Below are 57,671 nucleotides of genomic sequence, written 5' to 3' on the forward strand. Positions count from 1 at the left end.
GCCGCCCCGACGGCCACTGGCTGGTGCAGCCCCGCCCCACCCCGGCCGACCGGATGCCGGTGGTGGTGCACCGGGAGGATCTGCACGACGCGCTGATCGCCGGCCTGGGCGACCAGGTGGAGCTGCGTACCGGGGTGAGCGTGCGCACGGTGCGGGCGGCGCCCGGCGAGCGTCCCGCGGTCGGCGACGGCCGGCACACCGTCGAGGCGGATCTCGTGGTGGCGGCCGACGGCACGGACAGCGAGATCCGCCGGCAACTCGCCCCGGAGACGGCCGTGGTCAGTTCCGGCTGTGCCGCCTGGCGGGCGGTCATCCCCTGGTACCGGGCCCCGCAGCTTCCCGACGACCAGCCGGTGCACGGCGAGACGCTGGGCGCGGGCTACCGCTTCGTGGCCGCCTCGCTCGGCGACCGGGGCACCGCGGGGGCGTCCCGCCGGGGCGGCATCTACTGGGTGGCCACCGCCGCCGGAGCGCCCCGCCCGGAGCCGCCGGAGACGCAGCTCGCCCTGCTCAAGCGCTGGTACGCGGGCTGGCCCGCGCCGATCGCCACGCTCCTTGACGCGACCGACCCGGCCGACGTGGTGCAGCAGGAGATCCGCGAGCTGCGCCCGTTGCCCCGCGCCTACGGGTTCCCGGCCGGGCCGGGCGGGGTGGTGCTGCTCGGCGACGCCGCGCACGCCATGCCGCCACACCTCGGCCAGGGCGCCTGCCTCGCCTTCGAGGACGCCGCGACCCTGTCGGCGCTGCTGCGGGAGTCCCGGCTCCCCGACGCGGTGGCCGGCTACGACCGGCTGCGCCGGCCCCGCGCGGCCACCATGGTGCGGCAGACCCGCCGGATGTCGGCGGTGCTACAGACCCGGGGCCGCCTGGCGCTGCGCGCCCGCGACGCTGCGCTGGGCACGATCAGCCCGCGCCTGCGCAACACGGCGGCGACCGCCGCCGCCTCCTGGCACCCGCCGGCCTGACCGCACCCCCGCCGGCCGGACCGCGCCCGGTGGCTGGGCGCCCCCGGGCGGCTGCGACGAGCGGATGTCAGCCGATCACGGCGGTGGGTTCGGCGATGCAGGCGGTGCCGACGCGGCGGAAGCCGACCCGCAGGTAGACCCGGGCGATCTCCTCGCTGCCGGCGGAGAGGAAGATCAGATCGGTGCCGGCGGCGCGCAGTCGGTGGGCGAGGGTGGCGGTCACCGCCGCGCCGAGGCCGCGCCGGCGGGCGGCCGGCAGGGTGGCCACCCCGGCGATCTCCGCCACGTCGTCGACCCGCATGGCCATGCCGCTGGCCAGCGCTCCCTCGGCCGCCGTCTCGGCGAGCACCGAGATGCGCCGGCCGTCCGCGATGCGGACCGCCTCCTCCTCCAGCGCGGCCACGTCCAGCCGGGAGACCGCGGCGTCCCGTTCGACCGGGCCGGCCTCGCCGCGGGCGGTGCCGCCGTTCGAGAAGCCGACCGCGGCGACGGCCCGCCGCAACGCCACGTCCGCCGCGAAGCCGGGGTCGGCGGGGTCGAGCACCCGCACCGGTACGTCGCTGAGCGTCGCCGGATCGGGCAGGCGGTCCGGCTCCAGCACCATGAGCGGCGCCTCCAGCACGCTCAGCCCGGCCGAGCGGGCCACCGCCAGCAGGTCCGGGGTGACCTCGTGCACCCACTCGAACGCCTCCGGCAGGCCCAGTTCCCGCTGGCGGGCCCGGACGGCGGTCACGTCGGCCAGCGCGGGCGGCGCGGTGGCGCCCGGCCGGGGGCGGGCGTAGAACGGCCAACCGGCGCCGTCCCGGACGAACAGGACGAGGGCGCCGTACTCCTCCGTCCGGGCCACGTCACGGGGCACCGCGTCGTAGAAACGCTCCAACCGGTCGAGCGCGTCAGTGCGTACGACATCCACCGCGCGAGACTACACGTCCCAGATTCTGGAAGTGTGATCAATCTGAACTGGCCTTGCGCCGGAAGCCCTAACGTAGACTCAATAAAACCCCCGAGGGCCGACGTCGTCCCCACCATGTTCCAACCTGAGTGACGACAGGAGGCCCGGTGGCCTTTCCGTACCCTCACAGCCCCCAGCCGGCCCCGCGGACGACGGGGCTCTACGACCCCGCGCACGAGCACGACGCCTGCGGTGTGGCCTTCGTGGCCGACCTGCACGGGCGCCGCTCGCACGAGGTCGTCGCGAACGGTCTCGGGGCGCTCTGCCGGCTGGACCACCGGGGCGCCCGGGGCGCGGAGCACAACACCGGCGACGGCGCGGGGATCATGATCCAGGTGCCGGACGCGTTCCTGCGTGCGGTCGTCGAATTCCCGCTGCCGCCGGCCGGCCAGTACGCCACCGGCCTGGTCTTCCTGCCCGACGACGACGCGGCCGAGGCCCGCGCCCGCCAGGTGGTGGAGAAGTACGCGCTGGTCGAGGGCGCCGACGTCCTCGGCTGGCGGGAGGTGCCCACCGACCCGTCCGGCCTGGGTGAGACCGCACTCGCGGCGATGCCCCGGGTCCGGCAGCTCTTCCTGGCCGCGCACCGGCTCACCGACGCGCCCGCCGGGCCGGCCGGCTCCCCGCTGACCGGGCTCGACCTGGACCGGGTGGCGTTCTGCCTGCGTAAGCAGGTCGAGCGGGAGACCGCCGAACGGGGCGTGCCCGCCTACTTCCCGTCCCTGAGCGGCCGGACCATGGTGTGGAAGGGCATGCTCACCCCGGACCAGCTTCCGGCGTTCTACCCGGAGCTGACCGACGAGCGGGTGGTGAGCGCGATCGCCCTGGTGCACTCGCGGTTCTCCACCAACACCTTCCCGTCCTGGCCGCTGGCCCACCCGTACCGGTTCATCGCGCACAACGGCGAGATCAACACGATCCGCGGCAACCGGAACTGGATGCAGGCGCGCGAGGCACTGCTGCGGAGCCCGCACCTGCCCGGCAACATCCGCCGGATCTTCCCGGTCTGCACCCCGGCGGCCTCCGACTCGGCCAACTTCGACGAGGTGCTCGAACTGCTGCACCTGGCCGGGCGGAGCCTGCCGCACGCGGTGCTCATGATGATCCCCGAGGCGTGGGAGAACGACCCGGGGATGCGCGCCGACAAGCGCTCCTTCTACCGCTTCCACGCGAGCCTCATGGAGCCGTGGGACGGGCCGGCGTCGGTCGCCTTCACCGACGGCGAGGTCGTCGGCGCGGTGCTGGACCGCAACGGGCTGCGCCCGGGCCGCTGGTGGCGCACCGCCGACGGCCTGGTGGTGCTGGGCAGCGAGGCGGGCGTGCTCGACCTCGACCCGGCGACCGTGGTCGCCAAGGGCCGCCTCCAGCCCGGCCGGATGTTCCTGGTCGACACGGTCAACGGCCGGATCGTCCAGGACGACGAGATCAAGACCGAGCTGGCCGCCGCCCAGCCGTACGGGGAGTGGCTGCACGCCGGCCTCATCGAGCTGGATGAGCTGCCCGCGCGCGAGCACATCGTCTACACCCACGACTCGGTACGCCGCCGGCAGCAGACCTTCGGCTACACCGAGGAGGAGCTGAAGATCCTGCTCGGCCCGATGGCCCGCAGCGGCGCGGAGCCGATCGGCTCGATGGGCACGGACACCCCGATCGCCCCGCTGTCCACCCGGCCGCGGCTGCTCTACGACTACTTCCACCAGCTCTTCGCCCAGGTCACCAACCCGCCGCTGGACGCCATCCGGGAGGAGCTGGTCACCAGCCTGGCGTCCACCATCGGCCCGGAGGGCAACCTGCTCGACCCGGGCCCGGCGAGCTGCCGGCAGATCGTCCTGCCGTACCCGGTGATCGACAACGACGAGCTGGCCAAGATCCTCTCCATCGACGAGGACGGCGACCTGCCCGGCTTCAAGGCGGTCCGGGTGTCCGGGCTCTACCGGGTCCGCGACGGTGGCGCCGGCATCAAGGCCCGGCTCACCGAGATTTGCCGGCACGTCTCCGAGGCCATCGAGGACGGCGTACGCATCCTGGTGCTCTCCGACCGGGACTCCAACGCCGACCTGGCTCCGATCCCGTCGCTGCTGCTCACCGCCGCGGTGCACCAGCACCTGGTGCGGGAGCAGACCCGGACCCAGGTGGCCCTCGTCGTCGAGTCCGGCGACTGCCGGGAGGTGCACCACGCGGCCGTGCTGATCGGCTACGGCGCGGCGGCGGTCAACCCGTACCTGGCCTTCGAGTCGGTCGAGGACATGATCTCCACGGGCGCGCTGGCCGGCATCGAACCGGCCACGGCGGTCCGCAACTACGTCAAGGCGCTCGGCAAGGGCGTCCTGAAGATCATGTCGAAGATGGGCATCTCGACGGTCTCGTCGTACTGCGGCGCGCAGGTCTTCGAGGCGGTCGGCCTGGACACCCGGCTGGTCCAGCGCTACTTCCGGGGCACCCCGAGCACGATCAGCGGCATCGGGCTGGCCGAGATCCACGCCGAGGTGGCCGCCCGGCACGCGCTGGCCTGGCCTCCCGCGGGCGCCCGGACGAGCGACCGGCTGGAGGTCGGCGGCGAGTACCAGTGGCGCCGTGAGGGCGAGCTGCACCTGTTCAACCCGGAGACGGTCTTCCTGCTCCAGCACGCCACCCGCAGCCGCCAGTACGACGTCTTCCGGCAGTACACCGCCAAGGTCGACGAGCTGGCCGCCCGGGCGGGCTCGCTGCGCGGGCTGTTCACCCTGCGCACCGGGGTGCGGCCGCCGGTGCCGCTGGACGAGGTCGAGCCGGCCGGCGAGATCGTCAAGCGGTTCGCCACCGGCGCCATGTCGTACGGGTCGATCTCGGCGGAGGCGCACGAGACCCTGGCCATCGCCATGAACCGCCTCGGCGGCCGGTCGAACACCGGCGAGGGCGGCGAGGACGTCGACCGGCTGCACGACCCCCGGCGCCGCTCGGCGGTCAAGCAGATCGCCAGCGGCCGGTTCGGCGTCACCAGCGAATACCTGGTCAACGCCGACGACCTCCAGATCAAGATGGCCCAGGGCGCGAAGCCCGGCGAGGGCGGTCAGCTGCCCGGCAACAAGGTCTGGCCGTGGATCGCGCGTACCCGGCACGCCACCCCGGGCGTCGGCCTCATCTCGCCGCCGCCGCATCACGACATCTACTCCATCGAGGACCTGGCCCAGCTCGTCCACGACCTGAAGTGCGTCAACCCGGCCGCCCGGGTGCACGTGAAGCTGGTCAGCGAGGTCGGGGTGGGCACCGTGGCGGCCGGCGTGGCGAAGCTCAAGGCCGACGTCATCCTGATCTCCGGGCACGACGGCGGCACCGGCGCCTCCCCGCTCAACTCGCTCAAGCACGCCGGCACCCCCTGGGAGCTGGGCCTGGCCGAGGCGCAGCAGACGCTGCTGCTCAACAAGCTCCGCGACCGGGTCACCGTGCAGGTCGACGGCCAGCTCAAGACCGGCCGGGACGTGCTCGTCGCGGCGCTGCTGGGCGCCGAGGAGTTCGGCTTCGCCACTGCGCCGCTCATCGTCGAGGGCTGCGTGATGATGCGGGTCTGCCACCTGGACACCTGCCCGGTCGGCATCGCCACCCAGAACCCGGTGCTGCGCGAGCGCTTCACCGGCCGGCCCGAGTTCGTGGAGAACTTCTTCCTCTTCCTGGCCGAGGAGGTCCGCGGCTACCTGGCCGAGCTGGGCTTCCGGAGCATCGAGGAGGCGATCGGGCACACCGAGCTGCTCGACGTGGCCGGCGCGGTCGAGCACTGGAAGGGCCACGGGCTCGACCTCAGCCGGGTGCTGCACCTGCCCGAGCTGCCCGAGGGCGCGGCTCGGCGCGGGATCCGGGCTCAGGACCACGGCCTGGAGCTGGCGCTGGACAACCACCTCCTGGCCCTGGCCGAGCCGGCGCTGCGCGACGGCACCCCGGTCCGGGTCGAGGTGCCCGTGCGCAACGAGCATCGCAGCGTGGGCGCCATGCTCGGCGGCGAGGTCACCCGCCGCTTCGGCGGCGCCGGGCTGCCCGACGACACGATCGAGTTCCTGCTGCGCGGCACCGCCGGCCAGTCGTTCGGCGCGTTCCTGCCGCGCGGGGTCACCCTGCGCCTGCACGGCGACGCCAACGACTACGTGGGCAAGGGCCTCTCCGGCGGGCGGCTCGTCGTCCGCCCGGACGCCGCCGCGCCGTTCGCCGGCGCGGACGCCGACCCGGGCGGGCGAGCCGAGGACCAGATCATCGCCGGCAACACCATCCTCTACGGCGCCACCGGCGGCGAGGTCTTCCTGCGCGGCCGGGTCGGCGAGCGGTTCGCGGTGCGCAACTCGGGCGCGGTGGCCGTCGTCGAGGGTGTGGGCGACCACGGCTGCGAGTACATGACCGGTGGCACGGTGGTGGTGCTCGGGCCGACCGGGCGCAACTTCGCCGCCGGCATGTCCGGCGGCACCGCGTTCGTGCACCGGCTGGACCGGCGACTGGTCAACGCCGAGCTGGTCGATCTGTCGCCACTGGGCGTCGAGGAGCGGGAGCGGCTGCACGAGCTGGTCCAGCGGCACTTCGCCGAGACCGACTCGGCGGTCGCCGAGGAGCTGCTGAAGCGCTGGCCGGAGGCGGTGGAGGAGTTCACCGCCGTGGTGCCCCGGGACTACCGCCGGGTGCTGGAGATCATGCGGGCCGCCGAAGCCGCCGGCCACGACGTCGACGACGCGGTGATGAGCGCCCTCGCGGCGCCGTCCGCCGCGCCGGTGCCGCCCGCACCCCGGGCGGTCGCCCAGGAGGTGGCTCGTGCCTGACCCGAACGGTTTCCTGCGCTACGACCGGCGGCTGCCCGCCCGCCGCCCGGTCCCCGTGCGGATCATGGACTGGCGGGAGGTCTACCCGCCGGCCGGCGAGGAGCTGATCCGCGAGCAGGCCACCCGGTGCATGGACTGCGGCATCCCGTTCTGCCACGACGGCTGCCCGCTGGGCAACCGCATCCCGGACTGGAACGACCTGGTCCGCACCGGCAACTGGGACGCCGCGGTGGAGTCGCTGCACGCCACCAACAACTTCCCCGAGTTCACCGGCCGGCTCTGCCCGGCGCCCTGCGAGGCGGCGTGCGTGCTCGGCCTGGGCGGCCAGCAGCCGGTCACCATCAAGCAGGTCGAGGTGGAGATCGCCGACGCGGCGGTGGCCCGGGGCGGCCTGCGCCCGCAGCCGGTGCCGGCCCCGACCGGGAAGTCGGTCGCCGTGGTCGGCTCCGGCCCCGCCGGGCTCGCCGCCGCGCAGCAGCTCGCCCGGGCCGGCCACGCCGTCACCGTGTACGAGCGGGACGACGCGCTCGGCGGCCTGCTGCGCTACGGCATCCCCGACTTCAAGCTGGAGAAGCGGCACGTCGACGGGCGGCTGGCCCAGCTCGCCGCCGAGGGGGTGCGCTTCCGCGCCGGCGTGAACGTCGGCGTGGACGTCACCGCCGAGCAACTGCGCGCCGAGCACGACGCGGTGCTGCTCGCCTGCGGCGCGCTGCAGGGCCGGGACACCCCGGAGACGCCGGGGCGGGCGCTGCGGGGCGTACACCAGGCCATGGCGCACCTGGTGGCCGCGAACCGGGTGGTGGCCGCGGCGGGTGAGGGGAAGCCGGCCCTGGCCACCCTGCCCGACGGCACGCCGATCGACGCGGCCGGCCGGCACGTGGTCATCATCGGCGGCGGCGACACGGCCGCCGACTGCCTGGGCGTCGCCCACCGGCAGGGCGCGGCCGGCGTGCACCAGCTCGACCTCTACCCGGAGCCCCCGGCCGACCGGGACGTCGCCCGCGACCCGTGGCCCACCTGGCCGTGGGTGCTGCGCAACTACCCGGCGCACGAGGAGGGCGGCGAGCGGGTCTTCGCCGTGGCGGTGCAGGAGTTCGTCGACGACGGCACCGGCCAGGTCCGGGCGGTCCGGGTCGCCGAGGTGACCGTCCAGAAGGTGGACGGCCGGCGGATCGTCACCACGCTGCCCGGCTCGGAGCGGGAGATCCCGGCCGACCTGGTGCTGCTCGCCATCGGCTTCGAGGGCACCGAGGAGCAGCCGCTGCTCGGCCAGTTCGGGGTGACCCGCAACGGCCGGGGCGCCGTGGACGCCCGCCCCGACTGGCAGACCGACGCCGACGGCGTGTTCGTGGCGGGGGACATGCACCGGGGCGCCTCGCTGATCGTCTGGGCGATCGCCGAGGGCCGGGCCGCCGCCGCGGCGATCCACGCGTACCTGGGCGGGGCCGGGTCCCTGCCCGCGCCGGTCGACCCGGCCCGGCAGTCGCTCGCCGCCCGCTGACCCGCACGTCACCGACACCCCGGTCCCTGCCGGACCGGGGTGTCGTGGCGACCGGGTCCGGTTCGTGCCCGGCGCGTCCCGGGCGTCCGCCCTCCGGGGTGAACCCTCTCACCAACTGTCGTCGGCAGGTTTGACCGCCGCCAGACTTGTGCGCTGGCCGGACCCGCGGGGGTCCGGCTTCGTCGTGTCACCGTCTGGACGGGGAATCACTCATGGCCCTCGGCGCCACGTTCGCCGCGCTGCGCCACCGCAACTACCGGATCTGGGCCGCGGCCGGATTCGTGTCGGTCATCGGGACCTGGATGCAGGTCCTCGGCGTCAACTGGTACGTGCTGGCGGAGACCGGGTCGGCCACCTCGATGGGTTTCACCGTCCTGCTCCAGGCGCTGCCCACCCTGGTGCTGAGCGTCTGGGGCGGCGCGCTGGCCGACCGGCTGCCCGCCAAGCCGCTGCTCATCGGTGCCCAGGCCGCGCACGCGCTGCTCGCCGCCGGGCTGGCCGTGGTGGCCGTCACCGGCGCCGGCGGCCTTCCGGCGATCTTCGCGATCTCGCTGGCCACCGGCGCGGTGTCGGCCATCGAGGGGCCGGTGATGGGCCGCTGGGCCTCCACGCTCGTGGACCGGGAGAGCCTCGGCAACGCCCTGGCGCTCGGCTCGCTCACCAACTCCGCCGGCCGGATCCTCGGCATGAGCCTCGGCGCCGTGGTGGTCGCCGCGGTCGGCCCCGCCCTGCTCTTCGCCGCGAACGCCGTCAGCTTCGTCGCGGTCGTCGTGGCGCTGTTCGCCGTACGCGAGGGGGAGCGGCACGCCGGAAAGGTGGCGCCGGCCGACGCGGCCCCGGGCGACGGCGGCATCCGGGCCGGTTTCCGCTACCTGCTGTGCCAGCCCGTGGTGCTGGTCGCCCTGGCGCTGTCCTTCGTGCTCGGCAGCCTGGGCCGCAACTACCAGGTCACCATGGCCGCCATGAGCGACGGGCCACTGCACGGCGGCGCGTCCGGCTACGGCCTGCTCTCCACCGTCTTCGCCGTCGGCACGGTGCTGGGCGCCCTGTTCGCGGCGCGCCGCCCGGAGCTGAGCTACGCGGTGCTCGTCGGGGCCGGCCTGCTGGCCAGCGGGCTGCAGATCGTCGCCGGGCTGGCCCCGGGCACGCTGAGCTTCGCCGCGGTGATCCTGCCGGTGGCCGCCGCCGCGGTGGTCATCGACACCACGGTCGGGGCCCGCGCCCAGCTCGACACCGACTACGCCATGCGCGGCCGGGTGCTGGCCGCCCTGGCGGTCACCGGCTCGGTCTCCGCGGCCGTGGGGGCGCCGCTGCTCGGCTGGCTCGCGGAGCACGCCGGCCCCCGGCAGACCCTGGTGCTGGCCGGCGCGATCACCGCGGTCGCCACCGCGGCGGCCGGGGTGGCCCTGGACCGGCTCCGTGAGCGCCGGCTGGCGCGCCGGCTCAGCCGGGTGCTGGCCGTGCCGGCCGCCCGCCCGGTCCGCCGGGTCGCCGCCACCGCCGCCCGGGTCGTCCGCCCGGCCACGGAGGGGCTGGGCGCCGCAACCGCCACTGCCGCCCGGATGGCCCGCCCCGCCGCCGAGGGGCTGGGCGTCGCGACCGCCACCGCCCTCCGGGACGGCCGCCCGGCCGGCGCGGGGCTCGCCGCCGTCCCCGCCGTGGCGGTGTCCCGGCCGGTGGTGCCGGCCGGCGCCTCCCCGGTGGCGCTTCCCGGTGCCGTGGCCGGCGCGCGTCCCGGCGCGGGCCGGCTCCGGTCCCGCCGGGCGGAGCGTGCGGCCCACGAGTGCGCGGCCTGCGCGCCGCACCGGGGCCGGCGCCGCTCCCGCTGGATCGACCTGCGATCGCCGTACGCGCACCGCGACGGCTGCCCCGCCGCCTGATCCCGGGCCCCGCCGGGACCGTGAGCGAGGTCATGCCGCGCGGACCCCGGCACCGCGAAGATCGTCACTACGCTCCGGGGTATGGACGTCGAGGAACGCCTGCGGCGCATCCGCCGGTGGCTCTGGGTCGTGGTGGTGGGTCTGTTCCTCAGCGGGGTGACCGCGTTCCCGCTGGAGCTGGAGGTGCGCTGGCTGCTGCGGGCGCTGGACCCGCTCGCCGGCCAGTTCCCGGCGCTGGTGGCCTGGATCGAGCGGGTCCACACCGGACTGGTCGAGACCGGCGAGCGGTACCCGTTCATGCTCTACGGCACCGACTGGCTCGCGTTCGCGCACCTGGTGCTCGCCGTGGCGTTCTGGGGGCCGCTGCGTGACCCGGTGCGCAACGTCTGGGTGGTGCAGCTCGGCATGATCGCCTGTGCGGGCATCGTGCCGCTCGCGCTGATCTGCGGGCCGGTGCGGGACATCCCCTGGTTCTGGACGCTGGTCGACCTCTCCTTCGCGGTCGGCGCGTTCCCGCCGCTCTGGTTCGCCTACCGGCACATCCGGGCGGTCGAGGCGGCGGCACCGGCCACGGTGACTCCCGTGCCGGCCTGACCGGCCGGGGCCCGCTCCCGCGAGCGGGCCCCGGCCCGGCTTTCTTCAGTGCGTGAGCAGCCGGTGGGCCTCCCGGATCTTCGCCCACGACTTCGGCTGCGCCGGGGCGGCGAGCGTGCCGCGGGCGGCGGTGGCCACCTCGGGGCGCCCGGCGGTGAACAGCCAGGTGGTGAAGACCGCGTCGAGGTCGCGGCCGGAGATCCGCTCGGCGAGCGCCTGGAACTGGGCGATCGTGCCGTTGCCGTAGCGGTGCGCGGCGGTCCAGGCCGGCAGGATCCGGAAGAACGCCTCGTCGCCGACGGCCAGCCGGAGCTGGTGCAGCGCCATGGCGCCCCGGTCGTAGACCGCGTCGGCGAAGATGTCGCCGGCCCCCGGGTCACCGGGGAGGACCTGCCAGAACTCCGAGTCGGCCGGGTAGCCGGCGTAGGTGAAGTCGAACAGTTCCTGGGCCGTGCCCTCGCCCTGCTCCTCCGACCAGAGCCACTCGGCGTACGAGGCGAAGCCCTCGTTCAGCCAGATGTTGCGCCAGTCGGCCACCGAGACCGAGTCGCCGAACCACTGGTGGGCGTTCTCGTGCACCACCACCGACACGTTGGCGCCGCGCCGCCAGAAGCTGTGGCCGTAGACGGGGCGGCTCTGCGTCTCCAGGGCGAAGCCGATGCCGTCGATCGGGCCGGCCACGCCGCCCTGCGCCTCGAAGGGGTACGGCCCGAACAGGCCGCTCTCCCAGTCGATCACCTCGGCGGTGCGTTCGATGCTGGCCCGCGCGGCCGGCTCGCGCTCGCCCAGCGTGGTGCTGTACGCGTTCACCACGGGCTGCCCGTTCGGCGCGGTGTCGGTGACGATGTCGTACTGCCCGATGGCCAGGAACGCCTGGTAGGTGGCGCCCGGCTTGACGCTGCGCCAGCTCCACCGGGTGCGGTTGCCGGCTTCGGGCAGCGGGTCGCGCGGCTGCACGCCGTTGCTGACCACCTCGACGCCGGTCGGCACCGAGACGGAGATGTCCCAGGTGGCCTTGTCCTTCGGGTGGTCGTTGCTGGGGAACCACCACCAGGCCGACTCGGGCTCGTTGACGGCGAGCGCGCCGTCGGCGACCCGGGTCCAGCCCGTGTAGCCCTGGACGAGGGTCTCCGACGGGATGCCGGCGTATCTCACCACGACGGTGAGCTGCTGTCCCTTGCGGATGGGCCGCGGCGCGGTGACCGCCAGCTCGTGGACGCCCTCCCGGGCGAAGGCGGCCGGCCAGCCGTTGACCCGGACGGACTCGACACCGAGAAGGAAGTCGAGGTTGAACCGGGACAGGTCCTGGGTGGCGGTGGCCAGGATCGTGGTGGTGCCGCTGAGCCGGTCGGTGGCCGGTTCGTAGCGCAGCCGGATGTCGTAGTGGCCGACGTCGTAGCCGCCGTTGCCGTAGTCGGGGAAGTAGCTGTCGCCCAGCCCGGGGCTGCCCGGGGTGGGGGTGGCCGCCGCGGGCTTCGGCCGGCCCCAGCCCGGTAGGGCGGCCTGGCCGGGGGCGCCGGTCACGACCGTGCCGGCGGTGGTGACGGTCAGGGCGGCGATGGCCGCCGTGAGAGCGCGTCGCACGAATGGGCTCCCTCCATCGGGGTGTACGCACCGCCAACCTAATCGACGGTTGTGAACGCGTGTGTCCTCGAACGCGAGCCGGCGCTATTCAATTTATGGCAGTGTTTCGATATGATTACCGACTAGTAACAAGCACGACTCCCCTGGCCACGCGCGCGGTCAACGGGCTCCACCACCCCTGTCCCGTGGAGGTCCTGTCATGTCCCGTCGCGTCCGCACCACCCTGGCCGCACTGCTCGCGGCCGTCCTCGGCGCCGTGCTCGTCCCCGGTGTCGCCCGGGCGGCCACCGTCAACTACGTCGCGCTCGGCGACTCCTACTCCTCCGGCGTCGGGGCCGGCCCGTACGACCTCTCCACCTGCCTGCGCAGCCAGAAGGCGTACGCCCCGCTCTGGGCCGCCGCGCACGCGGTCACCAGCTTCAAGTTCCCGGCCTGCGGCGGGGCGGTCACCGCCGACGTCATCGGCAGCCAGGTGAACTCGCTGAGCACCGGCACCACCCTGGTCACCATCACCATCGGCGGCAACGACGCCGGCTTCGCCGACGTCATCACCAGTTGCCGGTTCGGCAGCACCTCGACCTGCGAGGAGGCCGTCAACGACTCCCGCGCCTTCGCCACCGCCACACTGCCCGGCCGGCTCGACAACACGTACGCCGCCATCCGGAACCGGGCGCCCAACGCCCGGCTCGTGGTGCTCGGCTACCCGCGGCTGTTCGAGACCGGCTACTGCGGCCTGCTGGCCATGAGCACCTACAAGCGGACCATCCTCAACAACGCCGCCGACCTGCTCGCCACGGTGATCGCCGACCGGGCCCGGGCGGCCGGGGCCACCTTCGTCGACGCCCGGCCGTTCTTCGCCGGTCACGGCGTGTGCGCCGCCGACCCGTGGATCAACGACGTGAGCGGGCTCATCGAGGCGTACCACCCGGACGCCGACGGCTACCGGTACGGCTACCTGGCCGCGCTGACCGCCGCCATCGGCTGACCCGACGCGACGGCGGCCGGCGGTCCGGAAGGGACCGCCGGCCGCCGCCGGTGTGCCGGACCGTCCGGCCCGATCAGCGCGCCGTCACCAGCTCGCCGGTCAGCTCCGGCCCGGTGCTCCGCACCGGCGGCCCGGTGTGCCGGCCGCGTGCCGTCCGGCGGCCCGAGGGGACCGACAGGGCGGCCAGCGCGGCGGCGATTGAGATGCCGGTCAGCAGCAGGAAGCCCATGGTGAAGCCGGCCTCCCGGGGCAGCCCGCTCGCCTGCGGGTGGGCGGTGATCACGCTGCTGGCCACCGCGGCGCCGATCGCGCCGCCGATGGTGCGGATGTTGGCGTTCATGCCGGTCGCCACGCCGGTCTGCCGGGCCGGCACGCTGGCCACGATCAGGTTGGCCATCGAGGCGAAGGCCAGCCCGATGCCGAGGCCCACCAGGCCGCCGGCCACGCCGATCTCCCAGCGGGTGTCGTGCGCGACGGTCAGCATGGCCGCGGCGAGCACGTTGAACACGGCGCCCGTGGCCAGTTGCGCCTTGGCGCTGAACCGGGCCGACAGCCGGCCGGCGACGAGGCCGGCCACGAACATGCCGACCAGCATCGGCAGCATGAGCAGCCCGGCCTGCGTGACGCTGGCGCCGAAGCCGTACCCGGCGCTGGCCGGGATCTGCACGAACTGCGGCAGGAAGGCGTACACGGAGAACATCGAGGCGCCGTAGAGCAGGGCGACCAGGTTGGTCGTCCAGACCGCCGGCAGGCGCATCATCCGCATGTCGATGAGCGGGTTCGCCGAGCGGGTCTCGGCCACCAGCCAGCCGGCCAGGAGCACGCCGGCGAGCGCCAGCAGGCCGATCACCCGGCCGGACGTCCAGCCCCAGGCGGCGCCCTTGCTGACCGGCAGCAGCAGTGCCACGAGCCAGCCGGAGAGGAGCAGGGTGGCCGGCCAGCTGATCCGGCCGGGGGTACGCATCGGCGACTCCGGCACGAACCGGTGCGCGGCGAGCGCGGTGAGGCCGACGACGACCATCGGGATCCAGAACAGCCAGCGGTAGCCCAGGGTGGCGACGATCGGCCCGGCCAGCACGACCCCGAGGCCGCCGCCGGCGGCGACGACCGCCGAGATCGCCGCGACGGCCGAGCTCACCCGGGCGGCGGGGAACTCGTCGCGGATGATGCCGAAGGAGAGCGGGAAGACCGCGCCACCGATGCCCTGGACGACCCGGGCGACGATGAGCATGCCGATGTTGGGCGCGACGGCCGCCAGCAGGCAGCCCAGCGCGAGCGCGGCGAGGGAGACGACCAGGGTCCGTTCCTTGCCGACCATGTCGCCGATCCGGCCGAGGACCGGGGTGAAGATCGACGCGGACAGCAGGTACGCGGTCAGCACCCAGGTCACGGTGTTCTGCGAGGTGTGCAGGTCGTGCTGGATGGTGGGCAGCACCGGCGTGATCAGCGACTGGAGCATCGCGAAGAAGCCGGCGCCGGCGGCGAGGACGAGGAAGGTCAACCGGCGCGTGTCGCGCCGGACGGTGTCGATCACGGAAATGGCTCCCGTTCGCATGACGTGGGAAGGGTGTTCCGAGGGCCGCTCGCGCGGGTGTGGCGACGGTGGCGGGCCCACGAGGTGTCTCAGCGGGTTGCGGGCATGGTGGGACCTCCCGGGTCCGATGTCTGGTTCGCCTGGCCACGGCGGGTGGGCTCGGCGGGGGAAGCCGGAGTACGCTATCCGGAGGCAAGGCTCCGGTCAGTTCCGGAGGGGTGCCTCCACTAACGTAGCGGAGGGGTGCCTCCGTTTGCAAGGGGAGAGGGGTGACGCCCGTCATGGCCAGCGCCGACCAGCTGGGCGAGGTCTTCGCCCGGCGACCGAAGCGGGCCGACGCCCGGCGGAACTACGACGCGCTGATCGCCGCCGCCCAGGAGGTGTTCGGCGAGTGCGGCGCCGGCGCGTCCCTGGAGGAGGTCGCCCGTCGGGCCGGGGTGGGCATCGGCACGCTCTACCGGAACTTCCCGAAGCGGCGAGACCTGTTCGAGGCGGTCTACGTCGAGGAGGTGCGCGCGCTCAGCGCGTCCGCCGCCGACCTGGCGGACCGCCCGCCGTGGGACGCCCTGGTCGCCTGGCTGCACCGGTTCGTCGCCTACGTCGGCACCAAACGGGCCCTCGCCGAGGAGCTGGTGCACGACTCCGAGGTCTTCCGCAGCTGCCGCACCGAGATCTACGCCGCCGGCGAGCCGCTGCTGCGCCGCGCCCAGGAGGCCGGGGCGGCCCGCCCGGACGCCACCTTCGACGACGTGGTGCGGCTGGTCAGCGGGATCATGGCGTACCAGTTCTTCGAGCCGGCCCAGCGCGACCGGGTGCTGGCCATCGCCCTGGACGGCCTGCGCCACCCCGCCACGTCCCGCTGACGGTCCACGAGGGACGGCAGGAGTTCCCCGGCGTTGCGCCGGGTGTCGACGATGGTGCGACACCCTCCGTGATGCGGACGTGACGATGCGCGAACCGGCGAGGCGGCGGCGACCCGCCCGGGAGAAGTTTCCGACGGGCGGCCTGATCCGGTTCGCCCCGGACTCCGGCGAGCCGGTCGCCAAGCGGCTGGCGCTGCTCACCGTGGCCCGGGTGCCCGACGCCGCGGCCCCGCCGGTCGAGGTGTACGCCTGCGGGGTGGCCGACGGCGGCCCCGACCCGGGCTGCCGTCCGCGCTGACGGCGTGACGGCCGGCGACCCCCGTGGCGCCGCCGGCCGTCACCGTCGACTCAGGACGCGTCGACGTCCGCGTTGCTCGGCCGGCCCCACGGGCCGGTGATGGCGAAGACGTAGCCCGGCGACTGGATGTTGGCGAAGAGGATCTTCCCGTCCGCGCTGAACGTCGGGCCGGTGAACTCGCTGTCGTTGAGCTCGTTGCGGGCCAGCGGGTACGCCTTGCCCTGCTCGGTCACGCCGACCAGGTGCGACACGCCCTCGCCGTCCTCGGCCAGGATCACCCCGCCGTACGGGGAGACGGTGATGTTGTCCGGCCCGTCGAAGTTGCCGTTGTCGGCGTCCGGGTCGGTGTTCACGCCGAAGATGGTCTTCAGCGTCACCGTCTCGGTGCGCGGGTCGTAGAACCAGACCTGGCCGTCGTGCTCGTTGACGCTGCCGTCGTCGTGCCGGGCGAAGCTGGCCACGAAGTACGCGCCGCCGTCGGCCCACCAGGCGCCCTCCAGCTTGCGGCTGCGGGTCACCTCGTCGTCGGTGAACTGCTTGCGGACGGAGACCGTCTTGGCGTCGCGGTCCGGCACGTCCACCCACTGCACCTTGTAGCGGGTGCCCGGCGTGGTCGCCTCGGACAGGTCGGCCACGTGCTGGCTGCCCCGGAAGCAGCTCATCGCCTGGAGGCTGCCGGCGGTGTCCCCGTCCGGCCGCTGGGCGAGCGCGCGCAGGGCGCCCTTGCCGGCCCGGAAGCCGGCCGGCGGGGTCCAGCGGAAGTAGAGGCCGTTGGGGCCGCCCGCGTCCTCGGTCAGGTAGATGGCGTGGGTGTACGGGTCCACCGCCACCGCCTCGTGCGCGTAGCGGCCGAGGAACTTCAGCGCCACCGGGTTCTGGTTGGCGGCCCGGTCGTGCGGGTCCACCTCGAACACGTACCCGTGGTTCTTCAGGTACTGCCCGCCGGCCTTCTGCTCGGTCTCCTCGCAGGTCAGCCAGGTGCCCCACGGGGTGATGCCACCGGCGCAGTTGTTGTGCGTGCCGGCCACGCTGACGTACTCGCGCAGCCGCCGGCCCTGCCCGTCCACCTCGATGGTGGTGGTGCCGCCCCGGGCGCCCGGGTCGTAGGTCAGGCCGGCCAGCGCCGGCACCGGGAACGGCTCGCTGCCGCCGATCTCGTGGTTGTTCACCAGCACCGACCCGTTCGGGGAGCGGAAGCAGCCGGTGCCGTCCGCGTCGCTCGGGGTGGCCTGGCCGGACTCCAGCAGGGTCACGCCCGCCTGGGCCACGATGGTGTAGGAGAAGCCCGGAGGCAGGGCCAGCAGGCCGGCCGGGTCGGGCACGAGGTCGCCGTAGCCGACCGCCGTGCGGGTCGCGGCCCGGGCCGCCGCCGGGCCGGCGATGGCGTCCAGGCTGCCGGCCACCACGATGCCGAGACCGGCGGCCGCGCCGCCGTGCAGCACGGCCCGCCGGGAGATGGGGGAGGAGGTCACGTCGTCGCCTTCCTGTTCAGAGCGTTGCTCAGGGCACAGGCAAATGCGGCCGGGGGAACGGCGTCCGGCGGGAACGACCACCGGCGGGTGAACAGTGGGCCAACGTCGGGTGCGGGCCGCGTACTGTGCCCGGCCGCCGCGCGTCCGTTAGGGTTCCCTTCGATCGGTACGGCGGCGTCGGAGGGCGGACGGTGGGCAGGCTCGCGACGGCGTACCGGCAGGCGGTCGCCCTGCACCGGCAGGCCCTGCGTCACTGGGAATCCGCCCGGCGGGCGCTGGCAGCCGCCGGCCCGGCGCCGGTGGGCAGCCCCGAGCTGGTCGCCCGGCTGGCCCGGCTCGGGGGTGAGCTGGCCGGTCCCGTGCCCGGCACCGCCCGCGCCGCCACCCACCCCGTTCCGGTACGCCTCGGCGAGGCGACCACCGTGGACGGCGGCTTCCCGGTGCTGGTGCCGCTGGGCGCGGGCGCCCACCTCGCGATCGACACCGACGCCCGGGATCCCCGGGTCGGTGAGCTGCTGCGGGCCGTCGTGGTGCGGCTGCTCGCCGCGGCGCCGGCCGGCACGGTCCGGGTGGCCGGCATCGACCCGGCCGCGTTCGGCGCCGCCTTCCTGCCGCTGCGCCCCCTGCTCGACGCGGGTGTGCTCGGCCCGGCCGCCACCACCGTCGCGGAGACGACCGCCCTGCTCGACGCGGCGGAACGGCACGCCCGCACCGCCCTGGCGGCCGCGCCCGAGGATCGGGAGCTGCTGCTGGTGGTCGCCGCGTCCGCCCCGCCGCCGCGCGAGCTGGCCCGGCTCGCGGCGCTCACCCACGCCGGCCCCGCCGCGGCGGTCTGCGTGCTGCTGGCCGGTCACCCGCCGGCCGGACCGGGCGAGGCGCCGCCGCTCGGCGCCACCACCCACCTCCGGCTCAACGAGCGGTACGCCCTGGTCGGCGACCCGCCCGGCCGCCCGTTCAGCGCCGACGGCAGCGGCCTGGCCGCGCCCGTGCTGCTCGACGGCGATCCGTCCCACGCCACCGTGACCGGGCTGGCCCGGCGGCTCGCCGAGGCCGTCCGGCAAGCCACCACGGTCACCTTCGCCGACCTGCTGCCCGCCCGGCGCTGGGCCGAGTCCTCCGCCACCGGGCTGCGTACCGTGCTCGGCCGGGCCCGGGAACCGGTCACCGTGGCGTTCGACGACGCCACCCCGCACTGGCTGGTCGGCGGGCGTACCGGCGCCGGCAAGACGGTGTTCCTGCTCGACGTGCTCTACGGGCTGGCCGCCCGCTACTCGCCGGCCGAACTCCAGCTCTTCCTGCTCGACTTCAAGGAGGGGGTCAGCTTCACGGAGTTCGTGCCCACCGAGCGGGACCCGTCGTGGCTGCCGCACGCCCGGGCCGTGGGGATCGAGTCCGACCGCGAGTACGGCGTGGCCGTGCTGCGCGAGTTGCGCGCCGAGCTGACCCGCCGGGCCGACCTGCTCAAGCGGCACGGCGTCAGCAAGCTCGCCGACCTGCCCCCGAACGCCCGGCCGCCCCGGACCCTCACCGTGGTCGACGAGTTCCACGTGCTGTTCGCCGGCAACGACCCGCTCGCGCGGCAGGCCGTCGACCTCATCGAGGAGCTGGCCCGCAAGGGCCGCTCGTACGGCCTGCACCTGGTGCTGGCCAGCCAGAGCACCACCGGCATCGAGGCCCTCTACGGCCGGGCCGAGGCGATCTTCGGCCAGTTCCCGCTCCGGGTCGCGCTGCCCGGTGGCGGCGGCGTCCTCGACCCGCTGAACGACGCCGCGAAAGGGCTGACCCTCGGCGCCGCCGTCGTCAACACCGCCGGGGGAACGGCCGGCGCGGACACCGAGGTCCGCTTCCCCGACGCGCACGCCGCCGCCGCCGATGTGGCCACCCTGCGCCACGAGCTGTTCGCCGCCCGGCCCGCAGACGCCCGCCCACCCGCGGTCTTCCGCGGCTACGAGACCCCCCGGCTCACCGACGACCCCACCTGGGCCGCCCTGCCCCCCGGCGCCGAACCGCCGCTCGCCCTCGTCGGCCGCGTCGTCGACGTGGCCGGCAGCCCCGCCGGGTTCCGCCTCGACGCCAGCCCCGGCCGGCACCTGGCCGTGATCGGCACCGCCGCGACCGGCGTGGACGTGCTCCGGTCGGCCGCCCTGAGCCTGGCCCGGCAGCACGCCCCCGGCACGGCCCGCTTTCTGCTCGCGCCCCTGGCGCCGGGCACCACCGACAGCGCCGACGACCTGGCCATGACCCTGGCCGCCGCCGGCCACCCGGTCCGCCGCCTCGACGCGGCGGCCCTCCGCACCCACCTCGCTGAACTGTCCACCACCCCTGCCGCGCCCGCCGCCCCCGCTGGTCCCGCTGTGCCCGCCGCCCCCGCTGGTCCCGCTGTGCCCGCCGCCCCTGCCGTCCCTGTCGGCTCTGCTGTGCCCGCCGGCCCCGCCGTGCCCGCAACCCCCGCCGGTCGAGCCGCCGAGCACCGGGCCGGACCGGCCGGGCCGGGCACGGCGGTCGCGCGGACCTATCTGGTCGTGTTCGGGATGGACGCCGCCGCCGGCACGCTCGCCGCGACCGACCCGGGGACGTTCCGCTCCGGGCACGACGACCTGCGGGCGGTGCTGCGCCAGGGCCCCGCGCACGGGGTGCACCTGCTCGGCTGGTGGCGCGGGCTGCGCCGGCTCGCCGAGGACCTCGGCGGCAGCCAGAACCGTGACGACGTGGCCTGCCTCGTGGCGCTGAACGTGCCCGCCGCCGACCTCGGGCTGCACCTGGGCGTGCACGATCTCGGCTACGCCCCGCGCGACGGCCGGGCGCTGCTGGTCGACCGGCACGAGCACCGCGCCGCCCTGGTCGTGCCCTTCGCCGCCGACGGGGACGAGTCGTGACCGGGTTCGACGAGTACGCGGCCCTGCTCCGGGAGCTGTCCACCCGGCAGCGGGGCGGCGAGCGGGCGGTCGCGGCCGAGGCGGAACGCCGGCGTGCCCTCCAGTCCACCGTGGACCAGCTCGGCCGGCGCCTCGCCGCCCAGGGGCAGCGCATCGACCAGCTCGGCCAGGCCATCAATCTGCCGATGCGCTCGGTCCCGGCCGAGAGCCCGGACGGATCGGCGGTCCCGGTCGGCGCCCCGCCGCCGGCGGAACCGGCACCGCCCTCCAGCGGTGCGCAGGCATCCGGAACCGGGGGCGGGGTGACCGGCGGCGCAGCCGCCGCGCCGGGGCGGCCGGGGGTCGGGGCGTATCCCGAGGGGATGCTGCCGGGCCCGCGGGCGGGTGACCCGGCGACGGAGCTGGCCGCGGCCGCGCAGCTGGCCGACCAGGCCGACCGGCACGGGGAGCAGGCCGAGGCCCTGGCGCGGCGGCCCGTGCTGCTGCCCACCTGGTCGGCGCCGGCCCGGGCGGTCGCCGTCTACGCGGCCTGCGCGCTGGCCGGCTCCCTGCTCATGCTGGTGGCGCTGATCGGCTCGCCGCTGCCGGCGACCGGGCTGGACCTGGTGGCGGCCGTCTCGTGCGCCGGTGTCCCGCTGATGTCCTTCCTGGCCGGGCACCTGGTGCTCGGGCGCTGGGGCCGCCCGGTGCTCGGGGGCGAGACCCCGCTGGGGCGGTACGTGCCGCTCGGCTTCGTGATCTGCGCGCTGGTCGCCCCGTCGCTGTTCTGCCTCTACCTGGTGGTGTTCCGGCTGCTGAGCTGACCGGATGTCGTCGGCGTCGTCCAGATCCCGCCGCTTCGGTGAGTGGAACGCCATGGATGTCATCCGGGCCGTTCCACCGAGCACCGGCCGATCTTCGGCGTCGTCCATGGTGGCCCGTGCGGGTGGGGGAGGGCCGGGCGCTCTGCGCGGTGGGAGACTGTCAGGGATGGGTGCAGGGCGTGCCCGGTCTCGGCGTCTTCGTGGCGGAGCGCCGGGTGCCGGCCGATCCGGGCGACGTGGGGAGGGCGCGTGAGCGCAGCGGACATCATCGCGAGGCTGGCGGCGGCGGCACAGAAGCTGGACGAGGCGAAGGCCCGGACGGCCGCCGCGGCCCAGGACGCCGCCGAGGCCCGGGCGCTCGTGTCCGGCGCGCTGGAGGGCGTGGCGGCCGGACCGTTGCTCAACATGATCGACGCCTACCGGCAGGCGCTCACCCAGGCCGCGCAGGGCGGCGAGCCGGCCCGGCAGCACGTGCAGGAGACGATCGCCAAGGTCCAGGCGCTGGGGAGCTGAGCGCTCGACGGCGATGGTCATCAGGTGTCGGTGAGGACGAGCCACTCGTCGTCGCGCCGGCCCACCGTGGTGTCGGGCGGCCAGACGTGCGTCACCGACGTTGACGCGCGGGCCTGGTCGACCAGCGGCCGGCGGGCCAGAGCCGCGCCCTCGAAGCTGGCGGGGCCGCGGAACACGGCCCGGCCGAAGTTGGCCGCCCCCTCGAAGCGGGCCCCCTCGAACCACGCCTCCGCACCGAACTCGGTCCAGCGGAACAGCGCCATGTCGGCGAACCGCGCCCGGCGGAAGCCCGCGTACGCCGCGAAGGTGGCGTGCTCGACGGACAGCCCACCCAGGAACACGGCCTCCCGGAAGGTGGCGCTGCCGCCGAACGTGGCCCGGTCGAAGCTGCTCGGCTGCCGCAGCGTGGCGCCGCGGAAGGAGACCTGCCCGAAACTCGCCCCGCGGCAGGACAGCGCGCCGCCGAGGTCCGCCCGGTCGAAGCTCACCCGGCCCGTGAACCGGGCACCGTCCAGCACGAGTTCCGCGTCGCCCGTGAGGTCGTCGAACACGGCGTCGGCGAACTCCGCGCCCAACCGCAGCCGGCCCTGCACCACGGCCCCGGCGAAGCTGGTCGTGCCGGCGCAGATTGCGCCCGTGAGGTCCAGGTCCACCAGGGTGCAGCCGGCGGCGTCGAAGTCGTCCAGCCGGGCGCCGGTGAGGTCCAGCGCGATGCCCGGCCACCAGCCGTCCCGGTCGGCGCGGAGGTGCCGGGTGAGCAGCCGCTGCGCCGTGCGGCGCACCTCGGTCTCGCGCGGGTCGCCGGGCGCCGGCATCCGGAGGTACGCGCAGAGCACCGCCACGGTCGTCGGCCGCTGCCCCGGGTTGTCCTGACCGAGGCGTTCCAGGGCGTGCAGGCCGCCGAGGCGTACCGCGGGATTGTCGCTGCCGACCAGCTCGATGGCGCGGACGTACAGCTCGGTGAGCCGCCGCTCGGCGGCGTCGTGCTCGGCGGCCGCGGCCTGCCGCTCCTGGTGCCGCTGACCGGCGTCGGCGACCGCCTCCGCGTGCGCCTGCACGCGGTCGCGGTGCGCCTGGTCACGGGCCGCGACGGCCTCCTGGTGGCGCTGCCCGCGCTCGCTGATCCACTGCCGACGGGCGGCGAACAGCAGCGCCAGCCCGCCGCCGGTGCCGGCGACCACGGTGAGACCGGTGCGGATGGCGTCGACGCGCAGCGTGGCCCGGGTGTCGGGCTGGGCGGCCCGGTCGGCCTCGGCGAGCAGCCAGTCCAGCACCAGCCAGCCGAGCAGGACGGCCAGCAGCAGCCCGAGCAGCGCCAACCACCACGGCATCACGCGGAGCGGCTTCTCCTGCGGCGGCGGGGCGGACACGGCGCACAGCATGCCATCCGTACCGGCGGTCGGAGGACCCGTCCCGGCTGTCCTAATTGCCGATTCGTGCGCCCTGCGGAACAACGGGTTACCAGCGCGTAACTTTCCATTGACGTGTGTGAAATCGGACACGCATCATCGTTTCCACGATCGATCGGACCCCCCACCCGTCCTCCCGGAACACCGGGGCCTCCCACCGGAGGTGCAGTCCATGCTGCTCCGAACGATCCTGGCCGCCACCGCCGCCGTCACCGCCCTGCTCGTCCCGGCCACCGCCGCCCACGCCGAGCCCACCACCGAAACGGCCACCACCACCGCAGCCGCCCAGGCCGCCGCCGGTCTCGCCGCCGCCGCCGACCCGGTCGTCGTGGTCGGCGGCCTGATCGGGATCTCCATCGCGTACGAGCCGATCGCCGCCCGGCTGCGCGCCGACGGCTACCGGGTCTCCATCTACCAGTTGCCGAACCTCGGTTTCGGCGACATCCGCGAGTCCGCCCGGGCCCTGTCGTCCTACGTGGACCAGGTCCGCGCCGCCACCGGGGCGGCCAAGGTGGACCTCGTCACCCACTCCGAGGGCGGCCTGGTCTCCCGCTGGTACGTCAAGTTCCTCGGCGGCGCCGCCAAGGTCGACCACTACGTCAGCCTGGGCAGCCCGCAACAGGGCACCTACGTCGCCAACATCGTCAACTTCGTGGGGCTGGGCAGCTGCGCGGGCATCGTCGCCTGTCAGCAGATGTCCATCGGGTCCAGCTTCCTCGCCGACCTCAACGGCGGCGACGACACCCCGGGCGCGGTTCGCTGGACCACCGTGCGCACCTGGCAGGACGAACTGGTCCGCCCGGTGGACAACGCCTCGCTCGCCGACGGCGCCACCAACGTCCTGGTGCAGGCGTGGTGCCCGCTGCGGATCGTCGGCCACCTGGGCCTGGTCCTCGACGGCACCACGTACACGGTCGTGCGGCAGGCGCTCGCCGACGCCGCGATCCGGCCGAACTGCTTCGCGGTCTGAGGCGGATCCGGGCTCGACGGTCGCCGCGACGGCGGCCGTCGAGCCTCGTTCATTCCCTGGTCCGGCCGAGGACGAGGTCGGCGGCCCGTCAGGCCAGCGCGCGCCGGCGCGTCCCGGTCCCCCCACGGAGAGGCCCGCCTCACGCCGCCTTGGCGAGGGCCTCGAACTCGTCGTCGGTGAGCCGCACCTCGGCCGCGGCGATGTTCTCCTCCAGGTGCGCCACGGAGGACGTACCCGGGATGGGGAGCATGACCGGCGACCGGCGCAACAGCCAGGCGAGGGCGAGCTGCGCGGGCGTGGCGCCGTGGTCGGTGGAGATCGCGTCCAGCGGGCCGCCGGGCCGGGCCAGGTTGCCGGTGGCGATCGGGAACCAGGGGATGAACGCCAGGTCGTTGCGCTCGCAGTGCTCCAGCACGTCCTCGGCGCTGCGGTCGGCCAGGTTGTAGAGGTTCTGCACCGAGACGATCGGGGTGATCCGCCGGGCCGCCTCGATCTGCTCGACGGTCACCTCGGAGAGCCCGATGTGCCGCACCTTCCCCTCCTGCTGGAGCAGCGCCAGCTCGCCGAGCTGGTCCTCCAGCGGGACCTTCTCGTCGATCCGGTGCAGCTGGTAGAGCGGGATGCAGTCCAGGCCCAGGTGGCGCAGGCTCAGCTCGCACTGCTGGCGCAGATACTCGGGGCGGCCCACCGGCCGCCAGTCGCCGGGGCCGGAGCGGGTCAGCCCGGCCTTGGTCGCGATGACCAGATCCTCGGCGTACGGGTGCAGCGCCTCCCGGATCAGCAGCTCGCTGACGAAGGGGCCGTAGGAGTCCGCGGTGTCGATGAAGGTGACGCCCAGCTCGTACGCCCGGCGCAGCACCCGGACCGCCTCGGCGGGGTCCTTCGGGTCTCCCCAGACCCCGGGGCCGGTGATCTGCATGGCCCCGTAGCCGAGCCGGTCGACCTGGAGGTCCCCGCCGATCCGGTAGGTGCCCGATGCCTTCGCGGGCCCGGTGCTGGTCGCCATGGCGGTCCTCCTGTGCGTCGTCGTCGGCGGCGGCGGTCACCACCCCGACCGGAAGTCTTTCCCGCGAATCGCCGCCACCAACGTGCCGGGGCGGGTGTTTCCGCCAGTTTGCGGTGAGCGACCCCGGGGCGGCGGCCGCCGTGCGACGCTGGGCGGGACGGTGGTCTGGAGGTGCGCATGGCCGCGACGCCACGGCTCGACTTCGCGCTCGACACGTACGAGTGCATCGTGCTCTACCCCGGACCGTCGGGCCGGGCGCTGCCGGACGAGACCGTGCAGCGGCTCCAGGCCGAGCACCTGCGGCACATCCAGGCGCTGCAACGGCGTGGCATCGTCCTGGTCGACGGCTCCGTGGACGGCCCGGCCCGCGAGCCGGACCCGCCGATCGGCTTCGGCCTGGCCCGCACCGGCTCCGTCGACGACGTCCGCAGCGTGATGGAGGCCGACCCGGCGGTGCAGGCCGGGCTCTACCGCGTCGAGGTGCTCACCTTCCTCTGCCCGGCCGGCTCGCTGGAGTTCCCGCTCGCCAAGACGCAGAGCTGACCGATCGCCCCACGCGTCACCACGGCCGCGGTCGCCGGTCGATCTCTCCGGGGAGCACCCCCGTCGAGGGATGAACGCGAGCGGTACGATTTCCGCCGCGCGGTCGCCGATGCCCGCCACACACGACGTCCCGGTGCGGTGTCACGCCGCCCCGCCGGCGCGGGTTGCGCGCGTCGTTGGACAACTGTTCCGCAGTCCGAAAGGGGTCGGCCGGCAGGTCGACCCGGAGGAGAGACTAGCCTGATGGGCGTGACACGCCGCGCGAAGATCGTCTGCACTCTCGGCCCCGCCACCTCGTCCCCGGAGCGCATCCGGGGCCTTGTCGAGGCGGGCATGAACGTGGCGAGGCTGAACTTCAGCCACGGCAGTCACAGTGACCACGAAACGGTCTACCGGCTGGTCCGGGAGGCCGCCGAGGCGGCCGGGCAGCCCGTCGCGGTGCTCGCCGACCTCCAGGGCCCCAAGATCCGCCTCGGCAAGTTCGCGGACGGCCCGCACGAGTGGCGCACCGGCGACTCGGTGGTCATCACGGGCGACGAGATCCTCGGCACCAAGGAGCGGGTCTCCTGCACCTACCGCAAGCTGCCGCAGGAGGTGAAGCCGGGCGACCGGCTGCTGATCGACGACGGCCGGGTCGCCGTCGAGGTCAGCGACGTCACCGGCAACGACATCCGCGTGCTGGTCACCGAGGGCGGCCCGGTCTCCAACAACAAGGGCGTCTCGCTGCCGAACGTGGCGGTCAGCGTCCCGGCCCTGTCGGAGAAGGACGCCGACGACCTGCGCTTCGCGCTCGGCCTGGGCGTCGACCTGATCGCGCTCTCCTTCGTCCGCTCGCCCGAGGACATCAAGCTCGTCCACTCGATCATGGCCGAGGAGGGCGTCCACCGCCCGGTGCTGGCCAAGGTCGAGAAGCCCGAGGCGGTCGACCACCTGGAGGCGATCGTGCTCGCCTTCGACGGCGTCATGGTGGCCCGGGGCGACCTCGGCGTCGAGCTGCCGCTGGACCAGGTGCCGCTGGTGCAGAAGCGCGCCGTGCAGCTCTGCCGCGAGAACGCCAAGCCGGTCATCGTGGCCACCCAGATGCTCGACTCCATGATCGAGAACTCGCGCCCCACCCGCGCCGAGGCCTCGGACGTGGCCAACGCGGTGCTCGACGGCGCGGACGCCGTGATGCTCTCCGGCGAGACCAGCGTCGGCAAGTACCCGGTGCTCACCGTCAGCACCATGGCGAAGATCGTCACCACCACCGAGGCCGGCTCGATCGGCGTGCCGCGGCTGCAGCACGACCCGCGTACCCACGGTGGCGCGCTCACCGTCGCCGCCTCCTCGATCGCCCGGGCCATCGGCGCCAAGGCCATGGTCGCCTTCTCGCAGACCGGCGACACCGTCAAGCGGCTCGCCCGGCTGCACTGCGACCTGCCGCTGCTGGCCTTCACCCCGGTGCCCGAGGTGCGCAACCAGCTCGCCCTCTCCTGGGGCGTGGAGACGTTCCTCATGCCGTTCGTCGAGCACACCGACGACATGTTCCGCCAGGTCGACCAGGCGCTGCTCGGCCTCAACCGGGCCAACCCCGGCGACTACGTGGTGATCGTGGCGGGCAGCCCGCCCGGCACCCCCGGCTCCACCAACACGCTGCGGGTGCACCAGCTCGGCTCGCTCGTCGACGCGGCCTCGGCCCGGGCACTTCAGTGAGCGCGAGGAGTGAGCCGGGCCTGCGAGCCCCGCAGTCGCGAGCCGGGGTGACTCAGTGAGCGATAGTCCGGTGGCGACCGGGCAGGCCGCGGTCGACCAGCTCCTGGAGGTGCTGGACCTCGACCAGACCGGCGCCATGGCCTTCCGGGGGATCAGCCCGCCGGTGGGCCCGCAGCGGGTCTACGGCGGCCAGGTCGCCGGCCAGGCCCTGGTCGCCGCCGGACGCACGGTCGACCCGGAGCGCTTCGTGCACTCCCTGCACGGCTACTTCGTCCGCCCCGGCGATCCCGCCGAGCCGATCGAGTACCAGGTCGAGAACGTCCGGGACGGCCGCTCCTTCTCGGTACGCCGCTCCGTGGCGCTCCAGCACGACAAGCCGATCTTCTTCATGTCGGCCTCGTTCCAGCGCCAGGAGGAGGGGCTGGACCACCACGCGCCGGTCCCGCCCGACGTGCCGGCCCCGGACGAGGTCCCGACCATGACCGACCGGCTGTCCCGCTATCCCGAACGGCTCGGCATCTGGGGCCAGATCCCCCGCCCGATCGACGTCCGCTACGTCGGCGAACCCGGCTGGGTACGTCCCGGCGACCGCCCCGCCGAGCCCCACCAGCGGGTCTGGATGCGCCTCGACGGCAAGCTTCCCGACGACCCGCTGCTGCACGCCTGCGCCCTCACCTACGCCTCCGACCTGACCCTGCTCGACTCGGTGCTGTCGGTGCACGGCGAGGTGTGGGGGCCCGGGGGAGTGGTGGGCGCGAGCCTCGACCACGCGCTGTGGTTCCACCGGTCGTTCCGGGCCGACGAGTGGTTCCTCTACGACTGCTGGAGCCCGTCCGCGTCCGGCGCCCGCGGCCTGGCCACCGGCCGCATGTTCACCACCGACGGCCGGCACATCGCCAGCGCCGTGCAGGAGGGGCTGCTGCGCCGGGTCGGCGCCTGACCGACAACCGTGACCGTTCGGCCGAGGGTCGGGAGACCGGGCGGCTGACCAGGCGACTAACCTTGCCGGCATGCGCCTCTCCGCTCGGGTCGACTACGCCCTCCGCGCGACCGCCGAGCTGGCCGCCGTCGCCGGCGGCGCGGCCGCCGGGCGGAGCCGGCCGGTGACCGCCGAGCAGATCGCCCGGGCCCAGGACATCCCGCCGAAGTTCCTGGAGAGCATCCTGCTCCAGCTGCGCCGGGGTGGCATCGTGCACGCCCAGCGCGGCCCCGAGGGCGGCTACTGGCTGGCCCGGCCCGCGACCGAGATCTCGCTCGCCGAGGTGATCCGGGTGATCGACGGCCCGCTGGCGCACGTCCGCGGCCAGCGCCCGGAGCAGCTCGGCTACCAGGGCGCGGCGCGCGCCCTCCAGGACGTGTGGATCGCCCTGCGGGCCAGCGAGCGGGAGATCCTCGAACTGGTCACCGTCGCCGACGTGGCCAGCGGCAGCCTGCCCAGCCGGGTCAACGACCTCGCCGCCGACCCCCGCGCCTGGAGCTGACGCCCCCGCGGCGTCCCGGCGCCGCCGTCCCGCGCACCCGCCGCGCCGTCCCGCGCACCCGCCGCGCCGTCCCGCGCACCCGCCGCGCCGTCCGGCGCGGCTGATCAACCGGATGGAGGACTTGACCGGAGCGCCGCCGTGCCGCATTGTCGACCAAGTCGATAGGAGATGCCGAAAAGTCAGGGGGCGCTCGTGCGCAAGCTGCTGGTCCTCGCCCTCGTCGGGCTCGCCGCGCAACTGGTCGACGGCGCGCTCGGCATGGCGTACGGGCTGACGTCCTCGACCCTGCTGCTGTTCGCCGGGGTGGCGCCGGCCGCCGCCTCCGCCTCGGTGCACCTGGCCGAGATCGGCACCACGCTCGCGGCCGGGGTGTCGCACTGGCGGTTCGGCAACGTCGACTGGCGCGTGGTCGGCCGGATCGCGCTGCCCGGCGCGATCGGCTCGTTCGCCGGCGCCACCTTCCTCAGCTCCATCAGCACCGAGTCCGCCGCGCCGTGGATGGCGGCCATCCTGTTCAGCCTCGGCGCCTACCTGCTGATCCGCTTCTCCCGGCCGCTGCGCGCCAACCGGGCCGGCGGCCGGCTGCGCAGCCGCTTCCTGGCCCCGCTGGGCCTCTTCGCCGGCTTCGTCGACGCCACCGGCGGGGGCGGCTGGGGTCCCGTCGCCACGCCGGCGCTGCTGGTCTCCGGCCGGATGGAGCCCCGCAAGGTGATCGGCTCGGTCGACACCTCCGAGTTCCTGGTGGCCGGCGCGGCCAGCATCGGCTTCCTCATCGGCCTCGGCTCCGACGGCTTCCTGCTGCCCACCGTGGCCGCGCTGCTGGTCGGTGGCCTCATCGCCGCCCCGATCGCCGCCTGGCTGGTCCGCATCGTCCCCGCGCAACTGCTCGGCGCCGTCATCGGCGGGGTCATCGTGCTGACCAACACCCGCACCCTGCTGCGCGCCGGCGAGCTGGGCGGCCCGGTCCCCGCCCTGGTCTACACGGTGCTCGGCGCCGGCTGGCTGGTCGCCCTGGCGCTGGCCGCCCGGGCGCTGCGCCGCACCCGCCGGGCCCGCGCCACCGCCGAGGCCGCCCTCGCCGCCGGACCCGTCACCCCGGCCGAGGCCACCGACGCCGCCGAGCCGGTCCACGCCGCCGAGGCCACCACCACCGCGCCGGAGGAAACCCGCAAGCTCGCCGCCGCCGTCGAGGGCTGACCCGCTCGGAGGTACGCACCGCGCCCGCCCCGCCCCGCGATCTTGGACGTCGTGCCCGCCCGCCGAGGCTTCCGTCCCTTCTGCCCGGGCGGCAACTGCAGGATCGCGGGGGGCGGGCGCGGTGTGGTTGTGCGGTGGAAAGCGTTGTCCTACCCTGACGGGGCGCGGAGCCAGTCACCGACGTCGATTTCGTCACGTCAGCGCGGCGTACCCCTTCCGCCGGTCCGGGCAGGCCGGCGCGGCCGTCGCGTGCCTGACCTCCGCGAAAGGCCCTTCCCGTGCATCTCCCCACCCCGCGCCGCCGCACCGCGCTGCTCGCCGCGGCCTCGGCGGCCACCCTCCTGGCCGGCGCCCTCACCACGGTGACCGCCGCCGCGGCGGCCACCGGCTGCCGGGCCGACTACCGGATCACCAACCAGTGGGGCGGCGGCTTCGGTGCCGACGTCACCGTCACGAACCTCGGCGACCCCGTGAACGGCTGGACCCTCACCTGGGCCTTCGCCGCCGGCCAGCAGGTCACCCAGAGCTGGAACGCCACGGTCACCCAGTCCGGCGCCCAGGTCACCGCCCGCGACGCCGGTTACAACGCCGCCCTCGGCACCGGCGGCACCGCGACCTTCGGCTTCAACGGCTCCTGGAACGACGCCGGCAACCCCACCCCGTCCGCCTTCGCGCTCAACGGCGTCACCTGCACCGGCACGACCAGCCCGACCAGCGCGCCGCCACCCACCTCAGCGAGCCCGACGCCCACCCCGACCCCCACGCCCACCACCCCGCCGGCCGGCGCCAAGCAGATGGAGAAGCTCGACCGGGGGCTGGTCAGCGTCCGCTCCGGCAGCGGGAACCTCGTGTCGTGGCGGCTGCTCGGCACCGAGACCCCCGGCGTGTCGTTCAACCTCTACCGGGGCGGCACCCGGGTGAACAGCACCCCGATCACCGGCGCCACCAACTGGCTCGACAGCGGCGCCGCCGCCGGATCGGCGTACACGGTGCGGGCCGTGGTGAACGGCGCCGAGCAGGCGGCCTCCGCCCCGGCGCTCCAGTTCCCGAACGGCTACCTGGACGTGCCGATCCAGGCCCCGCCCGGCGGCACCACCCCGACCGGGGAGGCCTACACCTACTCCGCCAACGACGCGAGCGTCGGCGACCTCGACGGCGACGGCCGCTACGAGTTCGTGCTCAAGTGGGACCCGTCCAACAGCAAGGACAACTCCCAGTCCGGCTACACCGGCAACGTCTACCTCGACGCCTACACCCTCACCGGCACACGGCTGTGGCGCGTCGACCTGGGCCGCAACATCCGTGCCGGCGCCCACTACACCCAGTTCCAGGTGTACGACTACGACGGCGACGGCGACGCCGAGGTGGCCGCCAAGACCGCCGACGGCACCCGCTCCGGCACCGGCCAGGTGATCGGCTCGGCGTCGGCCGACCACCGCAACTCCAGCGGCTACGTGCTCGCCGGACCCGAGTACCTGACCATGTTCGACGGCCGCACCGGCGCCGCCCTGTCCACCGTCGACTACGACCCGCCGCGCGGCACCGTCTCCTCCTGGGGCGACTCCTACGGCAACCGGGTCGACCGGTTCCTCGCCGCCACCGCCTACCTCGACGGGCAGCGCCCCTCACTGATCATGGCCCGCGGCTACTACACCCGCGCGGTCGTCGCCGCCTGGGACTTCCGCGACGGCACGCTGCGCAAGCGGTGGACCTTCGACTCCAACGCCAGCGGCAACGGCGCCGCCGCCGGCCAGGGCAACCACAACCTCTCGGTGGCCGACGTGGACGGCGACGGCCGCCAGGAGATCGTGTACGGCGCCGCCGCCATCGACGACGACGGCCGGCTGCTCTGGTCCACCGGCACCGGGCACGGCGACGCCCTGCACGTCGGCGACCTCGACCCGGCCCGCGCCGGTCTGGAGGTCTTCAAAGTCGACGAGGACGGCAGCAAACCCAGCTCCTGGCTGGCCGACGCGCGCACCGGCCAACTGCTCTGGCAGACCGCACCGAACGGCGACAACGGCCGCGGCGTCTCCGACGACGTCTGGGCCGGCAGCCCCGGCGCCGAGTCCTGGTCCTCCGCCGTCGACGGCCTGCTCAACACGAAGGGGCAGAACGTCGGCCGGAAGCCGTCCTCGGCGAACTTCCTCGCCTGGTGGGACGGCGACCCGGTACGCGAACTCCTCGACGGCACCCGGATCGACAAGTACGGCACCGGCGGCGACACCCGGCTGCTCACCGCCAGCGGCGTCGCGTCGAACAACGGCACCAAGGCCACCCCGGCGCTCTCCGGCGACATCCTCGGCGACTGGCGGGAGGAGGTCGTCTGGCGGACCGCCGACAGCACGGCACTGCGCGTCTACAGCACGCCCACAGCGACCACCCTGCGCCTGCCGACCCTGGCACACGACCCGCAGTATCGCGTCGCCCTCGCCTGGCAGAACACCGCCTACAACCAGCCGCCCCACCCGGGCTTCCACCTCGGCGACGGCATGAGCACCCCGCCCGCACCGAACATCTACCTGCGCTGAACAGGCAGGCACCGGGCCGCCGGCCGCGGAACCCGCTCCGCCGGCGACCCGGTGCACCACACCGCAGCATCCCCGACCCGTCCCGACCGGGAATGCCGTACCACCACCGGTAATGAAGTTAGGCGGGTTGCGCGACGGTGGGGTGACGTGGCTATGAAGAGCGTGTTTCAGCCCTTCCGGCGCAGGCCACCGGCCACCTTCTCGGCGATCAGCTCGAACGAGCGCACCCGGTCGGCCACGTCGTAGACCATCGTGGTCAGCATCAGCTCGTCCGCGCCGGTGCGCTCCAGCAGCGCGCCGAGCTGCCGGGCCACCGTCTCCGGCGACCCGGTCGCCTGACCGTCCCGGCGCTGCGCCACGAACTCCCGCTCGAACTCCGAGTACGGGTAGGCCGCCGCCTCCTCCGGGCTGACCAGCGGCTCCGGCCGCCCCGACCGCAGCTTCAGGAACGACAACCCGGCCGGACCGGCCAGCCACTCCGCCCGCTCGTCGGTCTCGGCACAGACCGCGTTGACCGCCACCATCGCGTACGGCTCATCGAGCCACTGCGACGGCCGGAAGTTCTGCCGGTAGAGCTGGAGCGCCGGGATCGTGTTCTGCGCGCTGAAGTGGTGCGCGAAGGAGAACGGCAGCCCCAGCAGCCCGGCCAGCTGGGCGCTGAACCCGCTCGACCCGAGCAGCCACACGGCCGGCGACTGCCCCCGGCCCGGCGTCGCGGTGATCGGGCCCGGCTCGGCGCCGCTGAAGTAATTCATGAGGTCGGCCAGCTCGCGCGGGAAGTGCTCCGCCGACAACCCCTCCATGGTCCGCCGCAGCGCCAGCGCGGTCACCTGGTCAGTGCCCGGCGCGCGGCCGATGCCCAGGTCGATCCGGCCCGGGTGCAGCGCCTCGAGGGTGCCGAACTGCTCCGCCACCACCAGCGGGGCGTGGTTGGGCAGCATCACCCCGCCCGAACCGAGCCGGATCGTCGAGGTGTGCGCCGCCAGGTGCGCCAGCAGCACCGCCGGCGCCGAACTGGCGATCGCCGGCATGTTGTGGTGCTCGGCCACCCAGAACCGGCGGTAGCCCAGCTCCTCGGTGCGGCGGGCCAGCTCGGTGGTGTGCCGCAGCGCCTCGCCGGCGCTGCCCGCGGCGGCCACCGGAGCAAGATCAAGAACAGACAAGGATACGTCGATCACGCGCAACACCAACCTGCCACGCGCCGGATTTGTTCCCCGGGGTGCCCTAGCCCATACCCCGCGCCTGCTCGAAGATCAGACTGGTCTGCGTGTGCTGCACCGCCGGATCCGCCGCCAGATGGTCCAGCACGAAGTCCCGCAGCGCGTCCCCGGACGCCGCCCGCACGTGCAGCACGTAGTCCTCCGCGCCCGCCACGTGGAACACCGACACCACCCCCGGCAGCCGCACCGACCGGGCCCGGAACGCGTCCACCGCCGCCCGCTCGTGCGCCGTCAGCCGCACCGACACCAGCGCCTGCAACGGCAACCCCACCGCCGCCGGGTCCACCTCCGCATGGAACCCCCGGATCGCCCCGCACTCGCGCAACGCCCGCGTGCGCGTCAGGCACGTCGACGGGGCCACCCCCACCCGCTCGGCGAGCGCGTTGTTCGGCAACCGGCCGTCCGCCGCCAGCTCGGCCAGGATCGCGCGGTCGGTGTCGTCCAGCGCCCCGAAGGGCCGTACATCATTCGGTGCGACAGGCATGCGACCATCCTGCCCCGAACTTCCCGCAGCCGGAAGGCCTACATTCAGAATCTTCTTCGCTCCTCTTGCCTCACGACGGCCTCATGTTCGACGCTTCCGCCATGACAGCCGTGGACACCGCAGCCGTGCACGCCGGGCGAGCGGACCTCGCCGGACTCGGCGTCCACGTGCCGCCCATCGACTTCTCCACCACCAACCCGCTTCCCTCCGTGACCGGCGGCGGCGACGACTACGAGACCCTCGCCACCGGCGGCACCCTCCCGGCCGGCGGCAGCGCCGTCTACCAGCGGCTCTGGAACCCCACCGTCGCCCGCTTCGAGAGCGCCCTCGCCCAGCTCGAAGGCACCGCCGAGGCCGTCGCCTTCGCCAGCGGCATGGCCGCCCTCACCGCCACCCTGCTCGCCGCCACCCGCGACGGCAAGCGGCACGTCGTCGCCGTCCGCCCCCTCTACGGCGGCACCGACCACGTGCTCGCCACCGGCCTGCTCGGCACCGAGGTCACCTGGGCCCGGCCCCACGAGGTCCCCGCCACCGTCCGCCCCGACACCGCCCTGGTCGTCGTCGAGACCCCGGCCAACCCCACCCTCGACCTGGTCGACATCGCCGCCCTCGCCACCGCCGCCGGCGACGTCCCGCTGCTCGTCGACAACACCGTCGCCACCCCGGTGCTCCAGCAACCCGCCCGGCACGGCGCCGCCCTCGTGCTGCACAGCGCCACCAAGAGCATCGGCGGCCACGGCGACGTGCTCGCCGGCGTCGTCGCCTGCGCCCCCGAATGGGCCGCCCGGCTCCGCCAGGTCCGCGCTGTCACCGGCGCCGTCCTGCACCCGCTCGGCGCCTACCTCCTGCACCGCGGCCTCCAGACCCTGCCCCTGCGGGTCCGCGCCCAGCAGGCCGGCGCCGAGAAGCTCGCCGCCTGGCTCTCCGACCACCCCGCCGTCGCCCGGGTGCACCACCCAAGCGTCACGGACCCCGCCGGGCTCGTCGGCCGCCAGATGGCCGGCCCCGGCAGCCTGCTCGCCTTCGAGGTACGCGGCGGCGCCCCCGCCGCGGCCGCCGTCGCCGGGGCCTGCCGGCTCATCACCCACGCCGTGTCGCTCGGCGGCGTCGACACCCTGATCCAGCACCCGGCCTCGCTCACCCACCGGCCGGTCGAGGACGACGCCAAGCCGTGCGGCGGGCTGCTGCGCCTCTCCGTGGGGCTGGAGGACCCGGAGGACCTGCGTTCCGACCTGGCGCAGGCGCTGTCCGTGATCTGACCGGGTCAGGACTTCGGGCCGACGTGGCGGTCCAGCGCCGCCACGGCGTCCCGCCGCGCCACCGACAGTGACCAGGGCAGGTTCATCCGCCACGCGATGCCCAGCAGGTCGAGGGCCCACTGGCAGAGCGCCATGATGTCGGCGGACCGGTTGGAGAACATGTAGCGGGGATAGACGTACTCCCTGCCGCGCACCACGACCCGGTTAGCGAACCGGGTGCCGTCGGAATGGAACAGGCCCCGCAGGAAGTGGCCCGCGTTCGCGGTCAGGATCTCCCGCTGCCAGTCTGCGAGGACGATCGGCCGCTGGTGCTTCTTGCCCGGGCCGTGCTGCGGGATCAGGCAGGGCCAGTGGCGGGCGGTGCTCTGCACGGCCACGCAGCCACGCTTCTGGATCCGCTGGACCTTGTTCGCGAGCACCGCCCGCATGGCCTCGTCGCACAGGTCGATCAGGTGCGGCCAGGCATCGGCGCAGTAGACACGGAGGACCGGCACCCGGTCGGTCGTGACCAGATGTCCGTCGCCCAGATACAGCCCGAGCAGATAGGCGTAGGCCTCCGGATCGGGCGGATTTTCCGGGTCGGGGCGGCAGCGGAAGCACCGGACGGCGCTGCCGAACATCGCCGGCTCGGGTCGGTCGACGCACCAGTGCCAGACGGTGGTGTAGGGCAGGGAGAGGCTGCGGGCTACCGACCGGATGTTGTGACCCCGGGCGCGGAGAGCGCGGGCCCGCGCCCGCATTTCGGGAGGATGCACATCAGCATCATCGAACAGGTGTATGACAGAAAGTGCCGGGAGCGGGACTTGAACCCGCACGCCCTCTCGGGCAGATGCTTTTGAGGCATCCGAGTCTGCCGATTCCTCCATCCCGGCGTCACCCCTGCGAAGGGTGTGGCTCACTGTACCCGACTAGTCTCATGCGGGAGCATGGGTGGTGACCGTGCCGAGATCGATGGTGGGAGTGGCTCGTGGCCGAGATGCAGGCGGATGCCGAGCGCAAGCGCGTTCTGATCGCCGAGGACGAGGCGCTCATCCGGCTGGACCTGGCCGAGATGCTGGTGGAAGAGGGCTACGAGGTGGTCGGCGAGGCCGGTGACGGCGAGACCGCCGTCAAGCTCGCGGAGGAGCTCAAGCCCGACCTCGTCATCCTCGACATCAAGATGCCGATCATGGACGGGCTGGCCGCCGCCGAGCGGATCGCCGGCGCGCGGATCGCCCCGGTGATCATCCTGACCGCGTTCAGCCAGCGCGACCTGGTGGAGCGGGCCCGGGCGGCCGGTGCGATGGCCTACCTGGTCAAGCCGTTCCAGAAGAGCGACCTGGTGCCGGCCGTGGAGATCGCACTGTCGCGCTACTCCGAGATCGCGGCGCTGGAGGCGGAGGTCGCCGGCCTGACCGACCGGCTGGAGATCCGCAAGACCGTCGAGCGGGCCAAGGGCGCGCTCATGACGACGTACGGGATGACCGAGCCGCAGGCGTTCAAGTGGATCCAGCGCACCGCCATGGACCACCGGATGACCATGAAGGAGGTCGCCGAGCGGATCCTCGCCGAGACCGCCGGCGGTGAGGTGGCACAGCCCGCCTCCTGACCGACCGCGAGCCGCGCCCGGCGCTGCGCGGGCCCTCCGGCGTCGCTGCCGGTCGATACGATCGCAGCCATGGCTGCCCGGCGTCCGGTGGCGTTGTTCGGCGTACTCCTGCTGTTGCTGGCGGGCTGCCGGCCCGCGCGCCCGGAGGTGCCCGTCGGTCTGGACTGGCGGCCGGTGGTGCTGCCGCAGCCGGCGGGCGGGCCCGGCCGGTTGCTGCTGCGCGACGCGGCGGGCTGCGCGGGTCGCTGGTACGTGGTCGGCGGGGTGGCCGACCCGGCGGGGAACACCCGGCCGGCGGCGTGGACGAGTGACGACGGGCTGTCCTGGCGGGTTCTTCCGGTGGCGCCGGCGTCGTTCTACGGCCGGCAGGACGTCCTCTACGCGGTGGCGTGCCGGGACGGCCGGCTGGCGGCGCTGGGTGCCCGCAGCGGCGGCGCGCACGGCAACCCGCGGGTGAGCGCCTGGACCCGGGCCGGCGGGGCGGCCCTGGTCGAGGCGAGTTCCACGGGGGACCTGTCGGGCGGGGTGCCGGACGGTGACGTGGCCCGGGTGGCGGGTGGTCCGGGCGGCTGGCTGGTGGTGGGCGGCGCGGAGCGGGCTCCGGGGACCTGGGGCAGCGTGGACGGGCGGGTGTTCCGCCGGTGGCCGGTGGCCGCCGGGGAGGCGGACGTGGCCGGCGCGGCGGTGTTCGACGTGGTGGCCGGTGCCGGTGGGTGGTGGGCCGTGGGTTCGGTGCTGCGGCGGGGCGGGGGAGTGGACCCGGTCGCCTCGGTGTGGACGTCGGCGGACGGCCGCGCCGGGGCGCGGGTGGCACCTCCGGCGCCGGACGGCGGGGCGGAGTTGCAGCGGGTGGTGTGGACCGGTGGCGGTCCGGTGGCGGTGGGGCGCTCGGGTGACGGCTTCCGGGCCTGGTGGGCGGCGGGCGGCGGGTGGTCGGCCGGGGACCGGTTCGGGGTGGCCGGCTCGGCCCGGTTGTCGGCGGTGCGCGGGTTCGGGGCGGTCGGCGCCGACCTGTGGGCGGTGGTCGCGGGCGGTGACGGGTGCCGGTTGTGGCGGTCGGTGGACCGTGGGCGGTCGTGGCGGGAGGCTGATCTGCCGGTGGCCCGCCCGCCGGACGCGCGGGCGGCGGTGACGGGCCAGGGCGGGCGGCTGCTGCTAGTCATGGACGATGGTCGTTCCGCCGGGTCCTGGGTGGCATCGTCGCCGGTCACGGTGCCGTGACGACTGGTCCGCCTCATCGGTTCTTACAGTGATCCGGGCTGATCCGGCACGCTGTGTAACGGTTAGGTCAACCCCATCGCGGGGGTCTACCCCCGCCGCTCGCCGGTGGGATAACGTCCCGCCCCAGACTGGGAACGTGGTTAGGTTCGTCACGTCCACGCCAGCTGTGTGTCGGCGGCGGGTGCGACTCGACCGCGGTGAACGAGAAGGGGTTCGTGCCTTGAGGCAGAAGCTCGTGCGGGTTATCGGCGGGGTGGCCCTCGCCGGCGCCCTGGTGGTGGGCGCGTCCGGTTGCAGCAGCAGCGGGGACGGCGGTGGCTCTGGGTCTGACAGCAAGTGCGGCCTCAAGATCGCCTTCTTCGGTGCGCTGACCGGCGACGCGGCCAACCTCGGCATCAACATCAAGAACGGCGCCAAGCTCGCCGTGGAGCAGTACAACGAGAAGCACGCGGACTGCAAGGTCGACCTTGTGGAGAAGGACTCCCAGGGCGACGAGAAGCAGGCCGCCGGTCTGGCTCGTGAGGTCGTCAAGGACAACAAGATCATCGGTGTCATCGGCCCCGCCTTCTCCGGCGAGACCGAGGCCTCCGGCCCGATCTGGGAGGAGGCGAAGCTGCCGATCGTGTCGCCGTCGGCGACCCGGCCGAGCCTCAGCACCAAGGGCTGGACGACCTTCCACCGCGCGCTGGCCAACGACGACGCGCAGGGCCCGGCGGCCGCCAGCTACATCAAGGACGTGCTGAAGGCGCAGAAGGCGTACGTCATCGACGACCAGACCGCCTACGGCGCGGGCCTGGCCGACGTGGTGAAGCAGAACCTCGGCTCGGTTGTCGCCGGTTCGGACAAGGTCGAGCGCAACGTCACCAAGGACTTCAGCCAGATCATCACGAAGATCAAGGCCAGTGGCGCGACGGCTGTCTTCTACGGCGGCTACTACCAGGAGGCCGGTCTGCTGGCCAAGCAGATGAAGGGTCAGGGCGTGCAGGCCACGCTGGTCGCCGGTGACGGCGTGAACGACCCGGGCTTCATCACGACCGCCGGCAAGGAGAACGCCGAGGGCTCGGTGCTGACCTGCCCCTGCTCCCCGGCCTCGGCGGCGAAGGGCTCCTTCGTCACCGACTACAAGACCAAGTGGGGCCAGGACGCGGGCACCTACAGCGACATCGCCTTCGACGTCGCGAACATCTTCATCAAGGGCATCGAGGCGGGCAACACCAACAAGGCCAAGATGAACGAGTACCTCAAGAGCGTCAACTACGAGGGCATCGCCAACACCTACAAGTTCACCGACAAGGGCGAGCTGGACCCGTCCTTCCTGAAGGTGTGGGCGTTCACCGTCAAGGGCGGTGCGGTCACCCCCGACCAGGAGATCAAGAAGCAGTGATCTAGTGCTGGATCGTCAGGCACGACGGTTCCGCATCTGATGGAGACGCGGCCGGGAGCGTGCTCCCGGCCGCGTCCGCTATGCACATCCCTCTGGAGCACGATGTGAACTTCGATGCCCTGTTCTCCAATTTCGGGGAACTAACGACTCAGGGGCTCGCGCAGGGGGCCATCTACGCCCTCTTCGCCCTCGGCTACACCCTCGTCTACGGCGTGCTGCGGCTGATCAATTTCGCGCACTCCGAGGTCTTCATGGTCGGCACCTTCGGTGCCGTGCTGGCCTGGCGGGCCCTGGGGCTGAACCAGGACTCGGCCACGCCGGCCTTCGGAATGGTGGTCGTCTACCTGCTGGTCGGCCTGCTGGCCGCCTGCGCGGTCTCCGGCGCCACCGCCCTGGTGCTCGAACGGGTCGCGTACCGGCCGCTGCGCCGGCGCAACGCGCCGGTGCTGGCGTTCCTGATCACCGCGATCGGCGCCTCGGTGGTCCTCTCCGAGGCCGTCGGCGTGTGGACCGAGCGCCGGCCGCTCGGCATGCCGCCGCTGATCCGCCAGCACGACGTGATCTCGTTCGCCGACACCACGATCTCCAACCTGGAGATCGGCATCGTGCTTCTGGCGCTGGTGCTCATGCTGGCGTTGGACGTGTTCATCGGGAAGACCCGGCTGGGCCGGGGCGTCCGGGCCATCGCGCAGGACCCCAACACGGCCGCGCTGATGGGCGTGAACAAGGACCGGGTGATCGCCCTGATCTTCGTGCTCGGCGGCATCATGGCCGGCGCGGCGGCGATCCTCTACAACCTGAAGATCGGCAGCACCTACTACTTCGCCGGGTTCGACCTGGGCATCAAGGCGTTCGCCGCCGCGGTGCTCGGCGGCATCGGCAACCTGCGCGGTGCGCTGCTGGGCGGGCTGCTGCTCGGGACGCTGGAGGGCTGGGGTTCGGCGCTGTTCGGCACGGAGTGGACGCCGGTCGTGGCGTTCGTCGTGCTCATCGTGATCCTGCTGTTCCGGCCGACCGGTCTGCTGGGCGAGTCGCTGGGGAGGGCCCGGGCATGACAAAGGTGTTGGACACGGTACGGGCGCGTCAGGACGCGCTCCGCGACCGGTGGAACCGGCTGCCCCGGGTGGCGAAGTGGGTTGTCGCGCTCGCGGCGATCGTCTTCTTCTACGCTCTGCCGAACCTGCAGATCCCGGGCGTCAACACCACCGAGACGGACTGGGCGACGACGCTGTTCACCGTCTCCTACTACGTGCTGCTCGCGCTGGGCCTGAACATCGTCGTCGGCAAGGCGGGCCTGCTGGACCTCGGCTACGTCGGCTTCTTCGCCCTCGGCGCGTACACGGTCGGGCAGTTGACCTCGCCGGACAGCGACCTGGGCACCAAGTGGACCTGGCTGGCGGCCGTACCGGTCGCGGTCGTCGTGGTCATGATCTCCGGCGTGCTGCTGGGCTGGCCGACGCTGCGGCTGCGCGGTGACTACCTGGCGATCGTCACGCTCGGGTTCGCCGAGATCATCCGGGTGGTGGCGCAGGCGTGGCCGTTCATGCGCGGCCAGCGGGGCCTGGGCTCGATCCCGCATCCGCCGGGGCAGAAGGCCGACGGCACGCCGCTGTTCGGCGTGATCGACGCCCGGCCGTACTACTGGCTGGGCCTGTCGATGATCCTCCTGGTCATCGTGGCGGCGCGAAACCTGGACCGCAGCCGGGTCGGCCGCGCCTGGGTCGCCGTCCGCGAGGACGAGGAGGCGGCGGAGGCGATGGGCGTGCCCACGTTCCGCTTCAAGCTGTGGGCGTTCGCCATCGGCGCGGCCATCGGCGGGCTCTCCGGCACGCTCTTCGCCGGAACCCTGGGCTTCATCAACTCGCAGAACTTCGCGCTGTTCTTCTCGATCCTGGTGCTCGCCGGGGTGGTGCTCGGCGGGTCCGGCAACATCGCCGGCGTGATCGTGGGTGGTGCGCTGATCGCCTACCTGCCCGAGCGGCTGCGCGGTGTGCAGATCGCGGGTCAGGACGCGTTCGAGTACCGGTTCCTGTTCTTCGGCCTGATCCTGATGCTGGTGATGATCTTCCGGCCGCAGGGGCTCATCCCGAACCGGCGCCGCTCGCTCGAACTCAAGGACCGTGCCAAGGAGGTGACCGTCGGTGAGTGAGACGACCGAGACCCCCGGATCCGGCACCGAGGAACAGACCACGACCGTGCCGGCGCAGTCGACCGGCCCGGACCCGGCCGCCGGGATCGGCGGTGAGCCGCTGCTGGAGGTCCGCGACCTGGTGTTGCGGTTCGGTGGCGTCGTGGCCCTGAACCAGATCTCCTTCGACATCCGCAAGGGCGAGATCCTCGGGCTGATCGGCCCGAACGGCGCCGGCAAGACCACCTGCTTCAACGCCATCACCGGGGTCTACCGGCCCACGTCGGGATCCATCCGGTTCCAGGGCGAGTCCCTCGTGGGCAAGAAGAAGTTCGCCATCACCAAGGCGGGCATCGCCCGCACGTTCCAGAACGTGCGGCTCTTCCCCGAGATGACGGCGCTGGAGAACGTGCAGGTGGGCGCCGACGCGCACCACCGCACGAGCGTCGTCTCGGCGCTGTTCCGGCTGCCCCGGCACTGGCGGGAGGAGCGGGAGGGACGCGAGCTGTCCCGCGAGCTGCTGGACTTCGTCGGCATCGGCCGCCGGGCCGGCGACCTGGCCCGCAACCTGTCGTACGGCGAGCAGCGCCGGCTGGAGATCGCCCGGGCGTTGGCCACGAAGCCGACCCTCCTGTGCCTGGACGAGCCGGCGGCCGGGTTCAACCCGGCCGAGAAGGAGGAGCTGCTCGGGCTGATCCAGCGGATCCGCGACACCGGCGTGACCGTCCTGCTGATCGAGCACGACATGCGCCTGGTCATGGGCGTCACCGACCGGATCGTGGTGCTGGAGTTCGGCAAGAAGATCGCCGATGGCCTGCCCGCCGAGGTGCGGGACGACCCGAAGGTGATCGCCGCTTACCTGGGGGTTCCCGAAGATGCTGCTTGAGTTGGACGACGTCAGCCTGCTCTACGGGCGCATCCAGGCGCTGCACGGGATCTCCCTGACGGTCAACGAGGGGGAGGTCGTCGCCCTCATCGGCGCCAACGGCGCGGGCAAGTCGACCACGATGCGGGCGATCTCCGGGCTGCGTCCGGTGGCCGCCGGCCGGATCCGGTTCGCCGGTGAGGACATCACCAAGCTCCGCGCCGACCTGCGGGTGGTCCGGGGCATCTCGCAGTCGCCGGAGGGCCGGGGCGTCTTCCCGGGCATGTCGGTGCTGGAGAACCTGGAGATGGGGGCGTACACCCGGCGCGACAAGGCGGGCATCGCCAGCGACCTGGAGCGGGTGTTCGAGCTGTTCCCGCGGCTGCTGGAACGGCGTAAGCAGGCCGGCGGCACGCTCTCCGGCGGTGAGCAGCAGATGCTCGCCGTCGGGCGGGCGCTGATGAGCCGGCCGAAGCTGCTGCTGCTCGACGAGCCCTCGATGGGTCTGGCGCCGATGCTGATCCAGCAGATCTTCAACATCGTCACCGAGATCAACGAGCAGGGCACCACGATCCTGCTGGTCGAGCAGAACGCTCAGCAGGCGCTGTCCCGGGCGCACCGCGCGTACGTGCTGGAGACCGGCCGGATCGTCAAGAGCGGCACGGGGGCCGACCTGCTGCACGACCCGTCGGTCAAGGACGCCTACCTCGGCGTCGCCTGACCCCCCCTCGACAAGGAGCACAACCATGCGCAACCTCAACAGCGGTCGGCGGGCGGCCCTCGGTGTCGCCGGCGCGGCCGTCCTGATGCTCTCGCTGGCCGCCTGCGGTGAGAAGGAGTCCGACCAGCCCTCCGCGGGTCCGTCGGTGACCGCCGCCGCCGACTCGAACCTGGCCGCCAAGGTGCCGGACGCCATCAAGGCCGACGGCGTCATCAAGGTCGGCACCGACTCGACCTACGCGCCGGCGGAGTTCCTCGACGCCGACGGCAAGACCGTCATCGGGTTCGACGTCGAGCTGTTCAACGCCGTCGCGCAGAAGCTCGGTCTCAAGGCCGAGTACGAGTCGGCGCCGTTCGACGCGATCCTGCCGGGTGTCGACTCGGGCAAGTACGAGGTCGGCGTCTCGTCGTTCACCATCAACGCCGAGCGGCTCAAGAGCGTCAACATGGTCAGCTACTTCTCCGCCGGCACGCAGTGGGCGACGAAGAAGGGCAACCCGGCCGGCGTCGATGTGGAGAACGCCTGCGGCAAGAAGGTCGCCGTGCAGGTCGGCACCGTGCAGCTCGACGACATCACCGCGCGGTCGAAGAAGTGCACCGACGGCGGCAAGCCGGCCATCAAGATCGACCAGTACCAGGCGCAGAGTGACGCGACCGCCGCCGTGGTCAGCGGCAAGGACGACGCCATGCTCGCCGACTCCCCGGTCGGCGCGTACGCGGTGAAGCAGAGCAACGACGCGCTGGAGCTGCTCGGCGACATCTACGAGTCGGCCCCGTACGGCTACGCGGTGAAGAAGGACCAGCAGGCCTTCGCCGAGGTGGTCAAGGAGGCCGTCCAGGCGGTCATCGCCGACGGCAGCTACAAGGCGGCCCTGCAGAAGTGGGGCGTCGACGGCGGCGCCGTCACGACCGCTGAGCTGAACCCGTCGGTCTGACCATGTCGGTCGACACTGCGACAACCGAACGGGCACGGCCTGAACCCATCAAGGCCGTGCCCGTGCGGCACCCCGGGCGCTGGCTCGCGATCGGCGTGATCGCCGTGCTGACGGCGATGTTCGTGCACATGCTGGTCACGAACAAGGCCTTCAACTGGGCGTTCATGGTCGACGAGATGTTCCGGCCGCCGATCGTCGACGGTCTGAAGGGCACCATCGCGCTGCTCGTGACGTCCATGCTGATCGGCATCGGTCTCGGCATCGTCATCGCGATCATGCGGCTGTCGGAGAACCCGATCCTGCGCGGCGTGTCCTGGGTCTACACCTGGTTCTTCCGGGCGGTGCCCCGGCTGGTGCTCGCGATCCTCTTCGGCAACCTGGGCATCCTCTGGGCCCGTATCGAGTTCGGCCTGCCCTTCGACCGGCAGATCGGCGCGCTGTTCGGGATCGACAACTTCGAGGCCCGGCTGTTCGGTTTCTCCGCCGTGGAGATCCTCACCGGCTTCGTCGCCGGCATGCTGGCGCTCGGCCTCTCCGAGGCCGCGTACATGGCGGAGATCGTCCGGGCCGGCATCCAGTCGGTGGACGAGGGCCAGACCGAGGCCGCCCAGGCGCTGGGCCTGAGCCGCGGGCAGATCCTGCGCCGCATCGTGCTGCCGCAGGCCATGCGGGTGATCGTCCCGCCGACCGGCAACGAGACGATCGCGATGCTCAAGGACACCTCGCTGGTCGCCTTCGTGCCGGTCTCGATGGAGCTGTTCTTCCAGCTCAAGGCGGTCGGCAACCGGACCTTCCAGGTCTTCCCGATGCTCGTGGCGGCCACCCTGTGGTACCTGGTGCTGAGCAGTGTGCTGCTCGTGGGGCAGTACTACCTGGAGCGGCATTTCTCGAAGGGGTTCGGGCGTAGCGCGCGGGCCCGGCAGCGGCTGCGCGACATCGGCGCCGAGAGCGGTGGCATCGCGGGCGGGACGGCGGAGCAATGACGGAAACCACGGTGCCGGCACAGTCGGGTCCGCCGACGGTCGAGTCCGGCCTGATGGTCCGGGCCGAGCAGGTGCACAAGTCGTTCGGGCCCCTGGAGGTGCTCAAGGGCATCGACCTGGAGGTACGCGCCGGGGAGGTGTGCTGCCTGCTCGGGCCCTCCGGTTCCGGCAAGTCGACCTTCCTGCGCTGCATCAACCACCTCGAGAAGATCAACGCCGGCCGGATCTGGGTGGACGGCGAGCTGATCGGCTACCGGGAGCACGGCGGCAAGCTGCACGAGCTGCGGGAGAAGGAGGTGGCCGCGCAGCGCCGGGCGATCGGCATGGTGTTCCAGCGGTTCAACCTGTTCCCGCACATGACCGTGCTGCAGAACATCGTCGAGGCGCCCGTGCTGCTGGGCCGGACGAAGAAGGCCGAGGCCCGGGAGCGGGCCGCGCAGCTGCTGGAGCGGGTGGGGCTGGGCGACAAGCTCGGGGCGTACCCCGGTCAGCTCTCCGGCGGGCAGCAGCAGCGCGTGGCCATCGCCCGGGCCCTGGCGATGCAGCCGAAGCTCATGCTCTTCGACGAGCCGACCAGCGCGCTCGACCCGGAGCTGGTCGGCGAGGTGCTCGACGTGATGAAGGACCTGGCCCGCGACGGCATGACGATGATCGTGGTGACCCACGAGATCGGCTTCGCGCGGGAGGTCGGTGACTCGCTCGTCTTCATGGACGGCGGTGTCGTCGTCGAGCAGGGCAACCCGCGCGAGGTGATCGCGAACCCGAGGCACGAGCGGACCAAGGCGTTCCTGGCCAAGGTCCTCTGACGGCCGCGTGTCCGGTGCGGCGCGACCCGCCGCACCGGACACCACCGTGGCGGTGGGATGTCGGGCCTACGGACTAGAGTCGCTGCCGTGACAGCTACGACGCCGCGCCTGCTTCTCGTCGACGGACACTCCCTGGCATACCGGGCGTTCTTCGCCCTGCCGGTGGAGAACTTCTCCACCACCACGGGGCAGCCGACCAACGCCGTCTACGGCTTCACCTCCATGTTGATCAACGTGCTCCGCGACGAGCAGCCCAGCCACATCGTGGTCGCCTTCGACGTCTCCCGCCGCTCCTTCCGCACCGAGAAATACACGGAGTACAAGGCCGGCCGCAGCGAGACCCCGACCGACTTCAAGGGCCAGGTGAGCCTGGTCAAGGAGGTCCTCGCGGCGCTGCGCATCCCGGTGGTGGAGAAGGAGGGCTACGAGGCCGACGACGTCATCGCCACCCTCGCCTGCCAGGCCCGCGACCAGGGCATGGACGTGCTGATCACCACCGGCGACCGCGACGCGTTCCAGCTCGTCGGCGACCGGGTCACCGTGCTCTATCCGCGCAAGGGCGTGTCCGACCTGGCCCGGATGGACCCGGCCGCGGTCGAGGCGAAATACGGCGTCGGCCCCGGCCGCTACCGCGACCTGGCCGCCCTGGTGGGCGAGACCAGCGACAACCTGCCCGGCGTCCCCGGTGTCGGGCCGAAGACCGCCGCCAAGTGGATCAACCTCTACGACGGGGTCGAGGGCGTCGTGGCCCGGGCCGACGAGATCAAGGGCAAGGCCGGCGACAGCCTGCGCGAGCGGCTCGCCGACGTGATCCGCAACTACGAGATCAACTGCCTGGTCACCGACCTGGACCTGCCGGTGCGCCCGGAGGACGCCCGCTGGCAGGGCTGGGACCGGGAGGCCGTGCACCAGGTCTTCGACACCCTCCAGTTCCGCATCCTGCGCGACCGGCTCTACCAGTACCTGGAGGCCGTCGAGCCGGAGGCCGAGGCCGGGTTCGAGCTGGCCGGGCAGCTGCTCGCCGAGCCCGGCGCGCTCGCCGGCTGGCTGGCCGCGCACGCCCTGGCCGGCACCCCGGTCGGCGTGGCGGTGAAGCTCGACACCGGCCCCAACCGGCGGCACACCGCCACGGTGACCGGCATGGCGCTGGCCACGGCCGACGGCGCGGCCGCCTGGTTCGACCCGGCCACGCTCGACCCGAAGGACGAGGGCGCGCTGGCCGGCTGGCTCGCCGACGAGTCCCGGCCCAAGGTGCTGCACGACAGCAAGCCGGCCGTGCTCGCCTTCGCCGCGCACGGCTGGGATCTGCAGGGCATCGCCCGCGACACCCAGATCGCCGCCTACCTGGCCCGCCCCGACCAGCGCTCCTACGACCTCACCGACCTGGCGCTGCGCTACCTGCACCGGGAGCTGCGGGTCGACGCGCCCGAGACCGGCCAGCTCACCCTCGACGGGCTGGGCGACGACGGCGCGGCCGAGCAGAACCTGATGCTCCAGGCCCGGGCCACCCTCGATCTGGCCGACGCGATCGACGCCGAGTTGTCCCGCGACGGCGAGCAGTCCGCCCGGCTGATGGCCGGCGTCGAACTGCCGCTCATGCGGGTGCTGGCGACCATGGAGCGCACCGGCATCGCCGCCGACACCCACTACCTGTCCGAGCTGGAGGCGCATTTCGCCGCCGAGGTGAAGGCCGCCGCCCAGGGCGCGTACGCGGCGGTCGGGCGGGAGTTCAACCTCGGCTCGCCGAAGCAGCTCCAGGAGATCCTCTTCGGTGAGCTGGGCCTGCCCAAGACCAAGAAGATCAAGACCGGCTACACCACCGACGCCGACGCCCTCCAGTGGCTCTACGCGCAGAACCCGCACCCGGTGCTCGAGCACCTGCTGCGCCACCGCGATGTCGCCAAGCTCAAGATGACCGTCGACGGGCTGCTGAAGTCGGTCTCCGACGACGGCCGGATCCACACCACGTTCAACCAGACCGTGGCGGCCACCGGCCGGCTCTCCTCGACCGAGCCCAACCTGCAGAACATCCCGATCCGCACCGAGGAGGGCCGGCGGATCCGCCGCGCCTTCGTGGTCGGCGAGGGCTACGAGTGCCTGCTCACCGCGGACTACAGCCAGATCGAGATGCGGATCATGGCGCACCTGTCCTCCGACGACGCGCTGATCGAGGCGTTCAACTCCGGGCACGACTTCCACGCCGCGACCGCCTCCTCGGTCTTCACCGTCGAGGTCGACCAGGTCACCGCCGACCAGCGCCGCAAGATCAAGGCCATGAACTACGGCCTGGCGTACGGGCTGAGTGCGTTCGGCCTGTCCCAGCAGCTCGGGATCACCGCCGAGGAGGCGCGCGGGCTGATGGAGAACTACTTCGCCGGGTTCGGCGGGGTGCGCGACTACCTCCAGGAGGTGGTGGCGCGGGCCCGGCACGACGGCTACACCTCCACCATCCTGGGCCGCCGCCGCTACCTGCCCGACCTGGTCAGCGACAACCGGCAGCGCCGGGAGATGGCCGAGCGGATGGCGCTCAACGCCCCCATCCAGGGCTCCGCGGCCGACATCATCAAGGTCGCCATGCTGCACGTCGACACCGCGCTGCGCGACGCGGGGCTGCGCTCCCGGATGCTGCTGCAGGTGCACGACGAGCTGGTCTTCGAGGTCGCCCCCGGCGAGCGGGCGGCCCTGGAGGCGCTGGTGCGCAAGGAGATGGGCGAGGCGTACCCGCTGTCGGTGCCCCTGGAGGTCTCCGTCGGCGAGGGCCGCGACTGGAACAGCGCCGACCACTGACCCGCGCGGTCGCCGGCGACCGGCTCACGGTCGCCGCGCCGGTCAACCGGAGACGCCGCGCAGATCCTGGACGGTTGCCGTCCGCTCCGAACGGCAACCATCCGGGACCGCCTCCGTGGCCGCGGTGGCGGCGAGGGTCGCCGCGGCGTCGCGCAGGGCGGCGGCGAGCCGGTCCCGGACCGCCAGCTGGGCGGCGATCCGGGCGTCCAGCACCGCCAGCCGCTCCCGCCCCACCCGCAGGCCGGCCGGTGACGGCGGCGCCGACGCGACGTCCCCGTCCAGGCACGGCAGGAAGACCTGGACGTCGTCGAGCGTCAGCCCGGCGCCGAGCAGGTGCCGGATGTTGCGGACCCGGGTGACCACCGCCTCGTCGTACTCGCGGTAGCCGTTCGCCGCCCGCGAGGAGCCGATCAGGCCCTGCTCCTCGTAGTGCCGCAGGGCCCGCGGCGTGCACCCGGTCACCCTCGCCAGCTCCCCGATGCGCACCCGCCCGCCTCCGTCCCGTGTCCAGCCGCGGCGGGGCGGTGATTCGAACCGCTGCCCGGCCGGTCAGGCGACCAGCGCTCCGCCGTCCACCGGCAGCACCACGCCGGTGACGAAGGCCGCCGCCGGGTCGCAGAGCCGCAGGATCGCCCAGGCTACGTCCTCGGGGTGGCCGATCCGCCCCAGGGGCGTGTGGTCGAGCTGCCAGCGGCGTACCGCGGCCTGCTGGTCGGGGGAGAGGCCCTGGTGCTCGCCGATGGGTGTGTCGATCGCGCCGGGCGCCACCGCCACCACCCGGACGCCGGCCGGGGCCAGCTCCACCGCCCAGCTCCGGGTCAGTGAGTCGAGGGCGGCCTTGCCGGCCGCGTACACCGAGCTGCCCGGCCAGGCGCGCTGGCCGACGGTGGTGGTGACGTTGACGATCACGCCGCGGCTCGCGGTCAGCGGGGTCAGCGCCGCGTGCGCCAGGCGGATCGGCGCGAGCAGGTTCGTGTCGAGCTGGCGGCGGGCCGCCGGCTCGTCCAGCCCGGCGAGGGGGCCGCCGCCGGCGATTCCGGCGTTGTTGACCAGTACGTCGAGCCGGCCGTACCGGTCGAGGGCGGTGTCGACCACGCGGGCCGGCGCCTCGGCGTCGGTCACGTCGGCGGTGAGCGGGGTGATGAGCGGGTGACCGGTGGCCGTCTCGGCCAGTGGCGCGGCGCGCCGGCCCACGGCGAGGACGCGGGTGCCGGCGGCGGCGAAGGCGCGGGCGGTGGCCCGGCCGATGCCAGTGCCCGCGCCGGTGACCACCACGACCCGTTGCTGTTCGTCGTTCATGCCGCCGATCGTCCGACCCTGCCGTCAGCGGCAGGGTCAAGCGGCCGGGTCAGCGGCCCGGCCCTCGGCGCTCCTTCGGCGGGGCGCCGTGCCGCTGCAACGCCTTGCGGGAGGGGCCGCCGGGCGGCGGGAGCGGGGCCTTGACCGGGTCGTGGCCCCAGTTCATGAGGGAGTACCGCCACCGGGTCCGGCGCACGTCGCCGCTCGGCCGTTGGGCCATGTGCCGCCGGACGTACCCGACGACCTTGCGCATGTGCTTGTAGTCGGCGGCGGTGAGCTGGTCGCGCTTGCGGCGCAGCAGGTCGATGATCCGCCGGCCCGACTCGTGGCCCACCGACTCGCCGCCGCGGGTGCCCTTGCGCCAGCCCACGTGCTTGGACTCGTCGGTCTCCAGCCACTTCTGGAGCTCGCCCGGCTTCATGTTCACCGCGTCGGTGAACTCCCGGTACGTCTGCTGCGGATCGTCACTTCGACTCATGCCGCAGCACCTCCGGTCGGTGGGCGACGTCCCGGCCCGAGTCGTCGTTGCGGATCCGGTACTGCGGCTCCTCCGGCGAGGCGTTCACGGCGTGCCCGCGCACGTGCGTGCGCTCGGTGAGCTTCTCCCTGACGACCCCGTACGCCCGGCCGCTGTGGCTGGCCCAGGAGACGTGGTCGCCCCGGCGGAACTCCTCCTTCTCGGCCATGCCGTCCGGGTACCCGGGCCCGGGGAGCGGAAACGACGCCTCAGCCGGCGGCCGGCTTCTCCGTGACGAAGATGGCGGTGCCGGGGAAGAGCCGCCCGCGCAGGGGGCTCCACTGCCCCCAGATCCCCTCGTGCCCCGCCGGCCACTCCGGCTCCACCAGGTCCAGCAGCCGAAAACCCGCGCCGACCAGCTCGCGGATCCGGTCGCCGAGGGTGCGGTGCTGCTCGACGTACGTGGCCACACCCCGCTCGTCCTGCTCCACGTAGGGGGAGCGGTCGAAGTACGAGTGCACGGCGGTCAGCCCGCCCTCGCCCGGGTCGTCCAGGAAGATCCACCGCATCGGGTGGGTGACCGAGAAGACCCACCGGCCGCCCGGGCGCAGCACCCGGGCCACCTCGCGCATCGCCGCCGCCGAGTCGTCGACGAACGGGATCGCGCCGAACGCCGTGCACACCGTGTCGAAGGCCGCGTCGGCGAACGGCAGGGCGAGCGCGTCGGCCTGCACGAGCGGCACGCGTACCCCGGTGCGGGCGGCGGCCTCGGCGGCGTGCCGCAACATGCCGGCGGACAGGTCCAGCGCGACCGGCCGGGCGCCCTGGGCGGCGAGCCAGCGGGCGGCGGCGGCCGCGCCGCAGCCGAGTTCCAGGATCCGGCGGCCGGCCACCTCGCCGAGCAGCCCGGCGTCGGCCTCGCGCAGCCCCTCCGGGCACCAGACGAAGTCGACGTCGCCCAGGAACCCGCCATGCTCGGCCTGGTAGTCGTCGGCGTCCGCGTCCCACCAGCCCCGGTTGGCCCGGCGGACCTCGGCGGCGCCCACCCGGCGCCGAGTCACCCTGTCGTCGTCCACCCGCCCACGCTAGGCCCCCGGCCGGGGCGGGCGATCGTTGGGCGGCGGTGTTGCCATTGGGGTAGATGTGACGGACGAGACAGCTGTGGCACCTTACCGCGCGAAATCTCCGCTTTCGCAGCTGACGCGCCCGAGCAGACCCGGGAGGGCTTGCACGCTGTGGTAATGCAGCGGGTAGGCTAGACGATGCGCTCGCGGATCGTGTGCCTCGGCAGGGAGCAGGTTGCGCGGTCACCGGAGCCACTAATGATCTTCTGATGGCGATCGTTCGGTGTGCCCGGCGACGGATCCGCTGGCGCGGACTGAGTCACCGCGACGCCCACGCCTGCTGTGACAACCCATCCGACCGGAGCAACCGCCCACATGACGAGCAGCATCGAGGCCCCCTCGAGCGCCAACAAGGTCACGCACGACGATCTCGGTTCCGAGGAGGCTTTCCTCGCCGCGATCGACGAGACCATCAAGTACTTCAACGACGGCGACATTGTCGAAGGCACCGTCGTCAAGGTCGATCGGGACGAGGTCCTGCTCGACATCGGCTACAAGACCGAGGGCGTCATCCCCTCTCGGGAGTTGTCGATCAAGCACGACGTGGACCCCGCCGAGGTCGTCTCGGTCGGTGACCACATCGAGGCCCTTGTCCTCCAGAAGGAGGACAAGGAGGGGCGTCTGATCCTCTCCAAGAAGCGGGCGCAGTACGAGCGGGCCTGGGGCACGATCGAGAAGATCAAGGACGAGGACGGCGTCGTCCGCGGCTCGGTCATCGAGGTCGTCAAGGGTGGTCTCATCCTCGACATCGGCCTGCGCGGCTTCCTGCCCGCCTCGCTCGTCGAGATGCGGCGCGTCCGGGACCTGCAGCCGTACGTCGGTCGCGAGCTCGAGGCCAAGATCATCGAGCTGGACAAGAACCGCAACAACGTGGTCCTGTCCCGCCGGGCGTGGCTGGAGCAGACGCAGTCCGAGGTGCGCACCGAGTTCCTCAACAAGCTGCAGAAGGGCCAGGTCCGCAAGGGCGTCGTGTCCTCGATCGTCAACTTCGGCGCGTTCGTCGACCTGGGCGGCGTGGACGGCCTGGTGCACGTCTCCGAGCTCTCCTGGAAGCACATCGACCACCCGTCCGAGGTCGTCGAGGTGGGCCAGGAGGTCGAGGTCGAGGTCCTGGACGTCGACCTCGACCGCGAGCGGGTCTCGCTGTCGCTGAAGGCGACCCAGGAGGACCCGTGGCGGCAGTTCGCCCGCACCCACGCGATCCAGCAGATCGTGCCGGGTAAGGTCACCAAGCTCGTGCCGTTCGGCGCCTTCGTCCGCGTGGACGACGGCATCGAGGGCCTGGTCCACATCTCCGAGCTGGCCGAGCGCCACGTGGAGATCCCGGAGCAGGTCGTGCAGGTCGGCTCCGAGGTCATGGTCAAGGTCATCGACATCGACCTGGAGCGCCGCCGGATCTCGCTGTCGCTCAAGCAGGCCAACGAGGGCTTCGTCGAGGGCGAGGAGCACTTCGACCCGACCCTCTACGGCATGGCCGCGACCTACGACGAGCAGGGCAACTACATCTACCCGGAGGGCTTCGACCCGGAGACGGGCGAGTGGCTCGAGGGCTACGACAAGCAGCGCGAGACCTGGGAGCAGCAGTACGCCGAGGCGCGCCAGCGCTGGGAGGCCCACACCAAGCAGGTGCAGACCTCCCGGGCCGCCGACGCCGAGGCCGCTGCCAACCCGGCTCCGGCCGTCACCGGCACCACCACCTCGACCTCGGCCCCGAGCCGTCAGGCCGAGGAGCCGGCCGGCACGCTGGCCACCGACGAGGCGCTCGCCGCGCTGCGGGAGAAGCTCGCCGGCGGCAAGTGACCCGGTGACGACACCGGCTCGGCGAGTCCGAGACCGGCGCAGTCGCTGAGGGCCCCGTCCCCGCGATCCGGCACCACCGGATCGCCGGGGGCGGGGCCCTCGCCCTGTCCGGGGCGAGTTGGCAGCGCAAACGGTGATCGGGTTGACTGTTGCGGTGCTGAGGGTGGGATTGACCGGCGGGATCGGGTCCGGCAAGAGCGCGGTGTCCAGCCGGCTGGCCGCGCTCGGCGCGGTGATCATCGACGCGGACCGGATCGCCCGCGAGGTGGTCGCCCCGGGCAGCGAGGGCCTCGCCGAGATCGTCGCCACCTTCTCCGACCGGGTCCTCGACGCCGGCGGGGCGCTGGACCGGGCCGCCCTGGGCGCCCTGGTCTTCGGCGACGAGGCCGCCCGCCGCCGGCTGGAGGCGATCACCCATCCCCGGGTCCGCGCCCGCACCGCCGAACTCGTCGCCGCGGCGCCCCCCGACGCCGTCGTGGTCAACGACGTGCCGCTGCTGGTCGAGGTGGGGCTCGCGCCCACGTACCACCTGGTGCTCGTGGTGCAGGCGGCGGTGAGCACCCGGCTGGAGCGGCTGGCCCGCGACCGCGGCATGGACCGCGCGGAGGCCGAGCGGCGGATCGCCGCCCAGGCCGACGACGCGCGCCGGCAGGCGGCGGCGGACGTGCTGATCGACAACGACGGCACGCTGGCCGACCTGCACGCCGCCGTGGACACCCTCTGGCACGAGCGCCTGCTGCCCTACGAGCGCAACGTCCGCGAACACCACGCCGTCCGGCCCGAGCGGGTGGTGCTCACCGAGCCCGACCCCACCTGGCCCCAGCAGTACGCCCGGCTGGCCGCCCGCATCCGCCACGCGGCCGGCGGCGACCCGCGGGTCGACCACATCGGCTCCACCGCCGTGCCCGGGCTGGCCGCCAAGGACGTCATCGACATCCAGCTCACCGTGCCGTCCCTCGCCGAGGCGGACGGGCCGCTCGCCGACCGGCTCGCCGACGCCGGCTTCCCCCGGCTGCCCGGCGACTGGTGGGACAACCCCCGCCCGCCCGGCAGCCGCCGCTGGGAGAAGCGGCTGCACGGCAGCGCCGACCCGGGCCGCCCGGTGTACCTGCACCTGCGCGTGGCCGACTCGCCCGGCTGGCGGTACGCCCTGCTGATGCGCGACCACCTGCGCGCCGACCCGGGGCAGCGGGCCGCGTACCTCCAGGTGAAGCGGGAGCTGGCCGCGTCGGCGCCGGACAGCGCGACCTACGGCACGCTGAAGGACCCCTGGTTCGACGAGGAGCACCTGCGGGCCGAGGAGTGGGCCGCGCAGACCGGCTGGCGGCCCTGAGCCCACTCAGCGGCGGTCCGCCCGCGCTCTGGTCGCCCGCTGAGCGGCGGTTCGGCCGGGTCTGGTCCTCCGCTCAGCGGCGTTCCGCTCGCGGCCGCGTCGCCCGCTCGGTGCCGGGCAGCGCCGGCACCCGCCCCGGCGTGAGGTCGAGCTGAGCCCAGACGCCTCGCCCGGTCCGCAGCTCCAGCCGGCGCGGCAGCCCGCTCGAATCGATCCACCAGCGCAGCCCGCCGCGTACCTCGATGACGTCCACCACCCGCTCCGCCACCCGGTCGTCACGGATCCGGACCGCCGCGGTGGCCGGCGGGGCAGCGGCGCCGGCCCGCAGCGCCGCGTCGAGCAGCCGCTCCACGTCGTCGCCCGGCGGCCGCCCGGCCGCCCGGACCAGCCCGGCCGGCGCCGGCAGGGGCGGTGCCGCGCCGCCGCCCGCCGGCACCACGAGCCGGGCCACGTCTCCCGGCCGTGCCCGCACCAGCGTGCGGCGCCCCGGGTCGTCGCCCTCCACCACCGAGAGGTACGCCGCCGAGCCCGCCCAGTTCACCCACCCGGTGCCGCGTACGTCGGCGGACGGGGCGGCCAGGGCCAGGCCGGCGCCGCCAGCGGCGCGTAGCCGGCCGGGCAGCCGGGCCAGCCGGTCGGCCTCGGCGTCGGAGAGCGCCCGGGGCAGCCCGGGCCGCCCGCCGAGGGCGTCCACGGGGCGCAGCGTGGGGCGGTCGGTGCGGGCCAGCTCGACGGTGACCGGGACCCCGTCCGGCAGCCGCCCGGTCAGCCGGTGGAGCCGGGCGTCGCCGTCGACCCAGAGCCGGGCCCCGGCCCCTTGACCGTGTGTGGGGAGGGGAGCCTGGAGGACGTCCACCGCAACCCCGTGGACGGTCTCCCGGCGCAGCCAGCGCGCCTCGGGCTCGGCCGGGTCGACCCGGGCCGCGCCGAGCCCGAGCAGCAGGTCCCGTACCGCCGGCAGGCCCCGGCCGGCCGGGAGTTCCCGCAGCCGCCACCGGTCGGCCGGTGGCACCAGCGGGGGCGGGGCGGGGGCGGGCGTCGCGGCGGGGTCGGGCCGGACCAGCAGCGTCGACGACGTGGCCTGCACCAGGCCCTGCTCGGCGCCCGCGCCGGGGCCGCTCACGCCCAGGTAGACCAGCGGCCGGGCCCAGTCGACCCAGCCGACCAGCTCGGTACGGCCGCGTCCCTCACCCACGGTGACCCGGACCCCGGAGCGGACGTCCCGCTGATTGGTGACCCGCAGGGCGGCGAGCCGGTCGGCCTCGGCGGCGGTGAGCGGGCGCACCGTCCCGGTGGGCTCAGCCGGCTCGGGCGACCAGCTCAGCAGGCCGGCGACCAGGGCGGCCGCCGAGGCCGCGGCGGCCACCGCGAGCGCGACCAGGGCCGCGCGGCGGCGGGTCCGGGGTTCGGGTGCGTCGCCGGTCCCGTCCAGCTCGGGGTCGCCGGGCGTCTCGAACGGGTCGGCCGGCCGCTCCCGGACCGTCGGATCGGCACGCGGGCGGCGACCGGGGGAGCCGACGGGTCGGCTGGCCGCGGCGCCGGCGCGGCGGTGGCCTCGGCCGGGTTCGCGGGGGACGGCCGTCGCACCGGGCACGGTGGGGGCGTCGACGAGGCTCGCACCGGCGGGCGTCGCCCCTCGCCGCGGCGATGTCGCCGACGTGCCGTTCGTGCTGGCGGGCGACTCGCCAGGATCCCCGGGCGGGAGCGCGCTCGGCGGTGCGGCGGGTGAGCGGTGTTCTCTCGCGCTTCGCCGGTTGCCGGATCTTGGTGAGTTGTCGTTCGCGGTGGACGGCAACTCGCCAAGATCACCAGGATCCGGTCCGGTGGGCTGGGGCGGCTGCGTGTCCGGTGGCCGTTCGCCGGCGGGTGGCGGTACGGGATCCGCGCCGGACGGGGGAGCGGGCGCCGCGCGAGCTGTCGGCTCCGGCGCGGCGGCGCCGGGAGGCTCGGCGGGGCGGGTCTCGTCGGTGGGGATCGGGCCGGTGTCGCGGATGCGAGCGCGTCGCGGCCGGCGTCCGGGAGAGGTCTCCACGAGTGCCCAACGCGGCTGGCGGGTTTCGGTGACGAGCAGGGGCGCTCGCGGCGGCCGGTCAGCGCTTCGAGCGCGACCACCTCGGGTGCGCACGCCGGTCTCTCGGGTGCTGCGACCCCCGGTGCCGGGGGCGGCCGGGCCCCGGAGGGGCGGCCACCGGCCCGGTCGGCCGCCGCGAGCGGCCTACGGTACGAGGGTAGCCGGGTGAGATGAGCCACACAATGGGAATATCGAAGCCGATCAGGGACGGTGCGTGCGCAGCCCGGAAGTGTCGGACCGCGGGCGTACCGTTGAGGTCATGGCGCTCGACATTCCCCGGCTCGACGGCCGCTTCCAGGTCGTCAGCGAGTTCCAGCCGGCCGGCGACCAGCCGGCAGCCATCGACGAGCTTGAGCGTCGTGTGCGACGCGGCGACCGTAACACGGTGCTGCTCGGCGCGACCGGCACCGGCAAGAGCGCCACCACGGCGTGGCTGGTCGAGCGGCTGCAGCGGCCGACCCTGGTGCTCGCGCCCAACAAGACCCTCGCCGCGCAGCTCGCCAAGGAGTTCAGCGAGCTGCTGCCGCAGAACGCGGTCGAATACTTCGTCTCCTACTACGACTACTACCAGCCCGAGGCCTACATCCCGCAGACCGACACCTACATCGAGAAGGACTCCTCGATCAACGAGGAGGTCGAGCGGCTGCGGCACTCAGCGACCATGTCGCTGCTCACCCGGCGCGACGTGATCGTGGTGGCCACGGTGTCGGCGATCTACGGCCTGGGCACGCCGGAGGAATACCTCGACCGGGCCGTGCGGGTCAAGGTGGGGCAGGAGCTCGA

48 protein-coding genes and 1 tRNA gene (2 of these 49 running past the window's edge) are annotated in these 57,671 nt (G+C 73.7%); 33 read left to right on the forward strand and 16 right to left on the reverse strand.

Annotation, left to right across the window (positions count from 1 at the left end; translation table 11 throughout):
* A protein-coding gene (locus ABZW14_RS05010; protein WP_355339946.1) for an NAD(P)/FAD-dependent oxidoreductase crosses the window boundary here: on the forward strand, nucleotides 1–965 show its 3' portion. 223 nt of this gene lie to the left of the window's left edge; the window shows 965 of its 1,188 coding nt (coding positions 224–1,188); the start codon falls outside the window, past its left edge; it ends in the stop codon at nucleotides 963–965.
* Nucleotides 966–1,032: 67 nt separating this feature from the next.
* Here ABZW14_RS05010 and ABZW14_RS05015 read toward each other — a convergent pair whose 3' ends face one another.
* Nucleotides 1,033–1,878 (reverse strand): GNAT family N-acetyltransferase, encoded by an 846-nt coding sequence (locus ABZW14_RS05015; protein ID WP_355339949.1) that lies wholly within the window; start codon nucleotides 1,876–1,878, stop codon nucleotides 1,033–1,035.
* Nucleotides 1,879–2,024: 146 nt separating this feature from the next.
* On the opposite strand from ABZW14_RS05015, the gene gltB reads away from it, so the two are divergent.
* The 4 genes from gltB to ABZW14_RS05035 all read left to right on the forward strand — a co-directional run bounded on the left by gltB (nucleotide 2,025) and on the right by ABZW14_RS05035 (nucleotide 10,667).
* Nucleotides 2,025–6,692 carry a glutamate synthase large subunit gene (gene gltB, locus ABZW14_RS05020; RefSeq protein ID WP_355339952.1) on the forward strand — a complete coding sequence of 1,556 codons (4,668 nt, stop codon included), beginning with the start codon at nucleotides 2,025–2,027 and terminating at the stop codon, nucleotides 6,690–6,692.
* Entirely contained in the window at nucleotides 6,685–8,193 is a 1,509-nt protein-coding gene (locus tag ABZW14_RS05025; RefSeq protein WP_355339955.1) for a glutamate synthase subunit beta, read from the forward strand. The genes gltB and ABZW14_RS05025 overlap by 8 nt, the downstream gene beginning before the upstream one ends.
* A 212-nt stretch (nucleotides 8,194–8,405) precedes the next feature.
* Nucleotides 8,406–10,073 carry an MFS transporter gene (locus ABZW14_RS05030; protein WP_355339958.1) on the forward strand — a complete coding sequence of 556 codons (1,668 nt, stop codon included), beginning with the start codon at nucleotides 8,406–8,408 and terminating at the stop codon, nucleotides 10,071–10,073.
* A gap of 81 nt (nucleotides 10,074–10,154) precedes the next feature.
* Nucleotides 10,155–10,667 carry a hypothetical protein gene (locus ABZW14_RS05035; protein WP_355339961.1) on the forward strand — a complete coding sequence of 171 codons (513 nt, stop codon included), beginning with the start codon at nucleotides 10,155–10,157 and terminating at the stop codon, nucleotides 10,665–10,667.
* A 45-nt stretch (nucleotides 10,668–10,712) separates the two neighbouring features.
* Here ABZW14_RS05035 and ABZW14_RS05040 read toward each other — a convergent pair whose 3' ends face one another.
* Nucleotides 10,713–12,251 carry a M1 family metallopeptidase gene (locus tag ABZW14_RS05040; protein ID WP_355339964.1) on the reverse strand — a complete coding sequence of 513 codons (1,539 nt, stop codon included), beginning with the start codon at nucleotides 12,249–12,251 and terminating at the stop codon, nucleotides 10,713–10,715.
* A gap of 199 nt (nucleotides 12,252–12,450) precedes the next feature.
* On the opposite strand from ABZW14_RS05040, the gene ABZW14_RS05045 reads away from it, so the two are divergent.
* Nucleotides 12,451–13,236: an SGNH/GDSL hydrolase family protein gene (locus tag ABZW14_RS05045; protein ID WP_355339967.1), complete on the forward strand. Its 786-nt coding sequence runs from the start codon at nucleotides 12,451–12,453 to the stop codon at nucleotides 13,234–13,236.
* A 73-nt stretch (nucleotides 13,237–13,309) separates the two neighbouring features.
* Here the strand turns inward: ABZW14_RS05045 and ABZW14_RS05050 are convergent, their stop codons facing one another.
* Nucleotides 13,310–14,770 (reverse strand): MFS transporter, encoded by a 1,461-nt coding sequence (locus tag ABZW14_RS05050; protein WP_355339970.1) that lies wholly within the window; start codon nucleotides 14,768–14,770, stop codon nucleotides 13,310–13,312.
* A 269-nt stretch (nucleotides 14,771–15,039) separates the two neighbouring features.
* Between ABZW14_RS05050 and ABZW14_RS05055 the strand changes: the two genes are divergently transcribed.
* Entirely contained in the window at nucleotides 15,040–15,633 is a 594-nt protein-coding gene (locus tag ABZW14_RS05055; protein WP_355339973.1) for a TetR/AcrR family transcriptional regulator, read from the forward strand.
* 79 nt (nucleotides 15,634–15,712) lie between these two features.
* Nucleotides 15,713–15,931, forward strand: coding sequence for a hypothetical protein (locus ABZW14_RS05060; protein ID WP_355339976.1), 219 nt, complete (start codon nucleotides 15,713–15,715; stop codon nucleotides 15,929–15,931).
* Between the two features lie 50 nt (nucleotides 15,932–15,981).
* Here ABZW14_RS05060 and ABZW14_RS05065 read toward each other — a convergent pair whose 3' ends face one another.
* Nucleotides 15,982–17,403: an alkaline phosphatase PhoX gene (locus ABZW14_RS05065; RefSeq protein ID WP_355339979.1), complete on the reverse strand. Its 1,422-nt coding sequence runs from the start codon at nucleotides 17,401–17,403 to the stop codon at nucleotides 15,982–15,984.
* Between the two features lie 191 nt (nucleotides 17,404–17,594).
* Between ABZW14_RS05065 and ABZW14_RS05070 the strand changes: the two genes are divergently transcribed.
* The 3 genes from ABZW14_RS05070 (at nucleotide 17,595) to ABZW14_RS05080 (ending at nucleotide 21,595) form a co-directional block, all read left to right on the forward strand.
* On the forward strand, nucleotides 17,595–20,279 hold the full coding sequence (locus ABZW14_RS05070; protein ID WP_355339982.1) for an FtsK/SpoIIIE domain-containing protein: 2,685 nt from the start codon (nucleotides 17,595–17,597) through the stop codon (nucleotides 20,277–20,279).
* Complete coding sequence (locus ABZW14_RS05075) at nucleotides 20,276–21,082, forward strand: hypothetical protein (protein WP_355339985.1); 807 nt, start codon at nucleotides 20,276–20,278, stop codon at nucleotides 21,080–21,082. The genes ABZW14_RS05070 and ABZW14_RS05075 overlap by 4 nt, the downstream gene beginning before the upstream one ends.
* A gap of 249 nt (nucleotides 21,083–21,331) precedes the next feature.
* Nucleotides 21,332–21,595, forward strand: a complete 264-nt coding sequence (locus ABZW14_RS05080; protein WP_355339988.1) for a DUF6244 family protein — start codon at nucleotides 21,332–21,334, stop codon at nucleotides 21,593–21,595.
* Between the two features lie 20 nt (nucleotides 21,596–21,615).
* Here the strand turns inward: ABZW14_RS05080 and ABZW14_RS05085 are convergent, their stop codons facing one another.
* The gene (locus ABZW14_RS05085; RefSeq protein WP_355339991.1) at nucleotides 21,616–22,965 is read right to left on the reverse strand and encodes a pentapeptide repeat-containing protein; all 1,350 of its coding nucleotides are present in this window, start codon (nucleotides 22,963–22,965) and stop codon (nucleotides 21,616–21,618) included.
* A 211-nt stretch (nucleotides 22,966–23,176) separates the two neighbouring features.
* On the opposite strand from ABZW14_RS05085, the gene ABZW14_RS05090 reads away from it, so the two are divergent.
* Nucleotides 23,177–23,974, forward strand: a complete 798-nt coding sequence (locus ABZW14_RS05090) for an alpha/beta fold hydrolase (RefSeq protein ID WP_355339994.1) — start codon at nucleotides 23,177–23,179, stop codon at nucleotides 23,972–23,974.
* 139 nt (nucleotides 23,975–24,113) lie between these two features.
* Here the strand turns inward: ABZW14_RS05090 and ABZW14_RS05095 are convergent, their stop codons facing one another.
* Nucleotides 24,114–24,980 (reverse strand): aldo/keto reductase, encoded by an 867-nt coding sequence (locus ABZW14_RS05095; RefSeq protein ID WP_355339997.1) that lies wholly within the window; start codon nucleotides 24,978–24,980, stop codon nucleotides 24,114–24,116.
* A 177-nt stretch (nucleotides 24,981–25,157) separates the two neighbouring features.
* Here ABZW14_RS05095 and ABZW14_RS05100 point away from each other — a divergent pair, with 177 nt between their 5' ends.
* The 6 genes from ABZW14_RS05100 (at nucleotide 25,158) to ABZW14_RS05125 (ending at nucleotide 32,424) form a co-directional block, all read left to right on the forward strand.
* Nucleotides 25,158–25,523 carry a YciI family protein gene (locus ABZW14_RS05100; RefSeq protein WP_091267866.1) on the forward strand — a complete coding sequence of 122 codons (366 nt, stop codon included), beginning with the start codon at nucleotides 25,158–25,160 and terminating at the stop codon, nucleotides 25,521–25,523.
* 243 nt (nucleotides 25,524–25,766) lie between these two features.
* Complete coding sequence (gene pyk / locus ABZW14_RS05105) at nucleotides 25,767–27,215, forward strand: pyruvate kinase (protein ID WP_355340001.1); 1,449 nt, start codon at nucleotides 25,767–25,769, stop codon at nucleotides 27,213–27,215.
* 55 nt (nucleotides 27,216–27,270) lie between these two features.
* Entirely contained in the window at nucleotides 27,271–28,155 is an 885-nt protein-coding gene (locus ABZW14_RS05110) for an acyl-CoA thioesterase II (protein ID WP_355340004.1), read from the forward strand.
* Nucleotides 28,156–28,225: 70 nt separating this feature from the next.
* On the forward strand, nucleotides 28,226–28,696 hold the full coding sequence (locus ABZW14_RS05115; RefSeq protein ID WP_355340007.1) for an Rrf2 family transcriptional regulator: 471 nt from the start codon (nucleotides 28,226–28,228) through the stop codon (nucleotides 28,694–28,696).
* Between the two features lie 192 nt (nucleotides 28,697–28,888).
* Nucleotides 28,889–29,893 carry a sulfite exporter TauE/SafE family protein gene (locus ABZW14_RS05120; RefSeq protein ID WP_355340010.1) on the forward strand — a complete coding sequence of 335 codons (1,005 nt, stop codon included), beginning with the start codon at nucleotides 28,889–28,891 and terminating at the stop codon, nucleotides 29,891–29,893.
* A 278-nt stretch (nucleotides 29,894–30,171) separates the two neighbouring features.
* Complete coding sequence (locus ABZW14_RS05125) at nucleotides 30,172–32,424, forward strand: cellulose binding domain-containing protein (protein WP_355340013.1); 2,253 nt, start codon at nucleotides 30,172–30,174, stop codon at nucleotides 32,422–32,424.
* A 167-nt stretch (nucleotides 32,425–32,591) separates the two neighbouring features.
* Here ABZW14_RS05125 and ABZW14_RS05130 read toward each other — a convergent pair whose 3' ends face one another.
* Both ABZW14_RS05130 and ABZW14_RS05135 read right to left on the reverse strand, forming a co-directional pair.
* Entirely contained in the window at nucleotides 32,592–33,602 is a 1,011-nt protein-coding gene (locus tag ABZW14_RS05130) for an LLM class flavin-dependent oxidoreductase (RefSeq protein ID WP_355340016.1), read from the reverse strand.
* Between the two features lie 46 nt (nucleotides 33,603–33,648).
* The gene (locus ABZW14_RS05135) at nucleotides 33,649–34,128 is read right to left on the reverse strand and encodes an Lrp/AsnC family transcriptional regulator (RefSeq protein ID WP_355340019.1); all 480 of its coding nucleotides are present in this window, start codon (nucleotides 34,126–34,128) and stop codon (nucleotides 33,649–33,651) included.
* A gap of 83 nt (nucleotides 34,129–34,211) precedes the next feature.
* Between ABZW14_RS05135 and ABZW14_RS05140 the strand changes: the two genes are divergently transcribed.
* Nucleotides 34,212–35,387, forward strand: coding sequence for a PLP-dependent transferase (locus tag ABZW14_RS05140; protein ID WP_355340022.1), 1,176 nt, complete (start codon nucleotides 34,212–34,214; stop codon nucleotides 35,385–35,387).
* A 5-nt stretch (nucleotides 35,388–35,392) separates the two neighbouring features.
* Here the strand turns inward: ABZW14_RS05140 and ABZW14_RS05145 are convergent, their stop codons facing one another.
* Together ABZW14_RS05145 and ABZW14_RS05150 are read right to left on the reverse strand one after the other, a co-directional pair.
* Complete coding sequence (locus ABZW14_RS05145; RefSeq protein ID WP_355340025.1) at nucleotides 35,393–36,127, reverse strand: transcriptional regulator; 735 nt, start codon at nucleotides 36,125–36,127, stop codon at nucleotides 35,393–35,395.
* A gap of 48 nt (nucleotides 36,128–36,175) precedes the next feature.
* Nucleotides 36,176–36,259 (reverse strand) — tRNA-Leu (locus tag ABZW14_RS05150).
* 95 nt (nucleotides 36,260–36,354) lie between these two features.
* On the opposite strand from ABZW14_RS05150, the gene ABZW14_RS05155 reads away from it, so the two are divergent.
* The 11 genes from ABZW14_RS05155 (at nucleotide 36,355) to polA (ending at nucleotide 48,804) form a co-directional block, all read left to right on the forward strand.
* Nucleotides 36,355–36,975 carry a response regulator gene (locus ABZW14_RS05155; protein ID WP_151465483.1) on the forward strand — a complete coding sequence of 207 codons (621 nt, stop codon included), beginning with the start codon at nucleotides 36,355–36,357 and terminating at the stop codon, nucleotides 36,973–36,975.
* Nucleotides 36,976–37,044: 69 nt separating this feature from the next.
* Nucleotides 37,045–38,196, forward strand: coding sequence for a hypothetical protein (locus tag ABZW14_RS05160; protein ID WP_355340028.1), 1,152 nt, complete (start codon nucleotides 37,045–37,047; stop codon nucleotides 38,194–38,196).
* A gap of 220 nt (nucleotides 38,197–38,416) precedes the next feature.
* Entirely contained in the window at nucleotides 38,417–39,580 is a 1,164-nt protein-coding gene (locus tag ABZW14_RS05165; protein WP_355340031.1) for a branched-chain amino acid ABC transporter substrate-binding protein, read from the forward strand.
* Between the two features lie 104 nt (nucleotides 39,581–39,684).
* Nucleotides 39,685–40,635, forward strand: coding sequence for a branched-chain amino acid ABC transporter permease (locus tag ABZW14_RS05170; protein ID WP_355340034.1), 951 nt, complete (start codon nucleotides 39,685–39,687; stop codon nucleotides 40,633–40,635).
* A complete protein-coding gene (locus ABZW14_RS05175; RefSeq protein ID WP_355340037.1) occupies nucleotides 40,632–41,729 on the forward strand; it encodes a branched-chain amino acid ABC transporter permease in 1,098 nt (365 codons plus the stop codon). Before ABZW14_RS05170 ends, ABZW14_RS05175 begins: the two co-directional genes overlap by 4 nt.
* Nucleotides 41,730–41,775: 46 nt before the next feature.
* The gene (locus ABZW14_RS05180) at nucleotides 41,776–42,594 is read left to right on the forward strand and encodes an ABC transporter ATP-binding protein (protein ID WP_355340205.1); all 819 of its coding nucleotides are present in this window, start codon (nucleotides 41,776–41,778) and stop codon (nucleotides 42,592–42,594) included.
* Nucleotides 42,584–43,294: an ABC transporter ATP-binding protein gene (locus tag ABZW14_RS05185; RefSeq protein WP_355340040.1), complete on the forward strand. Its 711-nt coding sequence runs from the start codon at nucleotides 42,584–42,586 to the stop codon at nucleotides 43,292–43,294. The genes ABZW14_RS05180 and ABZW14_RS05185 overlap by 11 nt, the downstream gene beginning before the upstream one ends.
* A 25-nt stretch (nucleotides 43,295–43,319) precedes the next feature.
* On the forward strand, nucleotides 43,320–44,228 hold the full coding sequence (locus tag ABZW14_RS05190; protein ID WP_355340043.1) for an ABC transporter substrate-binding protein: 909 nt from the start codon (nucleotides 43,320–43,322) through the stop codon (nucleotides 44,226–44,228).
* Nucleotides 44,229–44,230: 2 nt separating this feature from the next.
* Entirely contained in the window at nucleotides 44,231–45,211 is a 981-nt protein-coding gene (locus ABZW14_RS05195) for an amino acid ABC transporter permease (protein ID WP_355340046.1), read from the forward strand.
* Nucleotides 45,208–46,017 (forward strand): amino acid ABC transporter ATP-binding protein, encoded by an 810-nt coding sequence (locus tag ABZW14_RS05200; RefSeq protein ID WP_355340049.1) that lies wholly within the window; start codon nucleotides 45,208–45,210, stop codon nucleotides 46,015–46,017. The genes ABZW14_RS05195 and ABZW14_RS05200 overlap by 4 nt, the downstream gene beginning before the upstream one ends.
* 87 nt (nucleotides 46,018–46,104) lie before the next feature.
* Nucleotides 46,105–48,804 carry a DNA polymerase I gene (polA, locus tag ABZW14_RS05205; RefSeq protein WP_355340052.1) on the forward strand — a complete coding sequence of 900 codons (2,700 nt, stop codon included), beginning with the start codon at nucleotides 46,105–46,107 and terminating at the stop codon, nucleotides 48,802–48,804.
* Between the two features lie 42 nt (nucleotides 48,805–48,846).
* Here polA and ABZW14_RS05210 read toward each other — a convergent pair whose 3' ends face one another.
* From ABZW14_RS05210 to ABZW14_RS05230, 5 genes are all read right to left on the reverse strand, one after another.
* Entirely contained in the window at nucleotides 48,847–49,290 is a 444-nt protein-coding gene (locus tag ABZW14_RS05210; protein WP_355340055.1) for a MerR family transcriptional regulator, read from the reverse strand.
* 63 nt (nucleotides 49,291–49,353) lie between these two features.
* A complete protein-coding gene (locus ABZW14_RS05215) occupies nucleotides 49,354–50,103 on the reverse strand; it encodes an SDR family oxidoreductase (RefSeq protein WP_355340058.1) in 750 nt (249 codons plus the stop codon).
* A 49-nt stretch (nucleotides 50,104–50,152) separates the two neighbouring features.
* Nucleotides 50,153–50,581, reverse strand: a complete 429-nt coding sequence (locus ABZW14_RS05220) for a DUF3140 domain-containing protein (protein WP_355336065.1) — start codon at nucleotides 50,579–50,581, stop codon at nucleotides 50,153–50,155.
* Nucleotides 50,568–50,789, reverse strand: a complete 222-nt coding sequence (locus ABZW14_RS05225; protein ID WP_154227757.1) for a DUF2945 domain-containing protein — start codon at nucleotides 50,787–50,789, stop codon at nucleotides 50,568–50,570. The genes ABZW14_RS05220 and ABZW14_RS05225 overlap by 14 nt, the downstream gene beginning before the upstream one ends.
* Before the next feature lie 40 nt (nucleotides 50,790–50,829).
* Nucleotides 50,830–51,636: a class I SAM-dependent methyltransferase gene (locus ABZW14_RS05230; RefSeq protein ID WP_355340062.1), complete on the reverse strand. Its 807-nt coding sequence runs from the start codon at nucleotides 51,634–51,636 to the stop codon at nucleotides 50,830–50,832.
* Nucleotides 51,637–51,999: 363 nt separating this feature from the next.
* Here ABZW14_RS05230 and rpsA point away from each other — a divergent pair, with 363 nt between their 5' ends.
* Together rpsA and coaE are read left to right on the forward strand one after the other, a co-directional pair.
* Nucleotides 52,000–53,484 (forward strand): 30S ribosomal protein S1, encoded by a 1,485-nt coding sequence (rpsA, locus tag ABZW14_RS05235; protein WP_355340065.1) that lies wholly within the window; start codon nucleotides 52,000–52,002, stop codon nucleotides 53,482–53,484.
* A 154-nt stretch (nucleotides 53,485–53,638) separates the two neighbouring features.
* Nucleotides 53,639–54,817 carry a dephospho-CoA kinase gene (gene coaE, locus ABZW14_RS05240; protein ID WP_355340068.1) on the forward strand — a complete coding sequence of 393 codons (1,179 nt, stop codon included), beginning with the start codon at nucleotides 53,639–53,641 and terminating at the stop codon, nucleotides 54,815–54,817.
* Between the two features lie 73 nt (nucleotides 54,818–54,890).
* On the opposite strand, the gene ABZW14_RS05245 is transcribed toward coaE, so the two are convergent.
* A complete protein-coding gene (locus ABZW14_RS05245) occupies nucleotides 54,891–56,411 on the reverse strand; it encodes a hypothetical protein (RefSeq protein ID WP_355340071.1) in 1,521 nt (506 codons plus the stop codon).
* A 736-nt stretch (nucleotides 56,412–57,147) separates the two neighbouring features.
* Here ABZW14_RS05245 and uvrB point away from each other — a divergent pair.
* Nucleotides 57,148–57,671, forward strand: partial view of an excinuclease ABC subunit UvrB gene (uvrB, locus tag ABZW14_RS05250; protein ID WP_355340074.1) — the 5' portion only. Its footprint extends 1,585 nt past the window's final position; only the first 524 of its 2,109 coding nucleotides appear in the window; its start codon is at nucleotides 57,148–57,150; the stop codon falls past the right edge of the window.

This window comes from Micromonospora sp. NPDC004551, assembly GCF_040609975.1.
Classification (GTDB): Bacteria; Actinomycetota; Actinomycetes; order Mycobacteriales; family Micromonosporaceae; genus Micromonospora.

Bases quoted from the DNA above. Each gene is read 5' to 3' on its own strand.
- ABZW14_RS05090 (WP_355339994.1), top strand. From the start codon at position 23,177: ATGCTGCTCCGAACGATCCTGGCCGCCACCGCCGCCGTCACCGCCCTG.
- ABZW14_RS05140 (WP_355340022.1), top strand. From the start codon at position 34,212: ATGTTCGACGCTTCCGCCATGACAGCCGTGGACACCGCAGCCGTGCAC.
- ABZW14_RS05175 (WP_355340037.1), top strand. From the start codon at position 40,632: ATGACAAAGGTGTTGGACACGGTACGGGCGCGTCAGGACGCGCTCCGC.
- ABZW14_RS05185 (WP_355340040.1), top strand. From the start codon at position 42,584: ATGCTGCTTGAGTTGGACGACGTCAGCCTGCTCTACGGGCGCATCCAG.
- ABZW14_RS05200 (WP_355340049.1), top strand. From the start codon at position 45,208: ATGACGGAAACCACGGTGCCGGCACAGTCGGGTCCGCCGACGGTCGAG.
- pyk (WP_355340001.1), top strand. From the start codon at position 25,767: ATGGGCGTGACACGCCGCGCGAAGATCGTCTGCACTCTCGGCCCCGCC.
- rpsA (WP_355340065.1), top strand. From the start codon at position 52,000: ATGACGAGCAGCATCGAGGCCCCCTCGAGCGCCAACAAGGTCACGCAC.
- ABZW14_RS05220 (WP_355336065.1), bottom strand. From the start codon at position 50,581: ATGAGTCGAAGTGACGATCCGCAGCAGACGTACCGGGAGTTCACCGAC.
- ABZW14_RS05045 (WP_355339967.1), top strand. From the start codon at position 12,451: ATGTCCCGTCGCGTCCGCACCACCCTGGCCGCACTGCTCGCGGCCGTC.
- ABZW14_RS05160 (WP_355340028.1), top strand. From the start codon at position 37,045: ATGGCTGCCCGGCGTCCGGTGGCGTTGTTCGGCGTACTCCTGCTGTTG.
- ABZW14_RS05195 (WP_355340046.1), top strand. From the start codon at position 44,231: ATGTCGGTCGACACTGCGACAACCGAACGGGCACGGCCTGAACCCATC.
- ABZW14_RS05190 (WP_355340043.1), top strand. From the start codon at position 43,320: ATGCGCAACCTCAACAGCGGTCGGCGGGCGGCCCTCGGTGTCGCCGGC.
- ABZW14_RS05215 (WP_355340058.1), bottom strand. From the start codon at position 50,103: ATGAACGACGAACAGCAACGGGTCGTGGTGGTCACCGGCGCGGGCACT.
- ABZW14_RS05030 (WP_355339958.1), top strand. From the start codon at position 8,406: ATGGCCCTCGGCGCCACGTTCGCCGCGCTGCGCCACCGCAACTACCGG.
- ABZW14_RS05225 (WP_154227757.1), bottom strand. From the start codon at position 50,789: ATGGCCGAGAAGGAGGAGTTCCGCCGGGGCGACCACGTCTCCTGGGCC.
- ABZW14_RS05135 (WP_355340019.1), bottom strand. From the start codon at position 34,128: ATGCCTGTCGCACCGAATGATGTACGGCCCTTCGGGGCGCTGGACGAC.
- ABZW14_RS05100 (WP_091267866.1), top strand. From the start codon at position 25,158: ATGGCCGCGACGCCACGGCTCGACTTCGCGCTCGACACGTACGAGTGC.
- ABZW14_RS05035 (WP_355339961.1), top strand. From the start codon at position 10,155: ATGGACGTCGAGGAACGCCTGCGGCGCATCCGCCGGTGGCTCTGGGTC.
- ABZW14_RS05145 (WP_355340025.1), bottom strand. From the start codon at position 36,127: ATGCGGGCGCGGGCCCGCGCTCTCCGCGCCCGGGGTCACAACATCCGG.
- ABZW14_RS05115 (WP_355340007.1), top strand. From the start codon at position 28,226: ATGCGCCTCTCCGCTCGGGTCGACTACGCCCTCCGCGCGACCGCCGAG.
- ABZW14_RS05095 (WP_355339997.1), bottom strand. From the start codon at position 24,980: ATGGCGACCAGCACCGGGCCCGCGAAGGCATCGGGCACCTACCGGATC.